Source organism: Paraburkholderia sp. BR10923, assembly GCF_040948765.1.
Lineage (GTDB): Bacteria > Pseudomonadota > Gammaproteobacteria > Burkholderiales > Burkholderiaceae > Paraburkholderia > Paraburkholderia youngii.
Window position 1 is genome coordinate 114,316 of record NZ_JBFPKO010000011.1, and the last position, 55,840, is coordinate 170,155.

General features: G+C 63.0%; 55 protein-coding genes and 6 pseudogenes (2 of these 61 running past the window's edge). 31 read left to right on the forward strand and 30 right to left on the reverse strand.

The genetic code is table 11. From position 1 onward, the window contains the following. The 5 genes and pseudogenes from dnaK to AB3X94_RS21595 form a co-directional block, all read left to right on the forward strand. Window positions 1-463: the 3' end of a molecular chaperone DnaK gene (gene dnaK, locus AB3X94_RS21575; RefSeq protein WP_368612645.1), read on the forward strand. Its footprint begins 1,478 nt before the window's first position; 463 of the gene's 1,941 nt are visible here — the last part of the coding sequence; the start codon falls outside the window, past its left edge; the stop codon is at window positions 461-463. 40 nt (window positions 464-503) lie between these two features. Next, entirely contained in the window at window positions 504-878 is a 375-nt protein-coding gene (locus tag AB3X94_RS21580) for a hypothetical protein (protein ID WP_368612646.1), read from the forward strand. A gap of 490 nt (window positions 879-1,368) precedes the next feature. Further along, window positions 1,369-3,081: a phage integrase family protein gene (locus tag AB3X94_RS21585; protein ID WP_368612647.1), complete on the forward strand. Its 1,713-nt coding sequence runs from the start codon at window positions 1,369-1,371 to the stop codon at window positions 3,079-3,081. Between the two features lie 149 nt (window positions 3,082-3,230). Further along, a complete protein-coding gene (locus AB3X94_RS21590) occupies window positions 3,231-3,509 on the forward strand; it encodes a DUF1488 family protein (protein ID WP_368612648.1) in 279 nt (92 codons plus the stop codon). Between the two features lie 304 nt (window positions 3,510-3,813). Next, window positions 3,814-3,927: pseudogene (locus AB3X94_RS21595) on the forward strand (SET domain-containing protein-lysine N-methyltransferase); the annotation flags it as partial. Between the two features lie 109 nt (window positions 3,928-4,036). On the opposite strand, the gene AB3X94_RS21600 reads toward AB3X94_RS21595, so the two are convergent. The 6 genes from AB3X94_RS21600 to phoU form a co-directional block, all read right to left on the reverse strand. Beyond that, the gene (locus AB3X94_RS21600; protein WP_176110985.1) at window positions 4,037-5,107 is read right to left on the reverse strand and encodes an ABC transporter ATP-binding protein; all 1,071 of its coding nucleotides are present in this window, start codon (window positions 5,105-5,107) and stop codon (window positions 4,037-4,039) included. Window positions 5,108-5,126: 19 nt separating this feature from the next. After that, window positions 5,127-5,918: an ABC transporter permease gene (locus AB3X94_RS21605; protein ID WP_008918591.1), complete on the reverse strand. Its 792-nt coding sequence runs from the start codon at window positions 5,916-5,918 to the stop codon at window positions 5,127-5,129. Beyond that, window positions 5,918-6,853 (reverse strand): ABC transporter permease subunit, encoded by a 936-nt coding sequence (locus tag AB3X94_RS21610; RefSeq protein WP_176110987.1) that lies wholly within the window; start codon window positions 6,851-6,853, stop codon window positions 5,918-5,920. Before AB3X94_RS21610 ends, AB3X94_RS21605 begins: the two co-directional genes overlap by 1 nt. A gap of 20 nt (window positions 6,854-6,873) precedes the next feature. After that, complete coding sequence (locus tag AB3X94_RS21615; RefSeq protein ID WP_368612649.1) at window positions 6,874-7,992, reverse strand: ABC transporter substrate-binding protein; 1,119 nt, start codon at window positions 7,990-7,992, stop codon at window positions 6,874-6,876. 471 nt (window positions 7,993-8,463) lie between these two features. Continuing rightward, on the reverse strand, window positions 8,464-8,700 hold the full coding sequence (locus AB3X94_RS21620) for a hypothetical protein (RefSeq protein ID WP_176380233.1): 237 nt from the start codon (window positions 8,698-8,700) through the stop codon (window positions 8,464-8,466). Between the two features lie 56 nt (window positions 8,701-8,756). Beyond that, complete coding sequence (gene phoU, locus AB3X94_RS21625; protein WP_176110990.1) at window positions 8,757-9,464, reverse strand: phosphate signaling complex protein PhoU; 708 nt, start codon at window positions 9,462-9,464, stop codon at window positions 8,757-8,759. Between the two features lie 65 nt (window positions 9,465-9,529). Between phoU and AB3X94_RS21630 the strand changes: the two genes are divergently transcribed. Beyond that, window positions 9,530-9,955: a hypothetical protein gene (locus AB3X94_RS21630; RefSeq protein ID WP_368612650.1), complete on the forward strand. Its 426-nt coding sequence runs from the start codon at window positions 9,530-9,532 to the stop codon at window positions 9,953-9,955. Window positions 9,956-10,084: 129 nt separating this feature from the next. Here AB3X94_RS21630 and AB3X94_RS21635 read toward each other — a convergent pair whose 3' ends face one another. The 3 genes and pseudogenes from AB3X94_RS21635 to AB3X94_RS21645 all read right to left on the reverse strand — a co-directional run. Beyond that, window positions 10,085-10,699: a SulP family inorganic anion transporter gene (locus tag AB3X94_RS21635; protein ID WP_246392241.1), complete on the reverse strand. Its 615-nt coding sequence runs from the start codon at window positions 10,697-10,699 to the stop codon at window positions 10,085-10,087. A gap of 39 nt (window positions 10,700-10,738) precedes the next feature. Continuing rightward, window positions 10,739-11,509: a ferredoxin--NADP reductase gene (locus AB3X94_RS21640; RefSeq protein WP_176110992.1), complete on the reverse strand. Its 771-nt coding sequence runs from the start codon at window positions 11,507-11,509 to the stop codon at window positions 10,739-10,741. Window positions 11,510-12,063: 554 nt separating this feature from the next. After that, window positions 12,064-12,288, reverse strand: a pseudogene (locus AB3X94_RS21645) (aminotransferase class V-fold PLP-dependent enzyme); the annotation flags it as partial. Between the two features lie 305 nt (window positions 12,289-12,593). On the opposite strand from AB3X94_RS21645, the gene AB3X94_RS21650 reads away from it, so the two are divergent. Genes AB3X94_RS21650 through AB3X94_RS21665 form a run of 4 tightly spaced genes read left to right on the forward strand, consistent with a single transcriptional unit; the run spans window position 12,594 to window position 16,437 of the window. Further along, the gene (locus tag AB3X94_RS21650) at window positions 12,594-13,439 is read left to right on the forward strand and encodes an ABC transporter permease subunit (protein WP_176110993.1); all 846 of its coding nucleotides are present in this window, start codon (window positions 12,594-12,596) and stop codon (window positions 13,437-13,439) included. Beyond that, window positions 13,429-14,172, forward strand: a complete 744-nt coding sequence (locus tag AB3X94_RS21655; RefSeq protein WP_176110994.1) for an ABC transporter ATP-binding protein — start codon at window positions 13,429-13,431, stop codon at window positions 14,170-14,172. Before AB3X94_RS21650 ends, AB3X94_RS21655 begins: the two co-directional genes overlap by 11 nt. Before the next feature lie 35 nt (window positions 14,173-14,207). Then, entirely contained in the window at window positions 14,208-15,212 is a 1,005-nt protein-coding gene (locus tag AB3X94_RS21660; protein WP_368612651.1) for an NrtA/SsuA/CpmA family ABC transporter substrate-binding protein, read from the forward strand. 10 nt (window positions 15,213-15,222) lie between these two features. Further along, window positions 15,223-16,437, forward strand: coding sequence for an acyl-CoA dehydrogenase family protein (locus tag AB3X94_RS21665; protein ID WP_368612652.1), 1,215 nt, complete (start codon window positions 15,223-15,225; stop codon window positions 16,435-16,437). 40 nt (window positions 16,438-16,477) lie between these two features. Here the strand turns inward: AB3X94_RS21665 and AB3X94_RS21670 are convergent, their stop codons facing one another. From AB3X94_RS21670 to ahpC, 11 genes and pseudogenes are all read right to left on the reverse strand, one after another. Beyond that, on the reverse strand, window positions 16,478-17,539 hold the full coding sequence (locus AB3X94_RS21670; protein WP_368612653.1) for an LLM class flavin-dependent oxidoreductase: 1,062 nt from the start codon (window positions 17,537-17,539) through the stop codon (window positions 16,478-16,480). Window positions 17,540-17,704: 165 nt separating this feature from the next. Next, window positions 17,705-19,204 carry an MFS transporter gene (locus AB3X94_RS21675; RefSeq protein WP_368612654.1) on the reverse strand — a complete coding sequence of 500 codons (1,500 nt, stop codon included), beginning with the start codon at window positions 19,202-19,204 and terminating at the stop codon, window positions 17,705-17,707. A gap of 232 nt (window positions 19,205-19,436) precedes the next feature. Then, the gene (locus AB3X94_RS21680; protein WP_176380225.1) at window positions 19,437-19,688 is read right to left on the reverse strand and encodes a hypothetical protein; all 252 of its coding nucleotides are present in this window, start codon (window positions 19,686-19,688) and stop codon (window positions 19,437-19,439) included. A gap of 295 nt (window positions 19,689-19,983) precedes the next feature. Further along, window positions 19,984-21,348, reverse strand: coding sequence for an LLM class flavin-dependent oxidoreductase (locus tag AB3X94_RS21685; protein ID WP_368612655.1), 1,365 nt, complete (start codon window positions 21,346-21,348; stop codon window positions 19,984-19,986). After that, window positions 21,348-22,595 carry an SfnB family sulfur acquisition oxidoreductase gene (locus AB3X94_RS21690; protein WP_368612656.1) on the reverse strand — a complete coding sequence of 416 codons (1,248 nt, stop codon included), beginning with the start codon at window positions 22,593-22,595 and terminating at the stop codon, window positions 21,348-21,350. The genes AB3X94_RS21685 and AB3X94_RS21690 overlap by 1 nt, the downstream gene beginning before the upstream one ends. Window positions 22,596-22,598: 3 nt before the next feature. Next, complete coding sequence (locus tag AB3X94_RS21695) at window positions 22,599-23,846, reverse strand: SfnB family sulfur acquisition oxidoreductase (RefSeq protein WP_176111002.1); 1,248 nt, start codon at window positions 23,844-23,846, stop codon at window positions 22,599-22,601. A gap of 262 nt (window positions 23,847-24,108) precedes the next feature. Next, window positions 24,109-24,312 carry a cold-shock protein gene (locus tag AB3X94_RS21700; protein ID WP_176111944.1) on the reverse strand — a complete coding sequence of 68 codons (204 nt, stop codon included), beginning with the start codon at window positions 24,310-24,312 and terminating at the stop codon, window positions 24,109-24,111. Between the two features lie 223 nt (window positions 24,313-24,535). Continuing rightward, window positions 24,536-24,919, reverse strand: coding sequence for a hypothetical protein (locus AB3X94_RS21705; RefSeq protein ID WP_368612657.1), 384 nt, complete (start codon window positions 24,917-24,919; stop codon window positions 24,536-24,538). Between the two features lie 49 nt (window positions 24,920-24,968). After that, a pseudogene (locus AB3X94_RS21710) lies at window positions 24,969-25,211 on the reverse strand (cysteine synthase A); the annotation flags it as partial. A gap of 246 nt (window positions 25,212-25,457) precedes the next feature. After that, window positions 25,458-25,799 carry a hypothetical protein gene (locus AB3X94_RS21715; RefSeq protein ID WP_368612658.1) on the reverse strand — a complete coding sequence of 114 codons (342 nt, stop codon included), beginning with the start codon at window positions 25,797-25,799 and terminating at the stop codon, window positions 25,458-25,460. 118 nt (window positions 25,800-25,917) lie between these two features. Next, complete coding sequence (ahpC, locus tag AB3X94_RS21720; RefSeq protein WP_368612711.1) at window positions 25,918-26,481, reverse strand: alkyl hydroperoxide reductase subunit C; 564 nt, start codon at window positions 26,479-26,481, stop codon at window positions 25,918-25,920. A 323-nt stretch (window positions 26,482-26,804) separates the two neighbouring features. Here ahpC and AB3X94_RS21725 point away from each other — a divergent pair, with 323 nt between their 5' ends. Genes AB3X94_RS21725 through AB3X94_RS21765 form a run of 9 tightly spaced genes read left to right on the forward strand, consistent with a single transcriptional unit; the run spans window position 26,805 to window position 37,102 of the window. Next, a complete protein-coding gene (locus AB3X94_RS21725) occupies window positions 26,805-28,373 on the forward strand; it encodes an ABC transporter substrate-binding protein (protein WP_368612659.1) in 1,569 nt (522 codons plus the stop codon). 3 nt (window positions 28,374-28,376) lie between these two features. Beyond that, window positions 28,377-29,297: an ABC transporter permease gene (locus tag AB3X94_RS21730; RefSeq protein WP_368612660.1), complete on the forward strand. Its 921-nt coding sequence runs from the start codon at window positions 28,377-28,379 to the stop codon at window positions 29,295-29,297. Then, window positions 29,294-30,157, forward strand: coding sequence for an ABC transporter permease (locus AB3X94_RS21735; protein ID WP_176111007.1), 864 nt, complete (start codon window positions 29,294-29,296; stop codon window positions 30,155-30,157). Before AB3X94_RS21730 ends, AB3X94_RS21735 begins: the two co-directional genes overlap by 4 nt. Beyond that, complete coding sequence (locus tag AB3X94_RS21740) at window positions 30,154-31,212, forward strand: ABC transporter ATP-binding protein (protein ID WP_176111008.1); 1,059 nt, start codon at window positions 30,154-30,156, stop codon at window positions 31,210-31,212. Before AB3X94_RS21735 ends, AB3X94_RS21740 begins: the two co-directional genes overlap by 4 nt. Next, complete coding sequence (locus AB3X94_RS21745) at window positions 31,209-32,210, forward strand: oligopeptide/dipeptide ABC transporter ATP-binding protein (protein ID WP_176111009.1); 1,002 nt, start codon at window positions 31,209-31,211, stop codon at window positions 32,208-32,210. Before AB3X94_RS21740 ends, AB3X94_RS21745 begins: the two co-directional genes overlap by 4 nt. 12 nt (window positions 32,211-32,222) lie before the next feature. After that, window positions 32,223-33,638 (forward strand): LLM class flavin-dependent oxidoreductase, encoded by a 1,416-nt coding sequence (locus AB3X94_RS21750; protein WP_176111010.1) that lies wholly within the window; start codon window positions 32,223-32,225, stop codon window positions 33,636-33,638. Then, entirely contained in the window at window positions 33,631-34,470 is an 840-nt protein-coding gene (locus tag AB3X94_RS21755; protein ID WP_368612661.1) for a TauD/TfdA dioxygenase family protein, read from the forward strand. Before AB3X94_RS21750 ends, AB3X94_RS21755 begins: the two co-directional genes overlap by 8 nt. Further along, window positions 34,467-35,876 carry an LLM class flavin-dependent oxidoreductase gene (locus AB3X94_RS21760; protein ID WP_368612662.1) on the forward strand — a complete coding sequence of 470 codons (1,410 nt, stop codon included), beginning with the start codon at window positions 34,467-34,469 and terminating at the stop codon, window positions 35,874-35,876. Before AB3X94_RS21755 ends, AB3X94_RS21760 begins: the two co-directional genes overlap by 4 nt. A gap of 2 nt (window positions 35,877-35,878) precedes the next feature. Next, window positions 35,879-37,102 (forward strand): acyl-CoA dehydrogenase family protein, encoded by a 1,224-nt coding sequence (locus AB3X94_RS21765; RefSeq protein WP_176111013.1) that lies wholly within the window; start codon window positions 35,879-35,881, stop codon window positions 37,100-37,102. A gap of 9 nt (window positions 37,103-37,111) precedes the next feature. Here AB3X94_RS21765 and AB3X94_RS21770 read toward each other — a convergent pair whose 3' ends face one another. The 3 genes from AB3X94_RS21770 to AB3X94_RS21780 all read right to left on the reverse strand — a co-directional run bounded on the left by AB3X94_RS21770 (window position 37,112) and on the right by AB3X94_RS21780 (window position 39,777). After that, window positions 37,112-37,378 (reverse strand): helix-turn-helix domain-containing protein, encoded by a 267-nt coding sequence (locus AB3X94_RS21770; RefSeq protein ID WP_368612663.1) that lies wholly within the window; start codon window positions 37,376-37,378, stop codon window positions 37,112-37,114. A 163-nt stretch (window positions 37,379-37,541) separates the two neighbouring features. Beyond that, window positions 37,542-38,516, reverse strand: coding sequence for a cysteine synthase A (locus AB3X94_RS21775; RefSeq protein WP_176111015.1), 975 nt, complete (start codon window positions 38,514-38,516; stop codon window positions 37,542-37,544). 142 nt (window positions 38,517-38,658) lie between these two features. Next, window positions 38,659-39,777, reverse strand: a complete 1,119-nt coding sequence (locus AB3X94_RS21780; protein ID WP_368612664.1) for an alanine--glyoxylate aminotransferase family protein — start codon at window positions 39,775-39,777, stop codon at window positions 38,659-38,661. A 393-nt stretch (window positions 39,778-40,170) separates the two neighbouring features. Between AB3X94_RS21780 and AB3X94_RS21785 the strand changes: the two genes are divergently transcribed. The 6 genes from AB3X94_RS21785 (at window position 40,171) to AB3X94_RS21810 (ending at window position 45,719) form a co-directional block, all read left to right on the forward strand. Continuing rightward, window positions 40,171-41,130: an AraC family transcriptional regulator gene (locus AB3X94_RS21785; RefSeq protein ID WP_368612665.1), complete on the forward strand. Its 960-nt coding sequence runs from the start codon at window positions 40,171-40,173 to the stop codon at window positions 41,128-41,130. A 116-nt stretch (window positions 41,131-41,246) separates the two neighbouring features. Beyond that, entirely contained in the window at window positions 41,247-41,813 is a 567-nt protein-coding gene (locus AB3X94_RS21790) for a carboxymuconolactone decarboxylase family protein (RefSeq protein WP_176111946.1), read from the forward strand. Continuing rightward, window positions 41,786-42,901: an acyl-CoA dehydrogenase family protein gene (locus AB3X94_RS21795; RefSeq protein WP_368612666.1), complete on the forward strand. Its 1,116-nt coding sequence runs from the start codon at window positions 41,786-41,788 to the stop codon at window positions 42,899-42,901. Before AB3X94_RS21790 ends, AB3X94_RS21795 begins: the two co-directional genes overlap by 28 nt. Continuing rightward, a complete protein-coding gene (locus AB3X94_RS21800) occupies window positions 42,898-43,692 on the forward strand; it encodes an ABC transporter ATP-binding protein (RefSeq protein WP_176111019.1) in 795 nt (264 codons plus the stop codon). The genes AB3X94_RS21795 and AB3X94_RS21800 overlap by 4 nt, the downstream gene beginning before the upstream one ends. Window positions 43,693-43,702: 10 nt before the next feature. Next, a complete protein-coding gene (locus AB3X94_RS21805; protein ID WP_368612667.1) occupies window positions 43,703-44,893 on the forward strand; it encodes an ABC transporter substrate-binding protein in 1,191 nt (396 codons plus the stop codon). A 148-nt stretch (window positions 44,894-45,041) separates the two neighbouring features. After that, complete coding sequence (locus tag AB3X94_RS21810; protein WP_255208838.1) at window positions 45,042-45,719, forward strand: ABC transporter permease; 678 nt, start codon at window positions 45,042-45,044, stop codon at window positions 45,717-45,719. Between the two features lie 100 nt (window positions 45,720-45,819). Here the strand turns inward: AB3X94_RS21810 and AB3X94_RS21815 are convergent. Continuing rightward, window positions 45,820-45,942: pseudogene (locus tag AB3X94_RS21815) on the reverse strand (ATP-binding cassette domain-containing protein); the annotation flags it as partial. A 274-nt stretch (window positions 45,943-46,216) separates the two neighbouring features. Here AB3X94_RS21815 and AB3X94_RS21820 point away from each other — a divergent pair. From AB3X94_RS21820 to AB3X94_RS21840, 5 genes are all read left to right on the forward strand, one after another. After that, on the forward strand, window positions 46,217-47,284 hold the full coding sequence (locus AB3X94_RS21820; RefSeq protein WP_368612712.1) for an ABC transporter substrate-binding protein: 1,068 nt from the start codon (window positions 46,217-46,219) through the stop codon (window positions 47,282-47,284). A 67-nt stretch (window positions 47,285-47,351) separates the two neighbouring features. Then, window positions 47,352-48,179 (forward strand): ABC transporter permease, encoded by an 828-nt coding sequence (locus AB3X94_RS21825; protein WP_368612713.1) that lies wholly within the window; start codon window positions 47,352-47,354, stop codon window positions 48,177-48,179. Window positions 48,180-48,202: 23 nt separating this feature from the next. Continuing rightward, window positions 48,203-49,102, forward strand: coding sequence for an ABC transporter permease (locus AB3X94_RS21830; protein ID WP_176111021.1), 900 nt, complete (start codon window positions 48,203-48,205; stop codon window positions 49,100-49,102). A 43-nt stretch (window positions 49,103-49,145) separates the two neighbouring features. Further along, a complete protein-coding gene (locus AB3X94_RS21835; protein ID WP_176111022.1) occupies window positions 49,146-49,931 on the forward strand; it encodes an ABC transporter ATP-binding protein in 786 nt (261 codons plus the stop codon). Between the two features lie 84 nt (window positions 49,932-50,015). Next, window positions 50,016-51,368 (forward strand): LLM class flavin-dependent oxidoreductase, encoded by a 1,353-nt coding sequence (locus AB3X94_RS21840; RefSeq protein ID WP_176111949.1) that lies wholly within the window; start codon window positions 50,016-50,018, stop codon window positions 51,366-51,368. A gap of 57 nt (window positions 51,369-51,425) precedes the next feature. Here AB3X94_RS21840 and AB3X94_RS21845 read toward each other — a convergent pair. Beyond that, window positions 51,426-51,560: pseudogene (locus tag AB3X94_RS21845) on the reverse strand (cytochrome c); the annotation flags it as partial. Next, window positions 51,554-51,677, reverse strand: a pseudogene (locus AB3X94_RS21850) (sulfite dehydrogenase); the annotation flags it as partial. The pseudogenes AB3X94_RS21845 and AB3X94_RS21850, both read right to left, overlap by 7 nt. Window positions 51,678-51,763: 86 nt before the next feature. On the opposite strand from AB3X94_RS21850, the gene AB3X94_RS21855 reads away from it, so the two are divergent. Then, window positions 51,764-52,360 (forward strand): nitroreductase family protein, encoded by a 597-nt coding sequence (locus tag AB3X94_RS21855; protein ID WP_176380207.1) that lies wholly within the window; start codon window positions 51,764-51,766, stop codon window positions 52,358-52,360. Window positions 52,361-52,446: 86 nt separating this feature from the next. Here AB3X94_RS21855 and AB3X94_RS21860 read toward each other — a convergent pair whose 3' ends face one another. From AB3X94_RS21860 to AB3X94_RS21875, 4 genes are all read right to left on the reverse strand, one after another. Continuing rightward, window positions 52,447-53,394 (reverse strand): TauD/TfdA dioxygenase family protein, encoded by a 948-nt coding sequence (locus AB3X94_RS21860; RefSeq protein ID WP_368612668.1) that lies wholly within the window; start codon window positions 53,392-53,394, stop codon window positions 52,447-52,449. Window positions 53,395-53,517: 123 nt separating this feature from the next. Further along, on the reverse strand, window positions 53,518-54,951 hold the full coding sequence (locus AB3X94_RS21865) for an NAD(P)-binding domain-containing protein (protein ID WP_368612669.1): 1,434 nt from the start codon (window positions 54,949-54,951) through the stop codon (window positions 53,518-53,520). Between the two features lies 1 nt (window position 54,952). Then, window positions 54,953-55,789, reverse strand: a complete 837-nt coding sequence (locus AB3X94_RS21870) for a transporter substrate-binding domain-containing protein (RefSeq protein WP_368612670.1) — start codon at window positions 55,787-55,789, stop codon at window positions 54,953-54,955. Continuing rightward, window positions 55,786-55,840, reverse strand: partial view of a rhodanese-like domain-containing protein gene (locus AB3X94_RS21875; protein ID WP_176111027.1) — the 3' end only. 1,589 nt of this gene lie beyond the right edge of the window; the window shows 55 of its 1,644 coding nt (coding positions 1,590-1,644); the start codon falls outside the window, past its right edge; the stop codon is at window positions 55,786-55,788. Before AB3X94_RS21875 ends, AB3X94_RS21870 begins: the two co-directional genes overlap by 4 nt.

A 55,840-nucleotide genomic window follows, 5' to 3' on the forward strand; every position in this document is an offset into this window, starting at 1 on the left:
GACGGGCAAGGAAAACCGGATCACCATCAAGGCCAGTTCGGGCCTGTCCGAAGGCGAAGTTGAAAAGATGGTGAGAGACGCCGAAGCGCACGCCGCGGAGGACCATCGGCTGCGTGAACTGACCGAGGCGCGCAATCAGGGCGACGCCCTGATACACCGCACGCGCAAGGCCCTCGGCGAATACCACGAGAAGCTGAGTGCGGACGAGAAGGCGAAGATTGAAGCCGCGATCAGGGAACTGGAGGCCGCGCTCAAGGGTTCCGACCGGGACGAAATCGACGTCAGGACCCGCGCACTCGCTACCGCCTCGCAGCAACTCGGAGAAAAAGTCTACGCAGACGTGCAGTCACAGGGGAGCAGTCCCGGGCCTGCGACCAGCCCGCAAGAGGCAGGCCGCCCGGGGCAAGACGTGGACGATGACGTGATCGATGCGGAGTTCAGGGAAGTGAACACCAAACGGTGACGCGCAGGTGGGCAGCACCGGACGGTAAGAGGCCTTCGCCATGAAGAGACGATTGTGTGGATTACTCGCGGTAGCGGCGATTGCCGGGTTGTGGCCAGAGACCACGATGCCAGCCAGCCCGCCGCTGCCGACGTTGCCTCTGCAGCGCGATATCTGGATCACCGGGACAATCGGACGTGGCAGCGGGACATATGCGCCGGGCGACTATACGACGATCACGCTGGATCGCCCCTCGACCTCCCCCTGCACTGACAAGGTGGTGACCGACATCCTCCTTGGCGAAGGCGGTGCGATGCCCCCCACACTCCTGCTGCCGTATCTTAACCAGCGAGTCGCCGTCAGGGGCCGCGTGATCTGTCCAGAATCCGGCATTCAGTTTGAGCCGCAGCCGGACTTCGTGTTTCCGATCTGGTGAGGCCCGTGTCCAGTCGCGTGCCACGCGCGCATCGGGCGTCGTGTGTTGCGACCATGGTGAGTTGAAGGTGCCACAGCGGCACCTGACCGTGGCATTGCTTACGCTCACGGCAACAAGACAGCGCCGCAGTGCCCTGAACTACCTGTCATTTTTCTCGGCGGCGGAAAGGCGAGCCGGTCATTCACCACTGAAAGCACTGCGGATACCGAGATAGCGATGGACTCTGCGCAGATCCTCTGCCTATGTTGGTTGGCAAATACGCCGACGGACTGGAGGTGCTTCGCTGAGGCAGCGAGCAGCTGGTTCTGCCGTCGCTGTCGTCCCTCGGAGTTCGAACGGCCCGACGGCAGTAGTACCAACTTTAGTTGAAATTTAGAACCAATTTTAGTTGTGTGAGCGGGGAAGTTTTTCTAAAAATGGTGAGCCGACCCGGCTACAAAGATAATCTTTCTTATCATAACGACCCTATTTCTACGTTAAACTTGGCGTTATGACAGTCCACCACACCTTGATGCCCGCCCCGGCCTCCGCTGACCCGTCCGGCTTCCCCGACGCCGATGAACTCGCCGTGCTGCGGGCGTGGTATGCAGGACTGCCCGTGCGCGAGGCGGTTGAGCGCTACCAGCCTGCCGCGCTGGGCGACGGCAAATCCGCGCGAGGCGTGCTCGGGCGCATCCGGCGCCGGCTGCAGGCGATCGCGCGCGCCGCGCATCGCGAAGAGCTGGCCGCCCTGTTCGATCATCCCGCGGAAGATCGCGTACGGCTCGCGAAGGCCGTCGCGCACGCCATCGAGGCGCTGCGCACCGCGCGTGCGCCCGAACCGCAGATCACCGACGACGTCGCGCAGTGGTTCGCTGCGCGGGCCGTGCGCGTACTGCACGCCCACGGCATCCGCACGCTCGCGGATCTGACCGTGCGCGTGCCGCGCCGCCGCCAGTGGTGGAAAGCGGTACCCGGCCTCGGCGCATCCAGCGCCCGCGCCATCGAGGCATTCTTCGCGGCGTGGCCTGCCCTCACCGAAAAGGCACGCGCGCTCATCAGCGCGAGCCGCCAAGGCGAACTCGTGCCGTGGGAATCGCTGCAGGTTCCGCATGAAGTCGACGGCTCACAGGGGACCTTCCGCGCGCCCAAAGCCACCTGTGCGCTCGACGCCGACAACGACTACGAAGCGGTGCAGACCTGGCTCGCGTTACACGAATCACACGCCACGCAGCGCACCTACCGCAAGGAGGCCGAGCGCCTGATCCTGTGGGCAATCGTCGAGCGCGGCCGTGCGCTGTCCTCGCTCACGACCGAAGATGCGATCGCGTACCGCGCGTTCCTGCGCCACCCGTCGCCGCGCGCCCGCTGGGTTGGCCCGGTGCGTCCACGTACGTCGCCGGACTGGCGCCCGTTCAATGGCAGCCTGTCGGCGCGCTCGGTCGCGCATGCGCTGTCGATTCTGGGCGCCCTGTTCCGCTGGCTGATCGAGCAGCGCTACGTGCTCGCCAATCCGTTTGCCGGCGTGAAGGTCCGCGAGGCCAGCGGCGCCAACGTGCTGGATACCTCGCACGCGTTCACCGAAGGCGAATGGGCGCTCGTGCGCACGATCGCCGATGGACTCGAGTGGTCATCTGGCTGGTCAGCACCCGCCGCACAACGGCTACGCTTCCTGCTCGACTTCGGTTACGCAACGGGGCTGCGGGCGAGCGAACTGGTCGGCGCCTCGCTCGGACACATTGAGACCGATGCACGAGACGACCACTGGTTGCGTGTAACGGGTAAGGGAAAGAAGCTCGCGCGCGTCGCGCTGCCGCTGCTGGCGTGGGACGCCCTCGTACGTTATCTCGCCGAACGCGAATTGCCGATCCTGCCGGTTCGCTGGCGGCCGGAAACGCCGGTCATCGGCAGCCTCGAGGCGGAGAGCGTCGCGGCGATCAGCAGCGTGCGGCTCTGGGGTGTGCTCAGGCGCTTCTTCGTGCTCGCCGCACAGGCGATTGAAGCCGATCATCCGCCGCTGGCAGAGAAGCTGCGTCGCGCAAGTCCCCACTGGATGCGCCACACCCACGCGACGCATGCGCTCGGGCGCGGTGCGGAACTGACCACCGTGCGTGACAATCTTCGGCACGCTTCCGTGTCGACGACGTCGATCTATCTGCACAGTGATGAAGTGAAGCGGGCACGACAGATCGGGGATGCTTTTGCCAGTGACAGACGCCGGTAGCCAGAACGCAACCAGCGTTGACACCACTGGCTTCCACGCAGTCCGAAGCGGCGCTCCATGACCTGCAACCCGCCAGCTTCGCGCTCACCCGGAATGCATAACCTGTGCAAAAATCATCGTGACCTGATCAGAAGCGCCCTCCACCGCCTATGGAAACTGCTGAATCCGTCGAACCTGAACCGCAGGTGCTCGCCAGTCGCCTCGGCGTGACATTTTCTCTGGTCTTCCAGAACCGCCCGGTCGAATGCATCATCACGATCACGGCGCTGGAAGCGTATTTCTGGCTGGAACCACGCGCAGGCGACGAGCGTATCCTCAAAACCTTTCGCGATGGCCACGGACGCATTCGCGCGATCGCCGAACGGAAGCTGCTTGCCCATCCCGCGGCACGACTTGAGCTGACGCCGGCAGATTTCTCGCGCCCCTGAAACACCGGTTTTCGCCTGCGGAGCATCCTTCTGCTCACATTCCAGAATCGACTCCGACTCCGACTCCGACTCCGACAGCGCGCGTGCAACTGGTCTGCAGTCAGTTGAGCGGCGGTTTCGTGGCTCGCGAGTGCAGGCACTTTAATGGAAGCGTATGGGCCAGTGCTCATCACGTGCATTCCGCCACGACGGCAACTCGGGCCGGCCGCCTTTTGTGAGCAGCTTTTGGGGCGAAGCCCGGGTGCGATGGCGAACGACGTCGACTGTTAGTTGCATATTAAAAAGGAAGCCATTGAACGGCAGCGCCATCGAGACGAGCGACCGGGTGTTCATTCACGCCCTCGCCCCTATCGCACCCGGTAACGAGTTCCTCATCGACTACGGTCTGTCAGTCGACGGTGCGGTCACCCATGAAGTGGCCTGACGATCAGGCGTTGGCACGTCGCGGAAGCCGAGCGATTCGAGGGTCTGCAACTAGTCGAACCATCGCAACCAGCAAGTCTATCCCGGCAAGCCGGCAAGGCCTATTAGTGCACGTTCTCATCCAGCACAAGCAGATTGTCGTGCGAAAAGCCAAGCGCAACTGGCTGCCCGCGCTCCGGCAGGATCCGGTTCGGATCGTTGAACACATCGAGAGTAACGATTGCGCTGCTGACCCGCGCGCGAATACGCACCACGGAACCGAGGAAGCTGATCTCTTCAACCGTCGCCGACAGCGAGTTGCGGTCGTTCGATGGCGGCTCGAGCAGAATTGCCTCGGGACGCAACGCCAGCACACGCTCCTTACCGGCATCGTCCGGTGGGAGCGGCCGCGATGTCACCAGTTCCTGACCGTCAACGGCAATGCGTCCCGTTGCAGGATCGATCACACGTCCGGCCAGAATATTGAGCGTTCCCACGAACGTCGCGACAAAGCGTGTACGCGGAAAGTTGTATATATCGAGCGGCGCCCCAACTTGCTCGACACGCCCGTCGTTCATTACGACGATGCGGTCCGACATCGACAACGCTTCTTCCTGATCGTGCGTGACGAAGATCGACGTAATGCCGAGTTCACGCTGTAGTGTCCGTATATCTTCGCGCAGCGAGACCCGAATTTTTGCGTCGAGCGCGGAAAGCGGTTCGTCGAGCAGCAGCACTTGAGGCTTACTCGCGAGCGCACGGGCCAAGGCCACACGCTGTTGCTGCCCACCGGACAATTGCCACGGATAGCGCCCGGCGAGATGCGGCAGCTTGATCAGTTCCAGCATCTCTGCAACGCGCCCGCTCACCTCTTTCTCCGAACGCTTTGCGACCTTCAACGCGAAGCCGATGTTCTGCGCCACCGTCATGTTCGGAAACAACGCGTAAGACTGGAACACCATGCCGACGGCGCGATCGCGCGTGCGCACACGCGTAACGTCACGACCATTCAGGCGGATCGCGCCTCGCGTGGGCGTTTCGAATCCGGCGATCATGCGCAGCACGGTCGTCTTACCGCAGCCCGACGGGCCGAGAAAGGTGATGAATTCGCCTTGTCCGATGTTCATGTCGAACTGATGCACCGCAACGTTTGCTCCAAACGCCTTGTGAAGATTGTCAATCTCGAGAAATGCCATGGGTCGCGGCCTCACCGGCTCAAGTTTTATGGCCGGCCAGCGCGCGCGCCGAGCCGAACACCTGGATCAATCCCATCGATGCCCACGTGACAATGAAAGCGATGATCGCCAGCGCCGAGGGCTCGTAAGCGCGGTTCGCGCCGATCAGTTGCAAATACGGTCCGAACGCCGGGCGATCCAGCAGGCTCGCGATCGTGAATTCGCCGATTACCACGGCGAACGTCAGAAACGCGCCGGACAGAATCCCCGAGCGCACGTTCGGGAAAATCACGCGGAAAAGGATCGTCGTCCAGCCAGCGCCGAGACACTCGGCGGCCTCGGTCAGCGAGCGTACATCAACGGCGCGCATCCCCGCATCGACGGCCCGGTACATAAAAGGCAGCGATAGCGTGACGTAACCGAATACGAGTAGCAGATCGGTCGCGCGTTCGTGACTGGTGAACGGCAAAATCGAACTGCTGTTGTAGATGCGCAGGTAGCCGAAGACGATCACGATGGCCGGGATCACGAGCGGCAGCAGGGTGATGAACTCCACGACCGGCCGAAGCTTCGGTAAACGCAGTTGCACCCAATACGCCGTAGGCACGACGAGCAGCACGCCGATCACGATGGTGAGCAATCCCATCAACACTGAATAGCCGAACGAAGCCTGAAAATGGGGATCTCCCAAGACAACGCGGTACGCATCGAAGCTGTACGCGTCGCGACGCATCCGCAGACTGAACTCGAAGGTCGCGGCGAGTGGAGTCAAAAAATACAGTGTGCCGATGATCACGGCGATCCAGGCGCCCGCGCGCGATTGCGATTTCATCAGCGTCCCCTTTCGGCTCGCGCGCGCAACCAGATGTAACCGCCGTTCGACAGTCCCGTGACCACGATCATGCCGAGCGCGAGGGCATAACCGAGATTCTGGTTATGCAGCACGTCGCCGCGAATCTGCGCGAACAGCAGGATCGGAACGATGTTGAGGGAACTGCCAGTCAACGCGTAAGCCGTGGCGACCGCGCCGAACGCGTTGGCGAACAGCAGCAGGGCCGCACCCAGAAAGCTCGGCCAAAGGACCGGCAACCCGACGTAGAGCCAGTATTGCGCCGCCGTGCCACCGAGGCAGTCGCACGCTTCGCGCCACTCGCGTTTCAGGCCATCGAGCGCCGGCGTGATGATGAGCACCATCAACGGAATCTGGAAGTACAGGTATGTAATGGTCAGCCCGAGGAAGCTCAGGATGCTGAACCCGGTGGAATAGAGATTGAAACCGAGATATTTCCGTGCGAGCACCGTCACGAGGCCCACGCGCCCCAAAGTACTGATGAACGCGAAGGCGAGCGGCACCCCCGCGAAGTTGGATGCGACGCCAGAAAAGGTCATGAGCGTCGGCCGGATCCACGCGGGCAACCGACCGTGCACCGCGGCCCACGCGAGCAGCGCGCCGAAGATGGCCCCGCCGGACGCGGATGCGACGCTCACCTTCACGCTGATCCAGTAGGCATCGAGTACAGCCGGTTGAAACAGCTCGCGAAGATTCGCAAGTGTGAAGTTCCCCTGCGCATCCTGAAACGCGCCGATCATCAGAAAAGAGGTGGGCAATAAAAGAAATAGCAGCGCGAACGCGAAAAACGGCACGACGCCCGCATAGGTCAGCCAACTTGCACCGCTGCTGCCGCGCACGGGACCGGATTTCGGCGCGGGCCCGGCGGGCGTCAGCAAGTCCGGGGCCGAAGCGCCTGGCTGCGGAGATGCGCTCATCCCGGCGGTCTCGCGCGTGCCTACTTCACGTTCGCGCCAACAACCTGATCCCAGCCTTTGGTCACGATGTCCTTCGTGGCGTTCTGCTGATCGAGCGTCGGAAAGACCGCGCTGCTGTAGGCCGATGCAGGCGGCAGCTTCGCGAGCAGCGCCGGCGGCACTTTCTTCTGCGCGACGAGTTCGTTGTAGCGCATCGGATGACAATAACCCGCAAGCCAACCGAGCTGCCCTTCGTCAGAGTAGAGGAATTCCATCCACAGCTTCGCGGCATTCGGATGAGGAGCATAGGCACTGATCGCCTGCACATAGACGCCCGCCACCACCCCTGTCTTCGGCACAATGACTTGTACCTTCGGATTGCCTTTGAGCGTGTCCCGATCGGCAAGCGCGTTGTAATCCCAACGCACGATGATCGGCGTCGTGCCCTGCGCCAGTGACGCGGCCTTGCCGATCACGGGCACGAAGTTGCCGCTCTTGTTCAGATCGGCGAAGAACTTGAGGCCCGCTTGGTCAGCCTTCGTTGCATCGCCTTTGCCTTGCGAAAGGCCCGCGGCATAAACGGCCTGAATGGCCTGATTCGCCGAGCGCGGGTCACCGGCGAGCGAGACCGCATTGCGGTAGTCCGATTTGAGCAGATCGCCCCAATCGGCCGGCGCCTTGTCGATCATGTCCGCGTTGACTTCGAACGCAAGCACGCCGTAGTAGTCGCCGTACCAGTAACCTTCCGCATCCTTGGAAGCTGCGGGGATCGAGTCCCACGTCGATACCTTGTAAGGCTGCAACAGGCCTTCTTTTTTCGCAGACGGTCCGAACGACAGGCCGACATCGATCACGTCGGGCGATTGCGGTCCCTTGTTGCCTTTGTTCGCCTTGATCGCTTCGATCTCGTCCCCCGAGCCTGCATCAGGGTTCAGTTCGTTGACGTGGATGCCGTACTTCTTCTGGAATGCGGCGATCAGCGAGCCGTACCCGCACCAGTCATGCGGCAGGGCGATCGTGGTCAACTGCCCTTCCTGTTTGGCGGCGGCCACGAGCGCGTCCGGTGGCGCCGCCGATGCAGGGTTAATGCCCCCCGCAGCGAGTCCAGCCGTTGCTGAGATCGAAAGGACACGGCCCGCCCAGATACGCTTCATCGTCATCGCTGTTTCCGAAAGGAAGGTAGTGCGTTGAGGGGATCCGCCGATTGCTGAAGCAGGCTAGATTTAAATCCAGAAATTTGCAAGCTGCCAAAAAAGTGCAACTTCACGTTTTGGCGGATCTAAGCCGCGTACCGTCGCGCCGACGAAACCCTGATTGCCTGATCCCACAATCGAGCATTTCATCTGTGGCAGAAAGACCGTCAAGCGTGTCTATGCGCACCATCGTCACGAGCTCGGTCGATGTCGCGCTCCGATTGCGCAGCGCATCAGAAACGCCTGAGAGCGCGCGGGCCATGCTCGGGCGGCCGCCACCACCGGCCCGATAACCGTGCTGGACATCGGTAGTTCTAGTTGACGCCAGACAGACGTCGGTTGATCCTACGCCGAATCTATGCACAAGCTGGCGTGATCAGCGGTACTCAGGGCATCGCGCGATGCAGTTCTCCCGATACGAGTCCTCGGGATTGACCGCTATACGGTCTGCACTGCCGCGTCGCCCACGAGGGTCTGGTCGCGCCGCATAGCTGACAACGACGCAGAATCGCGCAGTGAGTTGGTTGCTTCGTGACTGAACAGAAGATTGACGATTTCGCGTGTCGGCACGCTGGTCATGAGCGTGGACATTTTTCCGGGGCGAAAGCAGCGGCACCGCAAGATTTCATTGCTCGGTTCCGGCCGGGTATCTTCAGGCAAGATCAGAAAAAACACGTGGTGTCGTTTGTTCAGGCCGCCGAACTGGAACAGGTACCACTGTCGGGCGCTTCTCAATCATCCAGGGCCTCGCGCTCAAGTCGGTCGCGCGAAATGTGACGGACATCCTTGCCCTTGACAACATAGATGACAAGTTCTGCCAGATTCTTTGCGTGGTCACCGATCCGTTCGATAGCCGACGCAATGGACACGTAGTCGAGCGCGGAAGAGATCATGCGGGGATTCTCCGCCATGAATGTTGGCAGCTTGCGCACGAATGCGCGGTACTGCTCATCGATCGCCTCATCCTCACTCATAATCCGGGCTGCCTCAACCGTATCGAGCCGCGCGAATGCAGCAAGCGCGTTGTGGAAGATCGTTCCCGCCATCTGACCGGATGACCGGATTTCCGCGATATTCATGCTCCTGCCCGCAGCGTCATTCGCGATTTTGCGCGTCCGCTTTGCGATCTTGCGCGCTTCGTCCCCTGCGCGCTCGAGATTGCTGATCCCCTTTGAGAAGGCCAACAGTCGACGCAGATCGGACGCGATGGGCTGGCGCCGCGCAATGATGTTGCTGCAGTCGGCATCGATCTCGACTTCCATCGCATTGAGTCGATGCTCCGCATCAACCACCTTCTCGACCAGACCCATGTCGAAGCGGCTGAGCGCCTCCATCGCATCGGCCAGTTGGGACTCAACCAGTCCACCCATTTCGAAAAATCTCGACGACAGGTGCTCCAGGTCAGCATCGAACTGCCTGGAAATGTGCTTGTCTGACATAGAAAACTCCCTCTTTCCAGAATGACGATAAACTGTTTGTACGGTTTGTCAAACCTGAAAAAACCATGAAGCCAAAGGCTACCAGGAACAGAAGCGGCAAGCGGGCGCATGTATCCCCGGACGACGGTGCCAACGAAGCGGTGGCCGGCGGGAAGTCAGTCCAGACTGTGCAAGACCGACGTGTTGCGGACAAGCCACAGTCCCGGAAGGCGATGTCTGTTGAAGCGCCTTCTGCGCGCGCTGTCCGGCACCGCAGGGAGCATGTCAACCAGGAAAAAGTCGTGCGCGACACCTTCACGATGCCCAGGAGGGACTACGAACAGCTCGCGGTACTCAAGCAGCGGTGCCTCGATGCTGGCCTGGACGTGAAGAAGAGCGAACTCGTCCGTGCAGGGCTGCTTCTGCTGGCATCTGAGCCAACGAAACGTCTTCTTGCGGCCGTCAAGGCGGTCGAACCGGTCAAGACCGGTCGGCCGCCGAAATCGAAGTGAGCCGCGCTCGCGGCCAAACAGGAGACGCCCCTATGCTGGCTCTCCTGTGTGCGCCTGCCTGCGAAGGAATCGAACCGGTAACTGTCAGGTCTTGACCAGTCAAATCAGTGCCGGTCATGGCAAAACAGATCATCGACGAGCTTGCACGCGGCGTTGTATCCGCCCATGAGCGCGTCGGCCTCTGTTGCGAAGGGACGGCCGCGCGCTTCGCCAAAGCGCAACGGTGAAAACACGTCGCGTGTGATGAGCAACGGACTTCGCGATTGAGAGAGCCTCCATCAAACCGAGAGACGCAATCGCAACCGCGCTCGACGATAGCTGGCCGATCCAGTTCCAGTGAATTTCCGGAATATGCGGCGACGGCAGCCCCGACTTCAATGTGCCGATGACGGCCACCGCGGTATGCCCGCCTTGCTCCAACCTCGTCCAGCCGAGCGCGTACGCAGCCCCCGAAACGATTATCGGCACCACGAACATATCGATTTGCGGCAACCGGTAACGCCGCACCGCGCGACGCAGCAGCAACGCCAGCACGACCGAAGCGACACTGACGGCGGCGGCTTTCAGATTGATGGGGTCGCCTGTCAGCGTCAGCCAGAGCCTATACAGCACATGCCGGTGGCCTGAACCCTTCTCGCGTACGCCCAACGCATTGCCAATCTGCCCGATCGCCAGCAGCACCGCCGCGCCCGCCATGAAACCGAGGATGACCGACTCGACCCCGCCCTGCTGACGGCAATTCAAGCAATATGAATGCAATGGACGACCCGACGAGCCAGGTGCCTAGTCCACGAACGCACGTTCGATGACATAGTGTCCCGGCGCATTGCTCTTGCCCTCCACGAGCCCCGCCCGTTTCAGCAATTCGGTCGTATCGGCAAGCATGGCCGTGCTGCCACACAGCATCACCCGGTCGCTTTTAGGCGAAAACGGCGCGACATCCAGGTCGGAAAACAGCTTGCCCGACGCAATCAGGTCGGTGATGCGCCCTTCGTTCTCGAACTCTTCGCGCGTCAGCGTGGGATAGTAGACGAGCTTTTCCTTGATCACGTCGCCGAGGTACTCATGGCCCGGCAGATCGTGTTTGATGTAATCCATATAGGCCAGTTCGCCTTTCAGGCGACAGGTGTGCGTAAGAATCACTCGCTCGAAACGGTCGTAGATGGCCGGATCGCGGATGATCGACATGAACGGCGCGAGACCCGTGCCTGTCGAGAGCATCCAGAGAGTTTTGCCGGGCAGCAGGTTATCCGCGACCAACGTTCCCGTGGGCTTCTTGCCAATCAGGACGCTGTCACCGACGTTCAGATGCTGCAGACGGGACGTGAGCGGACCATGCTGCACCTTGATGCTGAAGAACTCGAGATGCTCCTCGTAGTTCGGGCTCACGATGCTGTAGGCGCGCGCGAGCGGCTTGCCATCGACTTCGAGGCCGACCATCGTGAATTCGCCGTTATTGAAACGCAGACCCGGATCGCGTGAGCACGTAAAGCTGAACAGGGTGTCGGTCCAGTGATGAACCGACTGGACCGTTGCGATGTCGTACTTGCTCATAGTTTGTTAGCCTCGGTATCTCGTCGTCCTTACCAGCCTCGCCCACAATAGCGAAGCCAGAGGAAGGATGCATTATGCAATGCGCGGCTCGCGACGACAGTCCGTGTTGCCGAATGACCGGAACGAAACCGGCCCCTTCACTCAGTTCGCCTTATTTCGCTCGCGCGCCCGGGAATTTGTCGATATACGGCGCGAGCGCTGAACGAAGCGAACCGTCATGCTTGCCGGACAACTCTCTTTCCAGGCACGCAAGAGCAAGCGCGACGATCAGGACGGCGACAAGGGTTCGGCGGCGCGCTCGCACGGCGTCGCCGCCTGGCACGCTCCAGACGCTGCCGGCATCCCTTTCACGTCTGACAGGCCAAGGCATTTTCAGCGCTCCTCGTTCCGTTCGATGTCAGGCTAGGTGTCGTGACCCAGCCCGCCGACTTGCCGACTCTTCTCCCGCGCATGCAGGAGTCTTCAGGCACATAGCCGATGGCTTCATCGCATTGTCATTCGCCCGCCTGGCGCGATGGAACGAATTTGTTCTGATATCCAAAGGAGCGCCGGTGACTGCGCGCCTCTTCGTAGGCATCGGTCGCCCGGCTCGCCAACGTATGCGCGGCCCGGTGGATATTGGGATTCTCGTACGCGTAGAAGCAGGTCAGCCGGTCGGTCACCGCCTGCGGCTTGTGTGTGGTCGCGGCATTGTCGAACCAGATCGGCTGCCTGCCGTTGACCCGCTCGTGCAGGATCGGGAAATCGCGCCGCACGGCGTTCACGTCGAAGCGCGGATGGACGGGCGGCGCGAGCGGCGTCGCACCGTACTGCGCGCCCGATGGAGTGCGCCGCGACCTCACGGGCGCCACATGTCGGCAACTTCGAGCAATGCGCCGGAGCTGGAAAGTAAAGAATAAAAAACTGTTTGTCATCGCACTGGCAGTCGGCCTCTAATTGCAAGCTCGACCTACGAGAGCTATCCCCTTTTTTCAGTAAATGTTCCTTATACGAATCGCAACGCGAAATGAAATCGCCGTCAAGTGGGTTGCCCCGTACTGGCTCCAGTCTGGAGCAATCTTTTTGAATGTTTATGTGGAACAAAATGGCTGACATTACTGATTCTCGCAACAGCCATGTCACTTCGACCCGGTTGTCCGCGGCCGTCTCGAAAGGCACGCTCTACAAGTGGATTTCGTGGATCGTTCCAGCACTGGTGCTGGTGCTCTGGCAAGTTGCGGCGCTCATTGGACTCATCTCGCCTCAGGTTCTTCCAGCCCCGAGCAGCGTCGCGGCAACCGCATTCGATCTGGCCCGCGACGGCGATCTCTTCGTTCACCTCGGTGTTTCGCTGTTGCGTGCCGCGACAGGCTTCGCAATCGGCGGAACGATCGGACTTGCGCTGGGTATTCTGGTCGGCTTTTCACCGCTCGCGCTGGCACTGCTCGATCGTTCAATCCAGATGGTGCGCGCGATTCCATTTCTCGCGATGCTGCCGCTCGTCATCGTCTGGTTCGGTGTCGGCGAGGTGGCGAAAATCTTCCTGGTCGCGCTCGCGGTGCTGTTCCCAATCTATATCAACACCATGCTTGGCATTCGCCAGATCGACCCGAAACTGATGGAGCTCGCGAAGGTCATCGGGCTGGATCGAGTCGCGATTGTGCGACGGATCATTCTGCCTGGCGCGATGCCATCGATCCTGACTGGCGTGCGTTATGCGCTGGCTCATGCGTGGCTCGCGCTCGTCATTGCCGAAACGTTGGCGACGACGAAGGGCATCGGCTTCCTGGCCATGGATGCGCGCGAATTCCTGCAAACCAACGTCATCGTATTGACCATGATCATCTACGCGATCATCGGCGTCGCGGCAGACGCGTCAGTGCGGCTGCTTGAAACGCGCTTCCTCTCATGGCACGCGAATTACGCCAAAAGGAGCCTACATGTCCGTTGATTTCGCGTTGTCCCGCGAGACAGATATCGCGACGCTCACCGCTGAGCGAGTGAACCCGTCGTCTCTCGCAGTATCGGTGCGCGGTCTGCGGCGCCACTATGGCAGCCGGGTCGTGATAGACGCTCTGGATCTCGAGATCCGCGCAGGTGAATTCGTCGCGCTGCTCGGCGAAAGCGGATGTGGAAAGACCACCCTGCTGCGTGCGCTGGCCGGGCTCGATCGGCCCGACGCCGGCCAGATCAGCGCGCCCGAACGCCCTTCCGTCGTTTTTCAGGAGCACAGGCTACTGCCGTGGGCGACGCTGTGGGAGAACGTCGCGCTCGGTCATGAAACGTTGGTCGGTCGTGCCGGGGCGGCGCGTGCGTTAGCCGAAGTCGGGCTTGCCGGTCGGGAAGACGACTGGCCGCGCAACCTGTCCGGGGGACAGGCGCAACGCGTGGCGTTGGCGCGCGGCCTCGTTCGCGATCCTGCATTGCTGCTGCTCGATGAACCGTTTGCGGCGCTCGACGCGCTCACGCGGATCAAGATGCACGGACTCGTCAAGGAACTGGTCGCACGTCATCAGCCCGGCATTCTGCTCGTGACGCATGACGTCGATGAGGCGCTCGCGCTCGCCGACCGGATTCTGGTGATGCGCTCAGGGCGCATCGCTGTTTCCTTCCAACCCAAAAACCATACGCCGCAAGCACTGCGGTCGATCCTGCTCGAAGAGCTCGGCGTTCAGTCTCACTGAACGCTTTTCCGCATGACCTTAAGGACCTGACAAGAATGAACGAGTCTTCGCTGAACCGCCGCCAACTCTTGCGCGCGGCGGGCAGCCTGCTGGCCGGTGCCGCCGTCGGTAGTCTGCTTCCCGCTCGCGCCGCCGAGCCGCGCAAGCTGACACGCAACACCGATACGGTTCGTATCGGCTGGGGATACGGCAGCCTGCCGGACATTGCCAGACAGCGCGGCGTGTTTGCGAAGACCCTCGCTGCAAAGGGCATCAAGGTGGAATGGGTCGGACCGTTCCCGAATCATGCTCCGTCGATCCAGGCAGTCGTCGGTGGCAGCGCGGATTTCGGCTTCTGGGGATCGACGACGCCCGCGCTCGCCGCGATGCTGGCCGGTTCCCCGCTCGTATTCAACGCTTTCGACATCTATTCGCCGCGCTCGACGGCGATCATCGTGAAGAAATCGAGCGGTATCAATTCGGTGGCCGATCTCGCGGGCCGCAAGGTCGCGATCAACCGGTCGGGGTTGGGTGAGTTCCTGCTGATCGCAGCGCTCGAAAAGCATCATGTCGAGCGCAGCAAGGTCGAGTTCGTCTACCTGAATCCGCCCGATGCCGCACCGGCATTTGCGCAAGGCGTGGTCGACGCCTGGTCGATGTGGTCCCCTGGCGTGGACATCGCACGCTACACCAACGATGCCAGGGACATTTTCAACGAAGGACGCGACCTCGATTTCCTGATCGATTACAGTTCCCTCGTGACGCGCCGGAAATTTACCGAAGAGAATTCGGAGCTGATTCGCGCGGTCATCGATGCGTACTACGTCGAAGGTGCGTGGCAGTCGGCGCATCCCGGCGAATCCGAACAGCTCGTGCAGCAGGAAGCCAGATATCCGGATCAGGTGCGTGACTATCTGACGAGCCTCAAACGCGTCAACCAGTTCCACGAACCCGACGACACTGCGTTCATCGCGCAGTTCCAACGCGCCGCCGATTGGCTCGCGGAGCGCAAGATCATCAATTCGCGAATCAAGGTCGCGGATTACAGCGTCAAGGTTTAACGAGAGCCCAATGGGAATTCCACTAGTCTCACCCTTGTCCGCAAAACTTGGCTTTGCCGGGATCATCGCGAATATCGCATCGACCTCGGCAGAGCGGGAACGCAATCATCATCGGCCGCACGAGGAAGTCGCGATACTCAAGAATCTCGGCTTCGGCGCGCTGCGCCTGCCGGCCGATGCGGGTGGGCGTGGACTCTCGCTGAGCGAGCTTTTCGTCGTGGCTCGCGACGTCTCGGCGGCGGATTCGAACATCGCTCACGCTTTTCGCAATCATCTTTGGCAGGTCGAGGCTGCGCTCAGACGACGGGATCACCCGTTCCATGCGCACGCTCTCGATCTGACGAGGGACAAGAAAACCATCGGCCTCGGTTTCACCGAACGCGACGCCATCGCGGCTGGCGCGCGCCCGAGCCGGGTGCTGAGCCGGCTAGAGTGGGACGAAGCGCGGCTCGCCTATATCGGCTCAGGCGAGAAGGTCTACGCAACCGGCAACCTTTATAACGACGCATTCGTTGGCGTTGCGGTGGAAAGCCGCGAGGGCAGGACCGTTCAATACGTGCTCGACCGGGAGCAAGGCGTCAGCACCGATGACGACTGGCAAGGATTCGGTCAGCGCCTGACGGCTTCAGGCACGGCAAAGTTTCACGCGGTGACGGTGCCCGCAGCTCATGTCTACCCGACAGATCCGCCACGAACCGACGAAGCAGCGCCTTGGGGATACACGTTTCATCAGGTCTATCTGACCAACTGCATCGCAGGCATCGTGAGGCGTATTGCGTTGGACGCCGTCGACGTCTTGCGCTCACGCGGGCGTAACTTCTATCACGGCGATGCTGCGCATCCTGCCGGCGAACCTGTGCTGCAAACGCTGCTTGGTCGAATTCGCGCCTACGCAGCCAGCGTCGAGGCAACGGCCGACCGCGCTGTGGCAGCGTTGCAGCTTGCGTGGGATGACTATGGAACGGCCAACGAATATGAAACCACACTGGCCGCGACGCTCTCCGCAGCCGAAGCCAAAGTCGTGATCGACGACCTCGCGCCGCAGATCGCCAGTTGGCTGATCGACCTTGGGTCGGGCTCGGTCGTGTCTCGAGTGGGCGCGCTGGACCGGCATTGGCGCAACATCAAGGTGATTGCTTCGCACAATCCGCGCTTGTACAAGGAACGGCTGCTCGGGCAGAACCTGCTGACCGGACAGCTTCCACCCACCGGCGCGTACTTCTGATCGCGAACGCGCGTGACGCGCGATTCGTGACCAGAATCGCTCAATCCGCAAGGAGCCGGCGAACGCGCGGCACGACCTCTTCAGCAAAGCCGCGCATATCGGCTTCGAACGGCTGGAACTGCAGCATGAAGAGTTCGATGCCCGCCCGGTGGAAGGCGGCGATGCGCTGCGCCACGGTGTCGTAGTCGCCGACGAGCGCCGCTGCCGTGCCGCCATTCGATCCCACGCGCGGCGATTGCGCCAAAGTCTGATGCATCACCGCTTTCGGATCGGTATTGGCCTTCTGGCGCTCGCGCAGGGGCTTGTCAAGCTCGGCCAACGCGAACAGATGCGCGAGATGAGCCTCTGCCTGCGCCCGCGTTTCGCGCGCGATCACAAACGCCGACAAACCGAAACGCAACGCGTGCAGCCCGGCAGGACGCGCGCGAGCGGAGACGTCGGCGATGAGTCGCGCAACGTCGTCGTGCGGCTGACCATTGATGAACCATACGTCGCCGTGTGCCGCCACCAGTTCGCGCGCCGGCTCCGATTCGCCGCCGACATAGATGCGCGGACGCGCACGAAACGGATCGGCGGGATGCAATTGATATCCGTCGATGCGGAAGTTGTCGCCGTGATGATTCACGACTTCGCCTCTCAGCAGTGCGGCAACGACTTCGATCCATTCGCGGCCGTACGCATAGCGCTCGTCGTGTTCAGGAAATCCAATGCCGGCTCGTTCGAGCTCTGGACGATTCCACGCGTTCACCAGGTTGATCGCAAAGCGCCCTTTGCTGATGTGCTCGATCTGCTGAGCCATCTTCGCAAGCACGACGGGGTGATAGAGATAAGGCTTGATCGCAGTGATGATCTCAATGCGCGACGTGAGTGCCGCCAATGCCGCCGATGCGGTCCATGCCTCGAGTTGATCGAGCGAAGGGTCATGCGGATTGATCGTGTGCTGGGCGACGAGCACCGAGTCGAATCCGAGACGCTCGGCCTCGATGACGAGGGCCCTGTTGCGGGCCCACGAGGCGTCGTAGGGTTCCGCTGGATCCTGCAATGCGGCACGGCTGCCGTGCACGAGAGCCCAGACGCCGAAGCGGGGAAGTTTGGCTGACATCGTTTTGATAGGCGGTAAACCGCAGACAGAAAACGTCCATGCTAACCTTGCCCGCGCCAGCCGCTTTCCAATTTCTATCGATAAAGAACTCGCGAAAAGGCATTAAGGCTCGCGCAGCGCATGCGCACGGCCACTCGACGGCACCTGCGCCAACGCACCCTGGCTTCAGAGCGCCGGCGAGCGAGGCACCGCCGGTTGCAGACCCTGATAGTCTTCGGCGTCGATGTCGTAACCTGAAGGCTCCCACCGGATCGCGAGCAGCACCAACAGCGAAGTCAGTGGCGCAACCGCGATCACCCAGAATACCTTCGTGCCGAGCGCGGCGGCCAGCACGGGAAACAGAAACAGCGAAATGGTGGACGCCGTGCGCACCAGCGTCTGATTGAAGCCGACGCCGATCCCGCGCAGCGAAGTCGGATAGCTGAGCGACGCATAGGTCATCGAATGCGAACCGGGGCCGAAGCCCTGCCCGAACAGATAGCCCCCCAGCAGCAGGATCGCCACGACCACCAACGCGCCGCCGCTGGGTCGCCCGATTAGCGCGAGTCCGATCAGCGAGGCGAATTGCAGCGAATGCCCGAGCACAGTCAGCTTCCACGCGCCGACCGTTGGCGCGGCGCGCATACCGATCAACCCGCCGACGAACGCGAACAGCAGGTTCAGCGAGAGCGACGCGATGATTGTCGTGAGGGGACCTTGCGCGAAGAAGCTCGTGATGATCACGGGCAGACCAAAAACGATCGCGTTATAGCCAAACGACGACGCACTGCCGATCACGGCGGCAAGTATCGTGCGCCTGCGGTAAGTGGCATTGAACAGCACGCCGTAGTTTCGCCAGGATGCGGAGCGCGGTCGCGCAACAGACTTACCCGTATGTTCGACGACGGCATCAATCCCGTAAGAGCGCTTCAGGATACGCGCCGCGCCTTCGAGGTCGCCGTGATTCGCCGCCCAGATTGGCGATTCGCTGATGTAACGGCTGCGCACCAGAATGATGGCGATGGCGGGCACTGCGCCGAATGCGAGTGTGAGGCGCCACAGCCAGCCGAAGTGTTCCTGCGGCAGCATTGCGTAAAGGCCGAGAATCAGCAGATAGCAGGTGCTGGTCGCCGCGTACCACGCGGGGCACCAGGCGGCCACGCTCGCGGCCTTGTTGCCGCGCCCCGCCACTCGCGAAAACTCCGCGAGAAACGCCATCGCGACGGGCAGATCGAGCCCGACGCCGAAGCCCATCAGAAAGCGCGCGCCGCCGAGCACCCACGCGTTGGGGGCGAGACCAGCGGCAATTGCCGCGACCACAAAGAACAGCATGTCGGCCATGAACACGCGATAGCGCCCGATGCGGTCAGTCAGATAGCCGCCGAACAGTGCACCGAGGATCGCGCCGAACGTGATCGCCGACGATACGAATCCCACTTGCACCGGCGCCAGCGCGAACTGCTTCGCGATGTCCTTGATGCCATAGGCAAGCGAGGTCAGATCGTAGGCGTCGAGAAAGACGCCGCCGAGCGCGATCGCGATCACGATGCGTGCATTGCTGCCCTTGGCAGCACCCGCGTTGACGATGCGCGCGACATCCTGCGGCGAACGGATCACAGCGGGACGGGAAATCTCCGGCTGCGCGGACGCGTCAAGCGGAGTGGATGGAATAGCGACGGTAGACATGATGGCTGTTCAACACGTGTCAAAAGTTCCTGCATGCTAGCGACGCGCCTGTCGTTTTCCAAACGACGATTGAATATATGCAAAGCGCGGGATCGAACGATGCCCGTGTGGCAATCCGCGACGCGGCGCCTTCGTCCGTTCCGTGCTTTCGATATGCGCAATCGATGGTGGATTTGCACCTGCGTCGATTTCGCGTGGTCGACGACGTCGATACAGCGTTGCCTGAAAGGCACTACGCGGCCGTCATTGCCTCGGGGAGTCGGATGATCTCGCAAGGCGGCTTCGGCAACGGCTGATGGTCGGCGAATGCGGTCCCGCATCGCACTGCAAAAGCGAGCGCCGACTGCCCATTCGCGAAGTGTCCGAGCTCACCGAGCGTGGTCGCTTCGCCGTCCTCTTCCAGAATCGATACGCGAGCCACGAACAGACTTCCGCTTCTCACGACCGACGGCTGGACGGCTATCCCGTGGTGGTAAAACAGCATGTCACCTCCTGTGTTACGGAAACTCACGCAGGCGTGCCCGCTTTTCCGAGCACGCCGAGCCACGACTAGCCAACAACGTCGTGCGAAGCATCGGGTTTCGGCGGATGAAACCCGTACTCGTGGTCAATCTCCCCGGTCATACTGCGTCGTTGGAGTGCAGACTCATTATTGGCAGGATGGCCGCGTTCGCGCCAATATCGATTCACGATTTGGATTTCGCGTGCGCTTCGATATGTCAGTCAATGAACGGACGTCAGGCACAACGTTGAGCGCGATGGCAACGCTGCGTCTGGATTTATTGTCCACCAAATTTCCGAAAGCTCGAGGCCGTGTGCCGTTCGGGCAATTGATCGTCATGGCCAAACAACTTTCGTCGTAGCGTTCCATCGGCATAAGCGGTCTTGTACAGACCTCGATTCTGAAGCTCGGGCACGACATGATCGATGAAGTCCTCGTAACTCTCCGGTACAACCGTGCGGCTCAGATTGAAGCCGTCAATACCGGTTTCTTCGACCCAGCCCTGCAGTTCATTCGCGACCTGCGCAGCGCTGCCCACGATGGCCGGATACCGCCCCCCCAGTTCGAACATCTCGAGCAGCTTACGGCGCGTCCAGCCGTGCTGCTTCGCCGTGCGCGTGGCGGACTCGATTGCATTGGTGGGCGCATAGTCGACAGGCGCGTCGAGATCGTATTGGGCGTAGTCGATGCCCGTACTGGCGGCAAAATGTGCAAGCCCTGCTTCGCGGTTCGCATAACGCAAATAGTCCGCGTATTTCTCGCGTGCTTCGCGCTCGGTTGCGCCCGTTACGACAGCTGCGCCAGCAAAGACCTTGACGTCGTCGGGGCGTCGTCCCGCTTCCACGAGTTGCTCGCGCAGCGTCCTGACGGTTTCGCGTGCAACGGCCCGATTCGGCGGTGAGATGAATACGCATTCCGCGTGGCGGGCGGCGAAACGCTGGCCGCGTCCTGAACTACCGGCCTGGAAAAGAACCGGAGTGCGTTGCGGCGACGGCTCCGCGAGGTGATAACCGTCAACGCTGTAATAGCGCCCGGCATGTCGAACCTTGTGAACCTTCGCGGGATCGGCGTACACCCGCCCGGACTTGTTGCGCAGCACTGCGCCGGCTTCCCAGCTTCCTTCCCAGAGCTTGTACAACACGTCGAGATATTCGTCCGCGCGATCGTAACGCTCGTCGTGCCGCAACTGCCTTTCGAGTCCCATCGCCCGCGCCGCGCTGTCGAGATAGCCGGTCACGATATTCCAGCCGATTCTTCCTTGCGTCAGATGATCGAGCGTCGAGAAACGTCGCGCCAGCAGATACGGCTGCTCGTAAGTCAGGTTGACCGTTACGCCGAAGCCGAGATGCTCGGTGACGGCGGCCATCGCCGAAATGACAAGCGTGGGATCGTTGACGGGAAGCTGTATGGACTCGCGCAGCGTCACGTCGACGTTGTGTTGATAGACGTCGTAGACGCCCACGATGTCGGCCAGAAAAAGTCCGTCGAACAGTCCGCGCTCGAGCGTGCGCGCGAGGTCGGTCCAGTATGGAAGCGTTCGATACTCGAGAGAGCGGTCGCGCGGATGGGTCCACAATCCATGGTTGATATGGCCCACGCAATTCATGTTGAACGCGTTGAGCAGGATCTGCTTTTTTGCCATCACAAGGCTCCGTGCCTCGGCGGCAGTTTGTCGTTGAGATAGAAATTGCCGACGGCGTGATATTTCCATCGCACGGGATCATGCAGCGTGTGCGTGCGCGCATTGCGCCAGAACCGGTCGAGGCCGAGATCGTCGAGCGTCGCGGCGGTGCCGGCGAGTTCGAAAAGGCGCGAGCCCGCGTCCAGCGAGACCGTCGTGGTGAGTGCGCGCGCTTCGGCCACGGCGACCGATGCCTGCGCGACCGAACGCTCGGTGGGCTCGGCCTGGGCCGCATCGACGAAGCGCCCGGCCCGGCGCACCAGCGCTTCCGCCGCGCTCAACCGAACGGCGAGATCACCGAATTGGGTGATGGTCAGCGGATCCTGCGACGCGTGTTCCACCTTCGCGTCGATCCACGGCCGCGAACGCTCCCGTACGAACTGCAAGGCCGCCTGAAGTGCCCCGCGCGCCTGCCCCAGATCAATCGCTGCATGGATGATCTGCGCGAACGGCCCGATTGTAGTGGGGCGTTCGAACGATGCCTGAAACGGCACGATCCACTCCGGCTCGACGCGCACCTGACTGAATTGCACCGAACCACTACCCGTGACGCGTTGCCCGAACCCGTCCCAGTCATCGATCACTTCGACGCCTGGCGCGTTGCGCGGCACGAACACCAGATACGTGACATCACGTCCCTCTTCTTCGCCAATCACTAGCGTCGGAATCCAGTGCGCGAATAGCGCGCCTGTGCAATAGAACTTGCGGCCATCGATTTGCCAGCCGGTCGCGCTACGCGTGAGCCGCGTGCGGCGCTTGAAGTCTTTATGCCCGATCTCCGCGAGCGCGTTGCCGAATCGGTCTCCCGCCAGTACGCGTTCGTAGAAAAAGCGCTGCTGGTCCGGTCTCCCGCCGACACGCAGCACTTCGAGTGCATAGAAATGATTTTGCGGAATCTGGCCCAATGAGCCATCGGCCGCGGCAATGATCGCCGTCACTTCCGCGAGCGTCCTGCTGCCGACGCCTGCGCCGCCATATTGCCGTGGCACGGTGATACCCCACAGACCGCTTGCCACGAACGCGTCGAGCTCGGCCCACGGCAGCCGGCGCTCGCGATCACGCGCCGCCGCTTCGGCTGCGAAGACTTCGGCAAGGCGTTGAGCGGCTTGCAAAGCCTGTGCGTCATCCGCTATCCGTTCGGGCCTTACGCGCGTCGAGTCTCCCAGTACGGGGCGATCGAGCGTGCCATCATCAATTTCTGTTGCCATCTTTCAGTTCCACGAATGCCGCGCAGGCAGCACATGATTCAGGAGGTAGTTGCCAACCAGGTGCAGCTTCCAGCGCACGGGATCATGCAGCGTATGGGTACGCGCATTGCGCCAGTGGCGGTCGAGGTTGTGCGCCGCACGCGTCGATGCGGACCCGGCCAGTTCGAAAAGCTTCTCGCTCGCTTCGAGCGCGATGCGCGTGGTGAGCACCTTCGCGTGAGCCACGGCGACAGACGCACGAGCGCTTGCCTCGGCGTCGACTGGCTGCGCGGCGATGACATCGAGCGTGCGGCCTGCCTCCAGAAGCACCTCGCGTGCGGCATGAAGTTCGATTTGCAAACGCCCGACGTCGGCGATGATGTAAGGATCGTCGACGGCGCGCTCGAGCCCTGAATCGATCCACGGCCGCGCGCGTGCTCGCACGAAATCGATTGCATCGGCCACTGCCGCCTCGGCGATTCCCTGGTCGATTGCTGCCTGGATCAGTTGCGAAGTCGGCCCGAACAGCCCCGGACGGTCGCCCAGTTGCCAGATGGGCAACACGTCCTCAGGGTCGACTAAGACCTGATCGAAAATCACGGTTCCGCTCGCGGTCGTGCGTTGCCCAAACGAATTCCAGTCGTCGATGACACTCAGGCCAACGGCATCGCGCGGCACCCATACCTGTACGGCTCTTCCCTCATCGTCGATCGCGCGCGCCGGCACGCGGTGCGCGAACAGCGCGCCCGTGGAGTAGAAGCGTGTGCCGTCGAGCCGCAGGCCGTCCTGCGTCGCGCGCAAGCGCGTCGTGCCTTGCACGATAGTCGCGCTCGATGCGGAGCGGCGCTCAGGGCCCGCATTGCCGAGCCGCAGGCCAGCCAGCACTTCGCCGTAGAAACGCGCCTTCTGAGCCGGCGTGCCGATCTCGCGCAGTACGCCCAGCACGCCAAAATGATTCTGCGGAATCTGACCCAATGCGGGATCGGCTGCGCAAAGAATCACGAACACTTCTGCAAGCGTCGCGAACGAAAGGTCGGCGCCGCCGTATTCGGCCGGCACGGTGATCGCACCAAGTCCACTTTCGGACCAGCGGTCGAGTTCTGCCCACGGCAGGATGCGCTGGCGGTCGCGCTCCGCAGCGACCGCTGCGAAGTCTGCCGCGAGGGTGCGCGCGGCTTCGAGAGCTTCGGTATCTCCCGCGATACGCTTGACGCGCACCGGATCGGGACGGCGCGGCAACTGAGCCGCGGAATTGGATTCGGATGTAGACATGTTGGCTCGAACACAAAAGTGAGGCTCGTCTGCCTGCGACGCTGCTTCGCAAACGAAGGAGCGAACGTCACGCTCTGGCACGGAGCAGACCAATCACGTAATGGATCAGTACCCGCTCGCCACGCCTACTATCGAATCCGGAATTGCATATGACGATCCGCGATCGCGGTGAGGCTTCACACGGACATGAGGTTCACGACCCAATGACTTGCGGCCGCCAAAGAGGCTTGGGCTTTGATGGCGCCCGATCCCGGGCCGCAGCCTACTGCGGCCTGATCTCGGCCGCCTGCCTGCCTTTGGGTCCCTGCTTGACTTCGAAACTCACCTTCTGATCTTTCTGGAGCGACTTGAAACCCGCCGTTTGTACCTCGGAAAAGTGCGCGAACAAATCTTCACTGCCGTCATCCGGCTTGATGAAGCCATAACCCTTTGCATCGTTGAACCACTTTACGGTGCCAGTTGCCATGAAGATTCCCAGCGGGTCTATGGGCTGGACCGCGGCGTAGGCGTTTCGCGCGCGATGCGCTCCGTTGCTGCCGGGTCCAGCTTGCATCACGTCGCTTGATCGCCGTGACGCATGTCGAACCATACGTCATCCGTGAAGTGCGTTGAACCAACAAATTCTTCGATGGTTAGCAGAGCACGCGTGCTGGCCGGATCGGCCGCGCGTCTGGCCACTCTTGACAGGCTCAGCGCGTGGGTCGGGCTGCGGATTCGGCGGCTTGGAGAAGTTCTTCGCCAAATTCGATCACGTAGGCTTGCGGAGATCTGAGTTCACCGGCTGCACGAATACGTTCGTAGATGAGCAATGCACCGACCAGCTTCGAATTGCATCGTGATCTGAAATCTGCCTGGGCGGCGAGCGTCAGTCCTTCGTATATGGCGAGCACGTCCTGCTGGAAAAGAAGCCGGATAGCGGGTGTATCGGGCCCGCGTGGGTTATTGACCATTAGCCCGGTGAGCGTCCCTTCGCGCGATTCATGTTCGACGATGTGAACGTCCCGATCGAATCGTCCCGCGAGGAAGTGGGCGACCTGCTCCAGAGATTGTCTTTCTATTGCATATGTCGCCATTGCCCTCTCCTGCGAAAGTATGCTGGTTACGAACCGATTCCCTGGGCGCGAAAAGGACCTCATACAGAACGGTGCCCAGATATCGCTCGCCTGAGTCGGGCAGAATGACGACAAGCGTCTTTCCTGCGTTTTCCGGGCGCTTTGCGAGCCGCACGGCCACGGCGACGGCCGCGCCCAATGAAATTCCTGAAAGTATGCCCTCTTCTCGGGCAAGACGTTGTGCGTACAGGATCGACTCTTCATCGGTGACCTGTTCGATGACATCGACGAGCGAGAGATCCAGAACATCGGGTGGGTTCGATGATTTACTTGCCGGGACCGGGCAGACCGCGTGATTTCGCATCCCAGATCATCGCGGCGCCGATGCGGCACTTGACGGAATAGGCTGCCGGCAAAAACACGAACAAACCAAAAAAATGGCCTGGACGATCGGGCCCAGGCCATAAAAAGCTCGCGATTCGCGGGAACGAGCTAGACGTGAAAGCCAAGTGGTTAAATCGGCCTGTAAAAGATATCGGACGCTTGCCTTTACGCGACCTCAGCGGCGCACGAGCATCGCAAGCGAACGATGCGCGTCGAGTTCGCGGTCGTAGCCCATCAGCACGCCATCTATCCGGCGCGTCAAAGACGGAGTGGCTACCGTCGTCACCTCGCAGAGTGCCGTCGACCTGGGCAACGGGGCAGCGCCGGCCAGACAGTAGCCCACATCTCGCCGCGCGTTGGTGCAGGCGCGCACCTTACCCTCGTCAACCAGCGTAGCGAGCGCGGCTTCCACGGCCTTCTCCGATTCACCGAACAGCCGTGCGAAGGTGGCAGCGGTGTAGACGCGGTTATAGCGCATTTTCAGCAGCAGACTTTCGATCAACGGATCCTTGCTCATAGGGTCGCCATGACGGTTTGGAAATCAACGACGCGGTTGAGACTTCCGCGTTCAGCGCGGTTTGCGACGAGACTGATTCGACGGGTGGCTCTCCTTGCCTGTCAACCCAGATCGGCAGTCAGATCTTGCCCACCAGATCAAGCGACGGCGTCAGCGTTTCGGCGCCGGGCGTCCATTTGGCCGGGCAGACTTCGCCTGGATGCGACGCGACATATTGCGCGGCCTGCACCTTGCGCAACAGTTCCTTGGCGTCCCGGCCAATACCGTTGTCGTGCACTTCGTAGAGTTTGATCTGACCTTCGGGGTTGATCACAAACGTGCCGCGCAAGGCAAGCCCCTCCTCCTCGATCAGCACGTCGAAGTTGCGGGCGAGCGTCGCCGTCGGATCGCCAACCAGAGGGTATTGCACCTTGCTGATCGTATCCGACGTATCGTGCCAGGCCTTATGCGTGAAATGCGTGTCCGTCGACACGCCGTAAATTTCGACGCCAAGCTTCTGGAACTCGGCATAGTGATCAGCGAGGTCGCCCAGCTCAGTTGGGCACACGAACGTGAAATCAGCGGGATAGAAGACCACGACGGACCATTTCCCCTTGAAATTTTCTTCGCTGACGGACACGAATTCACCGCGGTGGTACGCGGTCGACTCGAACGGCTTAACCTGGGTATTGATGAGAGACATAACTTTCCTTGAACGTTTGAGAACCAACTGAAGATGTCGTTGAACGTTATCTGGCTTGCCGAGACAAGAGAAATAATCATTTTGCAAAAGCAAATGCCGATCTGTTCGTCGTTGGATGAACCAGGCTGGGTTCCATGAGCCGTCTCCACCCTCACAAACAATCCGCATGACGTTCACTGAAAAACACCTGAAGCGCGCATTGATATCGATATCTCATTTTCGTCGTTGCCGAATCGGTGTCAGACACGCGATCATCGACCGTTCGCAATCGAGTGCCTGTCACTGCGTCAACGCTATCTCTGCACTATCGTCACCGTCCAATCATGCATAAGATTTCGACCTTCTTTCGCGGACTCGCACTGGCGGCCGCCCTCTGCTGCGCGGTTGTCGCGCCGTCCCACGCAACGGGCGCCGCACCGGCAGTCGATCGCGATACGGTCGTGATCGGTGTTGAAAAGGAGTTCTACAACCTCGACGGACTCGTAGCCGTGAGCGGCGATTCGCTGCGCTACGGATGGCAGATTTACGACACGCTCTACGGTTTCGATATCAAAGGCAATCTCGTCCCGCGTCTTGCGACGAGCCTGGCAGTCTCTAGCGACGCTCGCGTCTTCACGTACAAACTCCGTCCCAACGTCAAATTTCACAATGGCGCGACCCTCACGTCGCGCGACGTGAAGGCGTCGCTCGATCACATCCTCGACCCACGCAGCAAGAGCACGCGCCGCCCGTTCTTCGCGCCGGTGGTCGAATCGGTGGAAACGCCTGACCCGCTCACTATCGTATTCAAGTTGAAGGCTCCGGACGGCGCGTTCGCCAACAAGGTCGCTGGCTATCTGTATATCGTGCCGGCCGATTACCTCGCGAGCTTGCCGAATCCGGATGCATTCGCACAAAAGCCTATCTCACTCGGCCCATACAAGTTCAAGTCGCTGTCTCCGGGCGGCAATGAACTCGTGCTGGAACGCTTCGACGACTACTGGGGTGAAAAGCCGCGCGTGAAAACGCTCGTCTTCCGCGCAATCACCGACCCTTCGAGCCGTGTCAACGCGGTGCTGCGCGGCGAGGTGGATCTTTCGGTCGCGCTCCCCTTCTCCGACTACGCGCGCCTCAAGAAAGAAAGCGGACTCGACGTGATCCAGAGCCGTGTGGCCTCGCCGATCTATGTCCGCGTCTACACCAATCAAAAGGATTCGCCGCTCGCCAACGTGAAGGTCCGCCAGGCGCTTAGCTATGCGCTGGACACGAACGCCATCATCAAAAGCGTGCTTTACGGCGTGGGCGAGCCACTCGGCACGATGATTTCGAACTACTATCCCTATGGCGCGGATCATTCGATCAAGCCTTATCCGTATGATCCGGCCAAAGCGCGCGCGCTCCTCGCCGAGGCCGGTTATCCGAAGGGCTTCGAAACTACGCTCAACATCCAGGGGGACATGCCGCAAGGCGTGGCCGAGGCAATCGCAGCCTACTGGGGGCAGGTTGGCGTGAAGGTCAAGCTCGATCGCCTGACCTACGCAACGTTCCAGCGCCTGAACAACACGCACGCTTCGGGGCCGCTTGCGCTTAGCCAGTTCACCAATGCGCTCTACGACCCCGTCCATCCGGTCGCCGGTGCGTTCGCGTCAAACGGCAGCTGGTCGGACTATTCGAATCCCAAAGTAGACGCGTTGCTCGTCGACGTCTCGAAGGTCAGCGAGCCGACCCAACGCGGAGAGGTATTTGAGAAAATTGGGCGCGAACTGCACGACGACGCGGCGGCCATCTTCATTTCCGAGTTCACTTACGTCTACGCGAAGAAAAAGACGCTTGAGTGGCTGCCGCAGCAAGGCGGCGGTTTCCTGAATTTCCGCACGATCGCGTGGGCGCCCCACACGGTGGCCGGGAACTGACCCATGCTCGCCTATGTTCTGCGCCGCCTCGGCTCCGCGCTCGCAACCGTGTGGCTGATGTCTGTCGTGATCTTCGTGCTCGTGCGGATGGTGGGTGATCCCGCCTATCTGCTGATGCCGCCCGAAGCCACCGAGGCGGACCGCGAGCTCTTTCGCCAGCAGCTTGGTCTCGCCGATCCGCTCCCCGTGCAATACGCTCGCTTTCTGGCTGGCATTGTGCGCGGTGACATGGGCAATTCGTTTCACTTCGGCGTACCGGCGCTCAGTATGGCGCTCGGTCGCCTTGGCGCGAGCCTCGAGCTCGTCGGCATCTCGCTCGCGCTGGCGCTCTTCGTGGGGCTCGCGTTCGGCATCGGCGCGGCTGTCGCACGGGGCTCGTGGGTGGATCGATTCGCGACGCTATTCGCCGTGCTCGGCCAGGCCGGTCCGCCGTTCTTCGTCGCGCTGCTGCTGATCCGGCTCTTTTCCGTGCAGTTGGGCTGGCTGCCCACGGGCGGCCACGGCAGCTGGAAACAGCTCGTGCTGCCTGTCGTCTCGCTCGCGTGGTATTCGGCTGCCGGCATCGCGCGCCTCACGCGGGCCAACATGTTGAGCGTGCTCGAGTCGGACTTCATTCGCATGGCCCGGATCAAAGGGTTGCCCGAGCACGTAGTGATCGGTACGCACGCACTGAGAAATGCCGGGTTGCCGATCGTCGCGTACACCGCATCGCAGTTCGGCGTCTTGATCGGCGGTGCCGTATCGATCGAAACGGTGTTCTCGTGGCCCGGCTTCGGCAGTCTCATGGTGGAAGCCATCAGCACGCTCGATTTCACGGTCGTGCAGGCCGCGGTGGTCGTTTCAGTGCTGCTGTTCGCCCTCATCCATCTCTTCGTCGATGTGCTGTGTGCGCTCGTCGATCCACGCATCCGACATCAGGCATGAGTGCGCGACTCCTCTTTGCCGGTATACGCGGAGAACTCGGCCGCGACCTATGGCGGCAGCGCGGCGTCCTCGCCTACGCGGCGGTCTTCGTGTTGCTTGTGGGTGCATCGGCGCTGGCGCCGTGGCTCACGCGCATCGATCCGAACGCGATCGACCTGTCCGCTACTTTCCAGGCGCCCAGCGCCGCGCACTGGTTCGGCACCGACCAGATGGGCCGGGACGTCTTCGTGCGCACGCTCTACGGCGGGCGCCTTTCGCTTCTCATCGCGTTTTGCGCCGTGCTGCTCGCGGGCTTCGCGGGTGCGCTGGCCGGGCTGCTGTCGGCGTACATTGGCGGACGTTTCGACACCGTGCTGATGCGCCTCGTCGACGCGCAGTACGCGTTGCCACCCGTTTTCCTCGCCATGCTGATCGTCGGCATATGCGGGCCGAACGTGGTGAACATCATCATCGTCGTGACGCTCGCGAACTGGGGGCGCTTCGCGCGCATCATTCGCGCCGAGGCTCTCAGCCTGCGCGAGCGCGATTTCGTGCTGCTCGCGAGGCTCGCCGGCGCCTCGCCGCTCTATGTGGCGCTGCGCCACCTGCTGCCCAACGTGCGCAACACGTTCGTGGTGCTGCTCACGCTCGACATCGGTCTCGTGATCTTCATGGAGGCGGCGTTGAGCTTCGTGGGCCTTGGCGTGCAGCCGCCCGACCCGTCATGGGGCGGCATGCTCGCCGAAGGCCGCAATTACCTCGATACCGCCTGGTGGCTGACCGCGCTGCCAGGGCTCGCGCTCATCGCCACCGTGCTGTGTAGCAACCGGATCGGCGATGCGTTGCAGCGCGGCGAGCGTAGCCAAGGGGGCTGGAAATGAACGGCAGGACCGAGGCGGCGCCGGTGCTCGCGGTTGAAGGCCTGATCGCGCAAACCGATTCGCCGCAAGCGCCGGTGCGGCTCGTCGACGGTGTGAGCTTTTCCGTGCGCGCGGGCCGCACGCTGGCCTTGGTCGGCGAATCCGGCTCCGGGAAAAGCGTGACCTGTCTGTCGGTGCTGGGCCTGCCGCCCGCCGGCGTGCGCGTGGCGGGTGGACGCATCCTGCTGCGCGGCAGCGACCTTCGGGACAAAACGCCTGCCGAGCTTCAGGCGCTGCGCGGCCGCGAGATCGGCATGATCCTTCAGGACCCGATGAGCTCGCTCAATCCACTCCTGACGATAGGTCGGCAGCTCACCGAGATGTTCCGCTACCGCGCGAACGTCAAAAGCCATGCCGAATGCGAGGCGCGCGCGGTCGATCTGCTCCGCCGCGTGCGCATTCCGGCGCCGGGGAGCCGCTTGAGGAGCTATCCGCACCAGTTCAGCGGCGGCATGCGCCAGCGCGTGGCCATCGCCATGAATCTCGCGTGCAACCCCGGCCTGCTGATCGCCGACGAACCGACCACGGCTCTCGACATCACCGTGCGGCTCCAGGTCCTCGACCTGCTGCGCGAACTGCAGGCCGAGCGCGGCACCGCGATCGTGCTTGTCACGCACGACCTGCATCTCGTGCGCCGCTATTGCGACGACGTAGCCGTCATGTACGCCGGACGCATTGTCGAGCAGGGACCGGTCGAGGCGGTCTTCGCGCAGCCGCGCCATCCTTATACGATCGGGCTGCTCGGCGCCGTGCCGCGACTGAGGCAGCCGCAGCGGCGGCTCACTGTCATTCCGGGTCAGCCGCCGTTGCCGGGCAGCATCGCACAAGGATGCCTCTTCGCACCGCGCTGCCCGCGAGCCGACGCTGATTGCACGGCGCACTATCCCGCAACGGTCGAGACGCTACCGGGACGCGGCGTGGCCTGCTGGCATCCCGAGCCTGCATTTGCGTCGGCCGCGGCGTCGAACGCGGCTTCGATCCCTCTCGAACAGTTCCCTCTCGCTACAGCATCATGAATACACAGGCATCGCCCGTGGCGGCCATCGAGGTGACCGGGCTCGGACGCGCATTCGCCGTTCGAAGCGGTCTGCTCTCACGCACGAGAGACTTGCAGGCCGTCGTGGACGTCTCTTTCGTACTGCCCAAGGGCGGCACATTCGGGCTAGTCGGCGAGTCCGGTTCCGGCAAGTCGACGCTCGCGAAAATCGTTCTCGGCGCCGAGACCGCGAGCTGCGGCGAAGTCCGCGTCGGCGAAAGGATGTTCGGCAAGGGTGCAAGCGCCGAAGATCTGCGCTGGCGGCAACGTTCGGTGCAGGCCGTACTCCAGGACCCGTCGGCATCGCTCGATCCGCAGATGACGGTCGCGGATATCGTACTCGAACCGTTGCGTATCCAGCGCAGTGGTTTCGCGCGCGCCGCGCTCGAAGGCCGCCTCGACACACTGCTCGCCCAGGCGGGTCTGCCTGCCGGGTTCAAGCACCGACGGCCCGCCGAACTGAGCGGCGGGCAGCGCCAGCGCGTCGCCATCGCGCGCGCGCTCGCTCCCGAGCCGGAGATTCTGGTGCTGGACGAGCCGGTCTCGGCGCTTGACGTTTCGATCCAGGCGCAGGTGCTCAACCTGCTGAAAGATCTGCAGGAGACGCTGGGCCTCAGCTTTTTGCTGATCTCGCACGATCTCGCCGTCGTCGCGTACATGAGCAGCCACATCGGCGTGCTCTACCTCGGGCGTCTCATGGAGCAAGGCACGCGTGATGACATCGTCGAGCGCGCGGCGCATCCGTACACGCACGCGCTGATCGCTGCCTCCGAACCGGACGCGCTGCACGTTCAGGCCGTCGGCGGCGACATGCCTTCGCCACTCTCGCCGCCGTCCGGCTGCGTTTTTCACACGCGCTGCCCGGTTGCGCGCGAAGTGTGCCGCGTGCAGGCGCCGCCTGTGCATCAACTCTCCGCGACGCATCGCGTGACCTGCCACTTCCCGGTTGCGTCGCACCTTCCCATCCTTCCGGCCTAGAGGACGCTTCGCATGAAGGAAATCCGCATCAACGCGTTTCTGGCTTTCGCGCCGACGCACCTCTCGCCCGGTCTGTGGGCGCACCCGCGCGACCGTTCGCTCGACTACAACAGCTTGTCGGTCTGGACCGATCTTGCACGCACCGCCGAGCGCGGCGGCTACGACGCGCTCTTCTTCGCCGACGGCATCAGCCAGTACGACGTCTATGGCGGCTCCAACGCGACCGGCGTGCGGCTCGGCCTGCAGTTTCCTCGCCTCGATCCGCTGCTGCTGATTTCGGCAATGGCGATGGTGACCGAGCATCTGGGCTTCGCGGTCACGAGCAGCGTGAGCTATGAGGCGCCGTTCCTGTTCGCGCGTCGCATGTCGACGCTCGATCATCTAACGCGCGGACGCATTGGCTGGAATATCGTCACGAGCTTCGGCAAGAGCGGCTCGCGCGCGGTCGGCCAGCAAGGCGCGCGACCGCATGACGAGCGCTATGACCTCGCTGACGAGTACATGGAACTCGTCTATCGCCTGTGGGAAGAAAGCTGGGAGCATGGCGCGGCGCTGCGCCAGCGCGAGACTGTGACGTTCGCGGATCCGCAACGCGTGCATGAGATCCGCCACGAAGGCCGTTACTTCTCAATGCAGGGCACGCATTACGCCGAGCCCTCGCCGCAGCGCACCCCGCTGCTCTACCAGGCGGGCACGTCGAATCGCGGCAAGGACTTCGCGGCTCGCCATGCCGAATGCGTGTTTCTCTCCTCGCCCACCGCGCATGTGGTCGCGCGCGACGTCGCCGATGTGCGCCAGCGCACCGCCGCGCTCGGACGCGATCCCGCCTCGGTCCTGTTCTTCTCGCTCGCCACGGTTATCGTCGCGCCGACCTCCGCGCAGGCCCATGCCAAGTGGGACGACATCCAGCGTCATGTGAGTCTGGAAGGCGCGCTTGCGCTGTTCTCACGCTGGAGCGGCATCGATCTTTCGAAATACAGCCCGGACGATCCACTGCGTTACGTCAAGAGCGAAGGCATGCAGTCGGCCATCGAGGCTTTCACGGTGGCCGATCCGGAGCGCGTCTGGACCATTCGCGAGTTGGCGATCTTCAACGCGATTGGCGGCAAGGGGCCCGTGTTCATCGGCTCGCCGGCAGAGGTGGCAGACGCGCTCGAAAACTGGAAAGCGCAAACGGGCGTGGACGGCTTCAATCTGAGCCATGCGTTGCTGCCCGGCACGCATGAGGATTTCGTCGATCTCGTGGTGCCGGAACTGCGCCGGCGTGGCGTCTATAAGGAGGCGTACCGGCCCGGCACCCTGCGCGAAAAACTTTACGGCGACGGCGCCGCGCTCATCGCGCCTCCGCATCCCGCAGCGCTTCATCGCGCAGCCCATTCGCGCGACGCCCAGGCGGGCCCGCAAATCGAGACCGCACCCCATGTCTGAAACCGACCAACCGTCCATCGCCGTGCAGCCGCTCACGCGCCATATCGGTGCGCTGATCGACGGCATCGACCTGACCCGTCCGCTTGGCGCGACGCAAGTGGCCGAACTGCGCCGGGCGCTGCTTGCCCACCAGGTCATCTTTTTTCGCAATCAGCCGATCAGTCTCGATCAGCATCTCGCGCTCGGCCGCCATTTCGGATCCCTGCACGTGCATCCGAACAGTCCCGGCCCCGAGGGCTATCCGGAGATTCTCCAGATTCACGCGGACGAGAATACGCGCCCCATAGCTGGCGACCGCTGGCATTCGGACGTGTCGTGCGATGTGGAACCGCCCATGGGCAGCATCCTCCATCTGCACACGCTTCCGTCACACGGGGGCGACACGCTCTTTTCGAGCGCCTATGCGGTGTACGAATCGCTCTCGCCGGGATTTCGGCGCTATCTGGAAGGGCTGAGCGCCACGCACGACGGCGAGCCGACCTACCGGCAGCGCAACCGTCTGCGCGGCATCGACGATACCGGCCGGCGCTTCCCGAAAGCTTCGCATCCGGTCGTGCGCACGCATCCCGAGACCGGCCGCAAAGGGGTCTTCGTCAACGCGAACTTCACGACGCATATCGACAACGTGCCGGCCGCCGAAAGCGAAGGCATCCTGCGCCTGCTCTTCGAGCGCTTCGCCGCGCCCGAATATCAGGTGCGCTGGCGCTGGGAACCGCATTCGATCGCCTTCTGGGACAACCGCGCGTGCCAGCATCTGGCCGTGTGGGACTACTACCCCGAGGTGCGCTCCGGATACCGCGTGACGATCAGCGGAGACAAGCCCTACCTATGAGTTGCGCAGACCATCACCACAAGAAGCAAATACGCATCAACGCGTTCGCGCTGCACAGCCCCGTGCATCATTCGCCGGGCATGTGGCGGCATCCGCGCGACCGCTCACTGCACTACAACACACTCGACTACTGGGTCGACCTCGCGAAGACACTGGAACGCGGCCTCGTCGATTCGCTTTTCATGGCCGACAGCATCGGCGTGAACGACGTATATGGCGGCAGCGTCGACACCGCTCTGCGGCACGGCGCGCAGGTGCCCAAGCAGGATCCGGTCATGTCGCTTTCGGCGATGGCTTACGTCACGCGCGATCTCGGTCTGTGCGTCACCAGCAACGCCAATCACGAGCCGCCTTATGTTTTCGCGCGACGCATGTCGACGCTCGATCATCTGACGCGCGGACGGATCGGCTGGAACATCGTCACCGGTTTCGCGCAAAGCAGCGTGAAGGTGCTCGGCAAGAACGGGATCGCCTCGCGCGACGAACGCTACGACATCGCCGACGAATACATGGACGTCGTCTACAAGCTCTGGGAAAGTAGCTGGGAAGATGACGCGCCGGTGCGCGACACGGCCACAGGCGTTTTTGTCGATCCGTCCAAGGTGCATCGCGTCGATCATGAGGGCCGCTATTTCAAGGTTCACGGCATCCATATGACCGAGCCTTCGCCACAGCGAACACCGGTGCTGTTCCAGGCGGGGTCGTCGGCGCGCGGTCAGCGCTTTGCCGGGCGGCACGCCGAGGGCATTTATCTCAGCGGGCCAAGCAAGAAAGTACTGACACCCGTCGTAAGCGCCACGCGCGCCGAGGCCGTGAAGGCAGGACGCGCGGCACACGACCTCAGGTTCTACACGATGGCGACCATCATCACGGGCCGTACCTCGCGCGAGGCACGCGACAAGTACGAGGACTACCGTCGCTTCGTGACACCCGAAGCAGCGCTCGCGATGTTTTCGGGATGGACCGGCATCGACTTCTCGAGCTGGGACCCGGACGAGCCGATCCGCTACATGCAGCTCGATGCGGGCACGTCCTCGGCGCTCGAGGGTTTCACGCGCCTCGATCCGGAGCGCGTCTGGACCGTGCGCGAGCTTGCGTTGCACAACGCGATCGGCGGGCGCGGGCCTGTCTTCATCGGCGCACCTGGCGAAGTGGCCGATGCGCTCGAAGAATGGGTGGACGAAACCGGCATCGACGGCTTCAACCTGAGCTATACCGTCACGCCCGAGGCGTACGAAGATTTCGCAGATCTCATCGTACCCGAGCTGCAGGAGCGCGGACGCTACAAGACGCGCTACGAGCCCGGCACGCTGCGCGAAAAGCTCGGCGGCGACAGCAGCCGGCTCAACGACCGACACCCAGGCGCCGCCTTCCGCCGTGCGCCGTACTCCCTTCAGGAACGCTGACCATGAGTAGCACCACCCTGCACGCATCTGCCTCCACCAGCCGTCTGCGCGACGCACTCGCTGCGCTACCCGCGCTGGCCGAGGAAATCGGCGTCGACGCGGCTCAACGCGAAGTCCGCCGTGAGCTCCCGTTCGCGGCCTTCGATGCATTCCGTCGCTCCGGCCTCGGTTCCCTGCGCATTCCCGCGGAGCGCGGCGGGCTCGGCGGCTCGCTCGAAGACGCAATCCACGTGGTCACGACACTGGCCGCCGCAGAATCGAACGTCGCGCATGCGCTGCGCGTGCATTTCGACGTGGTCGAGTCGATGCGGCTCGCACCGCACACGCCGTTCCACGACCGCCAGATCCGCCGGATCGTCGAAGGTGCGCTGTATGGTGGCGCGTCGGGCGAACAGGGCACCGCGCGCGCGGGCCAGATCGAGACCGTCCTGCGCCGCAAGGGCGATCACTTCCGCGTGTCGGGCAAAAAGTACTACACGACCGGCACTGCCTACGCCGACTTCGTACGGACCAATCTGGTGGACGAGCGCGGCAACGGCGTCACCGCGATCATCCCGGTGCGCTCCGAGGGATTGGCCGTGCTCGACGACTGGGACGGCATGGGTCAGCGCATGACGGCGAGCGGCAGCGTGGTGTTCGAAGACGTGCGGGTCGAGCCCGCCGAAGTCGTCGAGAAGGGCTATCCGTCGCTGATCGGCCGGCATGGCGGCGCTTATCGTCAGCTGCATCTCGTGGCGGTGGCGGCGGGGATCGTCCGCAATATTGTCGCCGATGCCCGTGCATACGTGACGGCGCATGGTCGCCCGGTCTTGCACACGACTGCGCCCAGTGCTCGCGAGGACGTATTCATCCAGCAGGTGGTGGGCGAACTTTCCGCACTGAGCCACAGCATCGACGCGCTCGTTCGCGACAACGCGCGCACGCTCGGGCGGTCATCCGATGCGATCCTGCACGCCGATCCGGCTGCGGACGAACTCGTTCTGGAAAGCGCGCTCGCAACCGCGCGTACCCAGATCGTGGTCGGGCGACTCGCACTCCAGGCGGGAGAGCGACTCTTCGATGCAGGCGGCGCTTCGGCCACCTCGCGGAAATACAATTTCGACCGGCACTGGCGCAATCTGCGCACGATCTTCAGCCACAATCCGCTCAGCCACAAGGCGAAGGTGATTGGCGACTATGTGCTGAACGGCGTCAAAACGCACCTTGTCGAAGGACGGACGTTCTAGCGAAGCGTCTCAGTTGGGCAGCGCGGATTCGCCGGGCGGAGCCAGCGGTTTTTGTAACCTCGCATCCTGCTGCGCGAGCAGTTCCGCCGCCGTCAAGCCAAACGCACGCGCCAGCCTGTCTATCGTATCAAGCGATGCGACAACGGTGCCCCGTTCGACTTCGCTGACGTATGAGCGACTCAACCCCGCCAATTCTGCGAGCTGCTCCTGGGACCATGCACGCGCCGCGCGCAGATCCCGCACTGCGAGGCCAAACTCTTTTACAAGGGTCCTCACGGCGAAACCCTTGTCGTACTGACCGCCTCGGCCGATTTCACCCCGGAGCCGTTCACGCTATAGAAGAAATTCTGCAATGTTTAGTAGGACATGGAATTCGCGATGGGAAAGACCACGCGAATAACCCGACAGCGATTGCGCCGAAAATTCGACAACCGCCGGGTTAGGCCGCAACCAGCCCCCGTTCCTTGAGCCACTCGGGATTGAAAAGACGGGCACGGTAAAGCTCACCGCGGTCGCACAGCAGTGTGACGATCGTATGGCCCGGGCCCATTTCGCGGGCAAGCATGACGGCGGCCGCCACGTTGATACCCGTCGAGCCGCCCACGTAGAGGCCTTCTTCCCGCAGCAACCGGTAGACCATCGTGACGCAGGACTGGTCATCGATCCGGCAGGCGTCGTCGATCGGCGTGCCCTCGAGATTTGCAGTGACGCGGCTGGAGCCGATTCCCTCGGTAATCGAACTGCCTTCCACCTGGATTTCGCCCGTCTTCACGAAGCTGTACAAGCCGCTGCCGTGCGGGTCCGCCAGAACGATCCGCACGGCAGGGTTCTTTTCCTTGAGGAAGCGTGCCACTCCGGCGAGCGTACCGCCCGTGCCTGTGGCACAGACGAACGCATCGACCGTGCCGGCGGTATCCCGCCATACTTCAGGCCCCGTCGTCTCGTAGTGCGCCTTGCGGTTGGCGAGGTTATCGAACTGATTCGCCCAGATCGCGCCGTCGAGTTCTTCAGCGAGCCTCCCGGCGATCTTCTGGTAATTGTTCGGATCTTTGTACGGGGCAGCCGGCACCGCGCGAACCTCGGCGCCCAGCACGCGCAAGAGCTCCATTTTCGCGGGTGACTGCGTGTCCGGAATGACGATCACGCAGCGATAGCCGCGCGCCGCGCAGATATGGGCAAGGCCGATGCCGGTATTGCCAGCCGTGCCCTCGACAACGGTGCCTCCTGGCCCGAGTTCGCCCCGCTGCTCGGCGTCCTCGATGATGGAGAGCGCCGCGCGGTCCTTGACCGAACCGCCGGGATTCATGAACTCCGCCTTGCCGAGAATCTCGCAGCCGGTCTCCTCGCTGAGCCGCGCGAGCCTGATGAGCGGCGTGCCACCGACGCACCCGACAAAACCGTTACAGACGCGCATGGCTTCCCTCCCAACTCCGCACCTGATAACACACCCCTACCACACAGGAAGGATAGACGATGACCCCATGCCCTTCCCAGGGCGTTTCGTTTCGTTCCGCGTGCGCGCCGCCCGCAGTCTTGACAGTTTCACAGATCTTCGGTCAACCACGCTCAATCGGCGCCGGCTCATACGCATGCGCAACCGCTCGCAGGGCAGCGTCAAGATCCACGGCGAAACGCAATTGATCGAGCGCCCGCCCAAACGCCACGACGTTCGAGCGGACCGAATCCGCGTTCGCGTTCAGACCGGTGTGATTGAGACGCACGATGTGCCCAGCGACGTCGCCGACCCCGGGCGCGAGTTCTCCACCGTAACGCAAAGCTTGTGCGATCAGTTCCTGACCGTCGACGCCACGCGGCACCGGGGCCGACGTGACAAGCGCTGAAGCGGCGTCGTCGCGCGCGATCCACGGCGATACGCCGAGCGCCCGCAGCGCCGACCGAGTCGCGCGCGAGGCCTGCTGATGACGTTCGATCACGCGCTCAATGCCCTCGGCTTCGATACGGTCGAGCGCCGCTTCCAGGGCCCAGAATTCCAGCGCCGACGGTGTCCCCGGCAACCCGGGCCGTCCACGGTCCAGCCAATCTCGTTTGAGCGCCGCCAAGGATAGACTCGAAGGCGCAAAGTCGGGCGTCTTTGCGATGTGGTCCAGGGCGCGTTGACCGAGTACGACAGCCGACACACCGGCTGGACCTGCTAGCGCCTTTTGCGGGCCGATTACCGCGATATCGATTCCGAGTCCATCCACGTCGATGACATGCCCACCGATTGACGCGACGGCATCGACGGCGAAAAGAGCATGACGCGATTTGGCGAGCGCAGCCAATTGCGCGAGCGGATTCAATGCGCCGCTGGACGACTCCGCGTGAACAGCCGCTACGATATCGACATGCTCCAGCGTCTCAAGGCAGTTCGCGACGGCGGATGACTCGACGGGTTGTCCCATTGTCGCCGCCACATCGTGAACGATCGCCCCGCCCCGCCGTAACCAGCCGCCAAACCATCTGCCGTAGGGACTCGTCACGACATTGACGGCTACGATCCCCTGCCTCGCGATACTTGCGGCAACGGCTTCGAGCGCGAGCACCGCCTCGGCCTGAACGAACAGGACGTCGGCAGACGTCTTCAGCAAGCGTTTGATGCGCTCGGCCAGCAGCGCATAGCCATGATCCGGATAACGAGGCACATCTACGAGCCAATACCGATCGAATGTTTGCATTGCTTGAATTCCGCGCTAAAAGGATGGCTTCTCTTATCGGTTCCCAGCGCCCGTCAAGATCACCCATCTCCGACAGGTGGAGAGGAACAGTCTACGTATATCGGGTTGCCAGTGACGCTCCAGTTACGATCGCTTTGGGACAATTTCAGTTAGTTTCCAGCCATACAGGCGAAGTCTGCACAAAGTCAAATCGTGTACATCTCCATCGTGGATCTGATCCATCACGGTCTCCCAGCACGTGACCCAATAACCACGGCTCGGCGCACACTCCGGAAGTGCTCGCATGCGACCCCGGCGGCAGCACGGGAATATGCTTTCAACGAATTGTTCTTTTGAGCGGCGTGGTGCATGCCCTTAGCATGCTTAGGTCGAACTTACCATCATGGCATCGGAATGTCCGCGCAAACAGACAAGGTCGTTCACTGGCTGCTATCGAGCCTGGAACCTAGAAGCGAACTCTTTCATGTCGGGCAGTATTGTGGCGACTGGCAAGCGTCGACCGCCGGTCGTGCGAAGGCCAGCTTTCATATCGTCCTGCACGGTTCGATGTGGCTTCACTTCGCTGATGGTCGCGAGAGCATTCCGGTATCCGAAGGTGAAGCGGTCTTTCTGCTGCGCGATGTACCGCACTGGCTCTCGCCCGACCCGATCAATCCGAAGGTCGGGACCGTCGCAGGCGATCAGCCGATCGAGCGCCGCGGGACAATGCAGCCGCTCGACGAGTCAATAAGCGGTAGCGTCGGGCTGGCCTGCGGCTTCGTCGAATTCCAGTCAGTAGTCTCGCGCGCCATAGTCTCGCTTTTCCCGGAAATTCTGATCGTGCAGCACGGCGACGACGCCTATCGGGGTATCCACGGCCTGTTCGATCTCATTCGCGCCGAAGGTCAGCGCGGCATCGACGAGCCCTCGCCGCTGATCGACCGGCTCGTCGAACTGCTGCTGTTCTACGCGGTGCGGGACGCCGCGCATCACGACACCGTCACTAGTGGACTCGCGGCCCTCATGCAGCGGACAGGCTTCAGCACGCTCGTTGCCACGATTATCGAATCTCCCGGCGACGCCTGGACGACAGACTCAATGGCTGCGTTCGCCAATATGTCGCGCACGGCCTTCTACAAGCACTTTAGCGAAGCGTCGGGGCATCCGCCGATGCAGTTCGTCACTCTGATTCGCATGCGTCTCGCGGCAGATCTGTTGCAGCAGGGCTTGCCGATCTCGCGCGCCGGCGAAATGGTCGGCTACCAGTCCGAATCAGCGTTTGCCCACGCCTTCAAACGCACGATGGGCACGCAGCCCGGCGCATGGCGTCGGCAGCGCGACGGCTTGTCGCAGTCGGTCGCTCGCCTGCACTAGCGGAACTCGAACGCCCCGTTTCTCGGGACAAACGCACAGGAATCGCGAACGCTCGCGCATTGTCCGTGACCGGGGCAGCCTCGACAATGATCTCACTGCTTCTCCTGGAGAAACCTGTGAGCCGTCTTCCCCTGCAAACCGTTGAAAGTGCCCCCGGTGCAAGTCAGCCATTCCTCGAAAAGTCGCTGCGCGCGAATGGCTTCCTGCCAAACCTGGTTCGCTCGCTCGCGAATGCGCCGGTCGCCCTCGAAACCTATCTGACCGTCTCCGAAATCAACAGCCGTTCGGGTCTAACATTCGCCGAACGCGAAGCAGTCCAGATCACCGCAGCCGCCATTCATGGTTGCAGCTTCTGCGTGGCCGGGCACACCGCCGCGGCGCTGAAAAAAGCCAACGTCGATCGTGCCGACGTCGACGCGCTGCGCGACGGCAAGCCGATCACGGATGCACGGCTGGCCGCCGTGGCCGGTTTAACGCGCGCAGTGATCGCCACGCGCGGTGCAGTTGCTGATGACGCGCTTTCAGCATTCCTCGCAGCCGGCTTCACCGAAGCGAATGCCCTTGAGGTCGTGCTCGGAGTAAGTCTCGCGACGCTGTGCAATTTCGCGAACAATCTTGCACGCAATGAACTCAACCCCGAACTGGCGGCTTACAGATGGGAACCTCAGACACAGGCCGCTTAATAGCGCCAGCCCTCGACGCATCGCTCGTCGACTGGCTCGACTCGCATGCCACGCGACTCGACACGGGCACTGACCTGAACGCTGATGTCGTGCCGCGCCTCGCGTCCGCCGGGCTGTTCCGGATCGGCGTGCCGGCTACGCTCGGTGGTTCGGGTGGAACGACGATGGACGCCATCGCAAGCATCGCCGCAGTGGCAGAGCACTCGTTGACCGCTGCGTTCGTTTTCTGGGGGCAGCGGAGTTTCATCGAGTATCTGCTGCAAAGCCCCAATGCCGACCTGCGCAGGCGTTTGTTGTCGCCGCTGCTCGACGGCACGCTTGCAGGTGCGAGCGGCCTGTCGAACGCGATGAAGTACCTGTCCGGGATTGAATCGCTTCAGATCGAAGCGGCGCAGGACACCCATACCGCCAGGAACTGGCGGCTAACGGGCAAGATGGCCTGGGTGACAAACCTGCGGGCCGAGCAGTTCGTCGTGGCCGCAGCCGTGTCGTATCGCGATGGTCGCCCTTCCGCGATTTTCGCCATCCCGAACGACGCGCCCGGCTTCACGCGCAGCGCGGATCTCGACCTGATTGCGCTGCGTGGCAGCAACACGGCCGCATTGCTCCTCGAGAATGTGCCGAGCAGTGCCGACTGGCTGATCCACCCGGACGCACAGGAATTCCTGCCAGCGGTTCGTGCCGCATTCCTTGGATTGCAGTGCGGTCTCTCGATCGGACTCGCGCGGCGCTCGCTTGCCGAGGCGCGGCGCGCGGCGGAAACGACACGCAGCATTCTCGGACCAGAGGTGCAAGCGTGCGTAGAGGGGCTGACAACCGCATGTAGCCTTCTCTCGTCTGGCATCGCTGATGGAAGTCTTCGGGCGCGACCGAACCGGCTGTTCGAGCTGCGCATCGAGATTGCCGCGTTGGTGGCAAACGCGGTGAACCTCGAACTGGAGGCGAGCGGCGGGCGCGGATATTTGCGCGATGCCGGACTCGGCTTTGATCGCCGGTGGCGCGAAGCGGCGTTTATTCCGATCGTCACGCCGAGCGTAGTCCAGTTGAAGGCTCAGCTTGCCAGGCAGGCACGGAGTATCGCAGCGTGACGCGCCCGACGCTTCACGCGCAGGCGCTAACGCTCGGCTATGGCCAGCCGGGTCGGACGGAGGTGCTGGCCGGCGTTTCGCTCTCTATCGAGACGGGGGAAGTGGTCGCGCTTCTCGGGCCGAGCGGCTCAGGCAAGTCGACGCTGTTAAGGGCGCTCGCAGGCCTCGTGCGCCCATCGTCGGGCTCGGTGTCGGTCGAGGGCGCGTTGCTCAATGGCCCGCATCCCAAGGTCGCGCTCGCGTTTCAGGACCCCTGTCTGCTGCCGTGGCTTTCGGCCGGGAAGAATGTCGGTTTCGGGCTCACGTTCGCGCACCAGGATCGCCTGACGCGACTCGAACGCGCGGAGCGCGTCCGCTCCGCGCTGCACGCGGTCGGCCTGGAATACGCCGCGGCGCTCCGACCGTCGCAACTCTCCGGTGGCATGGCGCAGCGCGTCGCACTCGCGCGTGCGCTTGCGCGTCAGCCTCGCGTCCTGCTGCTCGACGAGCCCTTCTCCGCGCTCGATGAGGTGACGCGTGCGGCGATGCAACAGTTGCTGGTGCGGCTCGTCTCGACGCTCCGATGCGCGACCGCGCTTGTGACCCACGATATCGACGAGGCGCTGCTCGTGGCCGATCGCATTCTGCTGCTCGGATCGCACGGCCGCTTTGTCGGTACATGGCACGTCAATGTCCCGCATCCGCGCGACGAATTTGTCGGTGAACTCGGCGCGATGCGCATCGACATCCTGAGATCTCTGCGCGCCGACATGATGCGCCCCCGCGCATCCAACAGCTATCCCCTGACCTGACTGCCGACCCATGTGCCAAATACCCATGTCCCGCCGCGAATGGCTGAAGCTTGCGGCGCTATTCACCGCCACGGGCGCAGCGCCCCTGCTCCCCAGTCTGAGCGCGCGAGCCGCGACGGAGCCTGACGCGCCCGTTCGCATCGGCTATCTGCCGATCACCGATGCTGCGCCACTGCTGGTCGCGCACAATAACGGTTACTTCGAGTCCGAGGGACTTGCGGTCGAGCAGCCGAAGCTCTTGCGCAGTTGGGCGCAACTGGTCGAGGCATTCCTCTCCGGCCAGGTCAACGTCGTGCATCTGCTCGCACCGATGACCGTATGGGCGCGATACGGCAGCCGTGCGCCGGCGAAGGTCGTCGCGTGGAACCATGTCAACGGTTCGGGGTTGACGGTCGCGCCCGAGGTCAATTCGCTGCACGATCTCGGTGGCAAGACCGTTGCGATCCCCTTCTGGTACTCCATTCACAACGTCGTGCTGCAGGACATGCTGCGTCAGCAGGGTCTCACGCCGGTTCTCAAGCGCAGCGGCGCGCCCGCTGCGAACGAGGTCAATCTCGTGGTCATGGCGCCGTCCGACATGCCGCCCGCGCTCGCGTCGCGTCAGCTCGCCGGATACGTCGTCGCCGAGCCGTTCAACGCGACGGCGGAACTGCTGAAAATTGGCAAGATACTTCGCTTCACGGGCGATGTCTGGAAGAACCACGCGTGCTGCGTCGTGTTCATGCATGAAGCCGACCTGACGCAACGCCCCGGCTGGTCGCAGAAGGTCGTCAACGCGATCGTGAAGGCGCAATTGTGGGCACGCACTCGTCCGCAGGAAACCGCGCAATTGCTCTCGAAGGACGGTACGCACCGTTACACGCCGCATACGCTTGCGGCACTGGACCGCGTGTTGGTCCCGTCGACGACGCTCGATGACACCTATCGGGCAAGTGGCGCAATCCGCCATGTCGACTGGCATGAGAAACGGATCGACTTCCAGCCGTATCCGTTTCCAAGCTACACCGAGGCGCTCGTTCGTCGCCTGAAGAACACGGTCGTCGACGGTGACAGCAGGTTCCTTTCGTCGCTCGACCCCACGTTCGCGGCGAACGATCTTGTCGACGACCGGTTCGTGCGCAGAAGCATCGAGCTGGCCGGTGGCCTCTCCGCATTCGGGCTCCAGGATGCATTCAACCGCGAGGAGACCATCATTGTCTGACGCGATTTCCGGCATCGATCGCAGCGCCCCCGCACGCGGAACGGCACCCAGGCGCGACACGGGTCGCGCCGTGACTTCTCGCGCAGTCTGGCTCGGTGCCGCAGGCCTCGCCGCGACGCTCGTCATCTGGTGGGTCGCGACTCACGCGATGACCGGGCCCGGCTCGCTTGGCCGACAGTTTGCGCCGGATAGCGCGTTTGCGAGCCTGCCGTCGCTGTTCTCGGAGGACCACCTGGCCGAGCACGCGCTCGTCAGTCTGCGGCGCGTCGGCACTGGACTCGGGCTGGCCCTGTTGGTAGGAGTCCCGCTCGGGATTCTGATCGGCCGCGTGCAATCGCTCGAGCATACGCTGTCGCCGACTTTCCAGTTTTTGCGCATGGTGTCGCCGCTGTCATGGATGCCGCTCGCGGTGATGTCATTCGGTATCGGAGACCGCGCAATCTATTTCCTGCTGGGTTTCGCCGCCTTGTGGCCGGTTCTGATGAGCACGGCCGCTGGCGTCGCGCAGATCGACCGGCGGTGGCTGCGGCTCGGCGAAAGTCTGGCCGCGACGCGCAGCGAACTGCTGCTGCACATCATCCTGCCCGCGATCGCCGGTCCACTTCTCAATGGCATCCGGCTCGCGATTGGCATTCTATGGATCGTACTCGTGCCGGCCGAGATGCTTGGCGTCAGCGCCGGACTCGGCTACCTGATCCTCGATACGCGGGACCGGCTCGCCTATTCCGAGCTAACCGCGGTCATTCTCGTGATCGGTGCGCTCGGCTTCGCGCTCGACGGCATCGCCCGGCTTCTGGCGCGAGCACTGCTCAGATCAGATCGGTAGCGTTTCCGCATTCGCGTGCAGTCCTGCGCCAAGTGCAATCTATGGATATATCAAATACTTCTATGGCCCCCCGTTTTTCGGGCCGTATCTGAACATCGGCCTCGGGCGACGGCGCCAGCGCCCAGGCAATCGCCACGCGCTGCTGCTGTCCGCCCGACAGCGTGGCGGGCCACGCATCGGCCTTGTGTGCGATGCCAACTTTCGTCAGCAGCGCGCTGGCCCGAGTTTCAGCCACTTGATCAGCACTCCGGCACGCAAGCCGAAACAACATCCGCCCCAGCGATCATCCTCGCTATGGAACGTCCTCAAGCCGCTCTGCGACACGCATCCGTCCGGTCCAGCGCCACCTCGTGGAAACAGAAAAGCACGGCCGCGCATATCCATAGCTGCAATGCTTCCTTGTTCTTAGGAGATGCGTCGACAAGAATTAGCACTCCACGACCACGCCGCGCTGCGCATCGTCCCGATCCATGGCTAATCGAATCCCACGAAACTTTCTGCGTACGCTCTCCCTGGTGAAATCCGCATTGCTCGCCGCCGCACTGGCATTCACGGTGTCCCAGGCGCACGCAGACAAACCTGCAGTGATCCGCATCGGCGTCGCGCAGCAGGGCGCAGGCGACCCACCGACCTTCGGCGGCTCGCCCGCCGCCACCGTGCAGCAGCTTCAACTGCTCGAAAAAGAATTCGCCGCCGACGGCATGAAGGTCGAATGGCTGTTCTTCAAGGGCGCGGGCCCCGCGGTCAACGAAGCGATCGCCGACAAGTCGCTCGACTTCGCGTTTCAGGGCGATCTGCCGTCCGTGCTCGGCCGCGCGAACGGATTAAAGACGCGCATCCTGCTCGAATCGGGTGTGCGTGTCGGCGTGAAGTTCGCCGTGCCGCCCGACTCGCCCGTGCAGAACATCAAGGATCTGAAGGGTCGCCGTGTGTCGATTTTTCGCGGCACCAACTTGCAGCTCGTCGCCGACAACGTGCTCGCCGCCAACCAGCTCGACGAGCGCGATCTGCGCGTGATCAATCTGGATTCGGCCAGCTCGCTCGCGGCGCTGTCGTCCAAAGGTATCGACGCGTCGGTCAACGACTATCACGTCTACAAGCTGCGCGACCAGGGTCTCGCGAAGATCGTCTACGAATCGCAGACGGCCGGTCCGCAGTTCACGCGGCAATCGCACCTGCTCGTGCTCGATGATTTCGACCGCGCGCATCCCGACATCGTGCAACGCGTCGTCAACGTGTTCGTCAAAGGCGCGCAATGGTCGTCCGATGAAGCGAACCGCGACGCGCTGTTCAAGCTCTGGGCGAAGAGCGGCGTCAGCTACGCCTCGTGGCAGGCCGAGTTCGCGAACCAGCCACTGAAGTCGCGCAACTCGCCGCTCATCGATCCGTTCATCGTCGCACGCTACAAGGCCGTGGCCGGCGATGCGCTGAAGCTCAAGCTGATCCGCCAGCCCGTCGACGTCGACGGCTGGTTCGAGCCGCGCTATCTCGACAACGCGTTGCACAGCCAGTCGCTCGACCACTACTGGACGCGCTACGACGCGCAAGGCAACCCCCTCGGCTGACCGGAGATCGACGATGAGCAAGGTGCTTGGCGAATGGTCCCCGGCCGCGGCGCACGCACCGGCGCGCATGGCGAATGAAGCGAAGGCGAAGGCGAAGGCGACGCCGAAGGCCAATCTTCAGCGGCGTGCGCGGGCCTTCGGTTGGCATCTCGCGCCTTGGCTGCTGCCCGCCGCGCTGTTCGCGCTGTGGAGCCTCGGTTGCGAACGTGGGTGGATCGCGCCGCAAATCCTGCCGCCGCCGCAGATGGTGTTCGACACGCTGTGCGACCTCGCGCGCAGCGGCGACCTTGCGCACCATACGTTCGTGAGCCTGCAGCGCGTGCTGCTGGGTTTCGGCGCAGGCACGCTGGCTGGTTTCGTCATCGGCGCGGCGCTCGGTCTATCGCGGACCATTGAATCGTATGTTTTGCCGGGCTTCAATGCGCTCGTGCAGATTCCCGTGCTCGGCTGGCTGCCGTTCCTGCTGCTGCTCGTCGGTGTCGGCGAGCCGCTCAAGTACATTCTGATCGCGCATGCGTCGCTCGTGCCCGTCACGCTGAGCACGATGCAGGGCTTTCGCCAGACGCCCGCCGCACTCGACGAAGTCGCGCGCGTGTTCGGCTATGGCCGCTGGCAGCGCATCGCCTACGTGGTGCTACCCGCCGCCGTGCCGACGCTCGCCACCGGCGTGCGGCTCGCCTTCACGAAAGCGTGGCTCGCGCTGGTCGTCGTCGAACTGGTGGCGTCCTCGGAAGGGCTCGGCTATCTGATCGTCAATGGGCGCCAGCTCTTTCAACTCGACCTGGTCATGGCGTCCGTCGTGATCGTCGGCGCGATCGGCTTTGCGATCAACCGTCTGCTCGATGCGTTCGAAGCACGGCTGCGGCGCGGCCAACCTTCGGCGTTTCGCGAGTAGGCGCTTCGTTTCGGGACTCTGTCATGTCACTCACTGCTGCTTCCGAGGCGCTGCGCCGCTTCTTCGAGCCACGGCGAAGCGCTCCGCCGCCATGCAGTTGCGAAGCCCCTGCCCGGCCGACTCGCGTGGCAGCGCTCAGGAGCCGTCTGAGCGCCTTCAACTGGCGCGGGCTCGTCCTGCCGCTCGCAGTGTTCGCGCTGTGGTGGCTCGCCTCGGCGTTGCACCTCGTCAAGAGCGGCCTGCTGGTGAGCCCCGCCGAGGTCGCGCATACCTCGTGGCAGCAGATCGAGAGCGGCGCGTTGCTGCGCGCGCTGTCGGCTTCTTTGGCGCGCGAGGCTAGCGGCTTCGTGATCGGCACCGCAGGCGGCCTCGTGCTCGGTTCGGCGCTCGGGCTCTCGCGCGTCGCAGCGCGACTGATCGGACCGACGTTCGATACGTTCAAGCAGATCTCGCTGTTCGCGTGGATCCCATTGATCTCCGTCTGGTTCGGCCTCGGCGACATGGCGAAAGTCGTGTTCCTGTCGCTCGCGGCGCTGCTGCCCGTCGCGGCCCATACCTGTGACGGCATACACGCGGTGCCGCGTCGCTATGTCGAGGTTGCGCGCGCGTTGCGCTACTCGCGCATCCAGCTGATCCTCTACGTGATCCTGCCCGCCGCGTTGCCGACGATTTTCACCGGTCTCTATCTGGGGCTCATCTATTCGTGGCTCGCGACTCTCGGCGCCGAATATCTGCTCGTCGCGGGCAGCGGCATCGGCAATACGCTGATCGACGGCAGCGAGCAGTTCAGGATGGATCTCGTGCTGTTCGGCGTCGGCGTCGTCGGACTGACGGGCTGGGCGCTCAATGCGCTCGCCCGCGGCCTCGAGCGGCGCGTGATGGCGCGCCGCAGCGGTGCGCCGAGGGAACGCGCGGTCGCTTGAGGCGGCTCATCAGTCAAGCGGCTCATTAACAGGAAGCGAACTCATGACCACCACGGTTTCCGAAGGCATCCGCATTCGCAGTGTCAGCAAACGTTATGCGCGCCAACGCGATGCGGACGACGACCTGCTGGTGCTCGACGATATCTCACTCGACATCGCGGCCGGCGAATTCATCAGCGTGCTCGGCGCCAGCGGCTGCGGCAAGTCCACCCTGCTACGGCTCGTCGCCGGACTCGACGCCGACTATCGCGGCGAGATCAGCGTCGACGGCGAGCGCGTGCGTGATACGTCGCTCGAACGTGGCATCGTGTTTCAGGATCACCGGCTGTTTCCGTGGCTCACGGCATCGCAGAACATTCTCGCCGCACTGCGCAACGCGCCGCTGTCGCCGCAGCACAAGCGCGACGCGGTGGCCGAGCACGTCGCGCTCGTCGGCCTCCAAGGCTTCGAGAACGCGTATCCGCATGAGCTCTCGGGCGGCATGGCGCAGCGCGTGGCGATCGCGCGCGGACTCGTGAATCGCCCGCGCGTGCTATTGCTCGACGAACCGTTCGGCGCGCTCGACGCCCTCACGCGCGCGCGTCTCCAAAACGAGCTGCAACGGATCTGGGAAAGCGAACGCATCACGATGATACTCGTCACGCACGACGTCGACGAAGCGATCCATCTCGGCGATCGCGTAGTGACGATGGCGCCGCGCCCTGGCCGCATCAAGCGCGTTACGCATGTCGGCGTGCCGCGGCCGCGCGATCGCAGTGACCCGCGTTTCGTGCAATTGCGCGAGCAGATCCTCGCGGATTTCTCCGAACGCACCGAAAACGCCGGCTGACGTCCGCACCGATCGAGACCATCTTTCCTCGAAGTCCATCACAAGGAGCGAGCAGTGAGCGCAGCATCACATCACAAACGACAGATGAGCCTCGGTGCCTTCCTGATGGAGACGGGCCATCACATCGCCGCGTGGCGTCATCCCGACACGCATGCGGCGGGTGGCCTCGACTTCGCGCACTACGCGCAGCTCGCACGCATTGCCGAGCGGGCGAAGTTCGACGCCATCTTTTTCGCGGACAGCGTCAGCGTGAGAGACACACATCTGCCGTCGCTTTCTCGCACCGCCCGCGCCGATCACTTCGAGCCGCTGACGCTGCTGTCCGCGCTGTCGGTCGTGACGGATCGCATCGGGCTGATCGCGACCGTGTCGACGAGCTTCAACGAGCCCTACAACGTCGCGCGCAAATTTGCGTCGCTCGATCATCTGAGCGGCGGCCGTTCCGGATGGAACCTCGTCACGTCGAGCACGGAAACAGAAGCGCACAACTTCAGCCGCGACAAACACCTCGATCACGCAGTGCGCTACGAGCGCGCGAAGGAGTTCTACGACGTGGTCGCGGGCCTATGGGACAGCTGGGAAGACGATGCGTTCGTGCGCGACAAGGCGAGCGGCATCTATTTCGATGCCGACAAGCTGCACGTGCTCGGCCATCGCGGCAAGCACTTCAGTGTGCGCGGACCGTTGAACGTCGCGCGTTCTCCGCAGGGCTGGCCGGTCGTCGTGCAGGCGGGCGCATCGGAAGCCGGGCGCGAGCTGGCCGCGCAAACGGCCGAGGTGATCTTCGTCGCGCATCAGACGCTCGACGAAGCGCAGCAGTTCTATCGCGACGTCAAAGGACGGCTCGCGCGCTACGGACGCTCGCCCCAGCACCTGAAGATCATGCCGGGCATCTTCCCGGTGATCGGCAAGACGCAGCAGGAAGCGCGCGACAAGTTCGACTCGTTGCAGGAGCTGATCGATCCGGTGGTCGGCCTCGCGTTGCTGTCGAACATGTCGGGTGGCATCGATCTGTCGCAGTATCCGGTCGACGGACCGGTGCCGGAGCTTCCCGAAACCAATGGCGGCAAGAGCCGGCAACGGCTGCTGCTCGACCTCGCGCGACGCGACAACCTGACGATCCGCGATCTGTATCTGCGTATCGCGGGTGCGCGCGGACATCAGCAGGTGATCGGCACGCCGCAAAGCATCGCCGACCAGTTGCAGCAATGGTTCGAAGAGGAAGGCGCGGACGGCTTCAACATCATGTCGCCGTGGCTGCCGGGCGGGCTCAGCGAATTCGTCGATACCGTCGTGCCCGAATTGCAGCGACGCGGACTTTTTCGCACCGAGTACACGGGCCGCACGCTGCGCGAGCATCTGGGGCTGTCGCGTCCAGTCAACCGCTACACACGGAAAGCGCCGGCGCACGGCGAACTCGCGGCGGCCGCTTCTTGAAGTGGACAGGGAACGCCACCGGCGCTCGGCACAATCAGCGCGCCGGCCAAACGCCTGTCACAGTCTGCCCGGCCGTGGGTCCGGCACGAAGCCATCGCGCTTGGGCATGTTGATGGCGGCCAGCGACCGGGCGTCGAGGCGCGCATCGTCCGGCACGATGCCGTTGCGATTCAAGATCCACGCGCTGAGCGCGCGGCACGGCGAATCACATTCGCTTCATGCGCCGACGGCAGTCCGTACGGGTGTTCGAGAATCGGCGCGCCGGGTGTTTTGGGTCCACGGATCGACGCTCAGCGGCTTTAGCAGGATTTGCGTTTGCTGCGACTTAAGGTTCTCACTCTGGCGCGCCTACCCCGAAAAGCGACGCGCACCGTTTTCTTTTCAATGGCATAGACATGACCACATCGAACTCCCGTACCGCCGACCATCCGATCGACAGGCAATTTCTCGAGCGCTGGTCGCCGCGCGCGTTCACCCAGGACACGATTGCCGAATCGACGTTGCTGACTTTTCTCGAAGCGGCGCGCTGGGCGCCCTCGTCGTATAACTCGCAGCCGTGGCGCTTCGTCTATGCGCGTCGCGACACGGAGCACTGGGCGCGTTTTCTGGGCTTCCTGAACGAGTTCAACCGCAGCTGGGCACAGCATGCGGCCGCGATCCTGATCGTACTGTCGAAGCGCACGTTCACGCCACCGGGTGCGGCGACGGAAGTGCCGCTCGCGTCGCATTCGTTCGATACAGGCGCCGCGTGGGGCTATTTCGCCCTGCAGGCAAGCCTGTCGGGGTGGAAAGCGCATGGCCTTGCCGGCATCGAACGGGAGCATATCCGCGCGGAACTCGCGATCCCCGAGGACTATGCGATCGAAGCGGCGGTCGCTATCGGTCGTGCCGGCGACAAAGCTTCGTTGCCCGAGGCCCTGCAAAAGCGCGAGACGCCGAGTCCGCGCAATCCGCTGCCGACGTTCGTCGCGGAAGGCCGTTTCGCGCTCTGAGTGCTACGTTGTCGGGCCGCGTAGCCATCATCGGACCGCGCGGCCCGCGGCCAATCGAACCGGTCCGCCCAACGGGCGGTCTTCGTTCAATTCAGCGCAATGGCGGCGGCCGCTCCCACCGGCGAACCTTCGAGCGACACCGACGGCCGCCCGTCCGGTCCGACCGGCACATCGCCGACCAGCGTCGTGCGATACAACTGGCGATCGAAGTCGAGATCGAAGATATCGGTCGGCGCGAGATGCGCGGTCGTGCGGTTGTCCCAGAACGCCACGCTGCCCGCTTCCCATCTGAAGCGCACCGTGAATTCCGGTCGCGTCACGTGTTCCCACAGCAGTTCGAGCAGTGCCTGGCTTTCGCGCGGCGTGACGCCGGCAATCTGCTTCAGAAACCCGGGGCTCACGTAGAGCGCGCGCTCGCTGGTCTCCGGATGCACGCGCACGAGCGGATGCTCGCTGACGAGCGCATGCTGTTCGACCGCCGACGCAAACGCTTCGGTGCCTTTCGCTCCATGCGGCGGCGCGAAGCGATGCACGCCGCGCAGACCGTCGACGAAGTTGCGCAACGGCTCGGACAGCTTTTCATAGGCGATGACGAGGTTGGTCCATTGCGTGTCGCCGCCGTAGGGCGGAATCGTGACGCCACGCAGAATCGACGCGAATGGCGGATTGACGGCCGCCGTCACGTCGGTGTGCCAGCCGGTCCACGGCCGCAACAACGGCTGACCTTCGAAGCGCGTCGCCTTGCGGAACTTTGCAATCGAGTAGATCTGTGGGTAACCTTCGACGTGGCCGAACACAGGATGCCCGACCGTCAGTTCGCCGAATTGCGCGGAGAAGGCGACATGCTGCTCGTGGCTTAGAAACTGCTCGCGAAAGAACACGACGCGCCATTTCAGCAACGCGGCGCGGATCGCGTGTATCTGCTTCTGATCGAGGGGTCGGGTCAGATCGACTCCGCTGATTTCCGCGCCGATATGAGCGGACAGTGGGCTGATCTGGAGTTCGGCTTGTTCGGTGATGGGGGCTGCACTCATCATTGCTCTCCTAGGTTGCGGCCTGTGCCGCGACGTGAGTCGGGGGCTCATCGGCGAAGCGGTGGCGAACAATGCGCGCAAATGCGTCATTCGTCCACCCTTCCCTGGCCGTTCATCATGGCTTCAGGCGCTCGATGTCTCCCGGCGCCAGATGCTCGCCGCATACACGGACTCATCGAATTCGGCGGGCACGTCCGCAGAGAGCCGCCGCTGGTGCGAATCGATATCGGCGAGAAACAGATCGCGGCTGATCCTTCGCACTACCGCGGGGATATCGCGCTTCATGCTCGGCACGTCGCCGACGGGCACGCCCGCGCTGACGAATCCGGCCGGATTGTAGACGTGGATGTCCTTCAGAAAGGGCGCCTGTCCCGCTACTTTCTGCTGGTATTCGAGTGCCTCGCCGAGATACGGATGTGCGCCGAGTTCGTCATCTGCATCGCCTTGCGGCGGTGTGAACCGGTCGCGCCACAACAGGATTTGCGAGGCAAAGCCGGCGAGCTCGGGACGCGCGGCCGGATCGATGAAATAGCCGGTTCCCGCAATCGCGAAATCGAAACGAAGCGATTCGCCCGCTGCGACGGCCTCGATCTGCCCTGCGGTTTCACGCGCGGATTCCCATTGCGTGCCCAGATGCAGATGAAAATTATCGAAACGCGTCACGCGTTCGATCGAATCCGGCGGCGCCGTCGAGCCAGAGCGCTTGAAGCGCAACGCCTGCGCCCAACGTAGCGGGTCGGGCAGATCGAAGTAGTTGTCGTACGCACCGGGATAGGCGCGCGCGCGTGACACAGGCGTGGCCGCGAGCGACGCGCGACGCGCGAACAGATGGACCTCGGCCGCCCCCGCTTCGAGCGCGGTCGCGGCGGCATCGAACGCGGACGCGGCGCCGCCTACTACCGCGACCGACTTGCCGCGCAGCGCAACGAAGTCGATAGGATCGGATGTATGCGCGACGAACCGCGCCGGCAGTTGCGCGAGCACAGGCGGCACGAATGCGCCGCCATTACCCGCGACGCCGTTGCACAACAGTAGCTTGCGAGCCGTTTCCACATGGGTGCTTCCGTTCACGTCCAGATGCAGACGGAAATGCGCATCCTGCGGCTCGATGCGCACGAGCCGCGTGCAGTAGCGAACAGGAATCTGCAGAAACTCGCGATACCACGCGAGATACTCCGCCCATCGTTCACGCGGAATCCGGTCGATCTCCTGATAGGACGCCTCGCCGAAGCGCGCTTCGTACCATGCGCGAAAGCCCAGCCCCGGCAAACCGCCCTCCGGTCCGACGAGAATCTTCGGTGTGCGCAGCTTGTTCATGCGCGCGCGGTTCAGCCACACGCCAGCCTTCGCCGCATTCGCCGCCGCGTCGATCACGCTGACGCGGCCAATGCCCGCGCGCCGCAGCGCAAATGCGAACGCGCACCCCGTCTGCCCGCCGCCCACGATAAAGACGTCGTGATCGATGCCGGGCCGCTCGGGCACCCAGTTATCGGGCGCAGGTCCGAGCAGTTCGAGCGTTCGGCGTGCGTCGCGGTCCACATCGGCAATCTGTGTCATATCATTTTTCCTTGTTGGCGGCGTATTGCTGATGCCAATCGAGCAACTGTTTTGAAGGCGGCATGTGCCATTTGTTGCCTTCATCGATCAGGAAGCCGGTGTTGTGCCAGTCCTTGACGATCTTGTCGAAGGCGGCAATGGTGTCCGTCTGCCCTTTGCGAACCCAGATCACCGAAGGCGATGGAATCAGTTGTGTCGGCATCGGCGACTCATAGTGCTTCCACTCGCCCGTGGTACTCGCAATGCGCGCCTGAATACCCGGCGTCACATGAACCGATGCGACACAGGTCCCGCCTCGAAGCGCGAGCAGAGCTTCGGGCATGCCCTTGAAGGCTTTGACCTGCGCACCGAATTGTTCTATCAGCGGCTTCGTGTAGTTGCTGCCTTGCGAAACGCACACCGGCCTGTCGCGCAGATCTTTCCAATCGTGGATGCCCGACCCTTTGTGCACCATCGCGCTGCCGCCAATCTCTTCGAAGGGCGTCGGCACATAGCCGAGGATTTCGTCGCGCTCTTTCGTGTACTGCATGCTGGCGATCAACGCGTCGACCTTGCCCTGCTGCAGGAACTGCACGCGGTTGGGCGGCGTCACTTCGACCGCCTCGAACTTCACGCCGAGATGATTCGCGAGGCTCTCGGCCAGTTCGACGTTGTAGCCGACGGGTTTGCGTGTCGCCGGATCGAGCGTGCCATAGGTGCCGTCGAGCACAACGCCTACGACCAGCGTGCCGCGCGCCTTGATATGGTCGAGCGTTGCGTCGGCGCGGGCGACCCCGCTCACAGCGGCAGCCGAAAACACCGCGGCCAGCAGCGCGCGTTTCGATCTCCCGGCGATCATGAATGAACCGCCTCGGCAAGCGTGCCCGCATCGGACGCTTGCGGGTCGAAG

Coding starts and splice junctions, on each gene's coding strand:
- AB3X94_RS21580 (WP_368612646.1), top strand. CDS start 504: ATGAAGAGACGATTGTGTGGATTACTCGCGGTAGCGGCGATTGCCGGG.
- AB3X94_RS21585 (WP_368612647.1), top strand. CDS start 1,369: ATGACAGTCCACCACACCTTGATGCCCGCCCCGGCCTCCGCTGACCCG.
- AB3X94_RS21590 (WP_368612648.1), top strand. CDS start 3,231: ATGGAAACTGCTGAATCCGTCGAACCTGAACCGCAGGTGCTCGCCAGT.
- AB3X94_RS21600 (WP_176110985.1), bottom strand. CDS start 5,107: ATGGCATTTCTCGAGATTGACAATCTTCACAAGGCGTTTGGAGCAAAC.
- AB3X94_RS21605 (WP_008918591.1), bottom strand. CDS start 5,918: ATGAAATCGCAATCGCGCGCGGGCGCCTGGATCGCCGTGATCATCGGC.
- AB3X94_RS21610 (WP_176110987.1), bottom strand. CDS start 6,853: ATGAGCGCATCTCCGCAGCCAGGCGCTTCGGCCCCGGACTTGCTGACG.
- AB3X94_RS21615 (WP_368612649.1), bottom strand. CDS start 7,992: ATGACGATGAAGCGTATCTGGGCGGGCCGTGTCCTTTCGATCTCAGCA.
- phoU (WP_176110990.1), bottom strand. CDS start 9,464: ATGTCAGACAAGCACATTTCCAGGCAGTTCGATGCTGACCTGGAGCAC.
- AB3X94_RS21630 (WP_368612650.1), top strand. CDS start 9,530: ATGAAGCCAAAGGCTACCAGGAACAGAAGCGGCAAGCGGGCGCATGTA.
- AB3X94_RS21640 (WP_176110992.1), bottom strand. CDS start 11,509: ATGAGCAAGTACGACATCGCAACGGTCCAGTCGGTTCATCACTGGACC.
- AB3X94_RS21650 (WP_176110993.1), top strand. CDS start 12,594: ATGGCTGACATTACTGATTCTCGCAACAGCCATGTCACTTCGACCCGG.
- AB3X94_RS21655 (WP_176110994.1), top strand. CDS start 13,429: ATGTCCGTTGATTTCGCGTTGTCCCGCGAGACAGATATCGCGACGCTC.
- AB3X94_RS21660 (WP_368612651.1), top strand. CDS start 14,208: ATGAACGAGTCTTCGCTGAACCGCCGCCAACTCTTGCGCGCGGCGGGC.
- AB3X94_RS21665 (WP_368612652.1), top strand. CDS start 15,223: ATGGGAATTCCACTAGTCTCACCCTTGTCCGCAAAACTTGGCTTTGCC.
- AB3X94_RS21670 (WP_368612653.1), bottom strand. CDS start 17,539: ATGTCAGCCAAACTTCCCCGCTTCGGCGTCTGGGCTCTCGTGCACGGC.
- AB3X94_RS21675 (WP_368612654.1), bottom strand. CDS start 19,204: ATGTCTACCGTCGCTATTCCATCCACTCCGCTTGACGCGTCCGCGCAG.
- AB3X94_RS21680 (WP_176380225.1), bottom strand. CDS start 19,688: ATGCTGTTTTACCACCACGGGATAGCCGTCCAGCCGTCGGTCGTGAGA.
- AB3X94_RS21685 (WP_368612655.1), bottom strand. CDS start 21,348: ATGGCAAAAAAGCAGATCCTGCTCAACGCGTTCAACATGAATTGCGTG.
- AB3X94_RS21690 (WP_368612656.1), bottom strand. CDS start 22,595: ATGGCAACAGAAATTGATGATGGCACGCTCGATCGCCCCGTACTGGGA.
- AB3X94_RS21695 (WP_176111002.1), bottom strand. CDS start 23,846: ATGTCTACATCCGAATCCAATTCCGCGGCTCAGTTGCCGCGCCGTCCC.
- AB3X94_RS21700 (WP_176111944.1), bottom strand. CDS start 24,312: ATGGCAACTGGCACCGTAAAGTGGTTCAACGATGCAAAGGGTTATGGC.
- AB3X94_RS21705 (WP_368612657.1), bottom strand. CDS start 24,919: ATGGCGACATATGCAATAGAAAGACAATCTCTGGAGCAGGTCGCCCAC.
- AB3X94_RS21715 (WP_368612658.1), bottom strand. CDS start 25,799: ATGAGCAAGGATCCGTTGATCGAAAGTCTGCTGCTGAAAATGCGCTAT.
- ahpC (WP_368612711.1), bottom strand. CDS start 26,481: ATGTCTCTCATCAATACCCAGGTTAAGCCGTTCGAGTCGACCGCGTAC.
- AB3X94_RS21725 (WP_368612659.1), top strand. CDS start 26,805: ATGCATAAGATTTCGACCTTCTTTCGCGGACTCGCACTGGCGGCCGCC.
- AB3X94_RS21730 (WP_368612660.1), top strand. CDS start 28,377: ATGCTCGCCTATGTTCTGCGCCGCCTCGGCTCCGCGCTCGCAACCGTG.
- AB3X94_RS21735 (WP_176111007.1), top strand. CDS start 29,294: ATGAGTGCGCGACTCCTCTTTGCCGGTATACGCGGAGAACTCGGCCGC.
- AB3X94_RS21740 (WP_176111008.1), top strand. CDS start 30,154: ATGAACGGCAGGACCGAGGCGGCGCCGGTGCTCGCGGTTGAAGGCCTG.
- AB3X94_RS21745 (WP_176111009.1), top strand. CDS start 31,209: ATGAATACACAGGCATCGCCCGTGGCGGCCATCGAGGTGACCGGGCTC.
- AB3X94_RS21750 (WP_176111010.1), top strand. CDS start 32,223: ATGAAGGAAATCCGCATCAACGCGTTTCTGGCTTTCGCGCCGACGCAC.
- AB3X94_RS21755 (WP_368612661.1), top strand. CDS start 33,631: ATGTCTGAAACCGACCAACCGTCCATCGCCGTGCAGCCGCTCACGCGC.
- AB3X94_RS21760 (WP_368612662.1), top strand. CDS start 34,467: ATGAGTTGCGCAGACCATCACCACAAGAAGCAAATACGCATCAACGCG.
- AB3X94_RS21765 (WP_176111013.1), top strand. CDS start 35,879: ATGAGTAGCACCACCCTGCACGCATCTGCCTCCACCAGCCGTCTGCGC.
- AB3X94_RS21775 (WP_176111015.1), bottom strand. CDS start 38,516: ATGCGCGTCTGTAACGGTTTTGTCGGGTGCGTCGGTGGCACGCCGCTC.
- AB3X94_RS21780 (WP_368612664.1), bottom strand. CDS start 39,777: ATGCAAACATTCGATCGGTATTGGCTCGTAGATGTGCCTCGTTATCCG.
- AB3X94_RS21785 (WP_368612665.1), top strand. CDS start 40,171: ATGTCCGCGCAAACAGACAAGGTCGTTCACTGGCTGCTATCGAGCCTG.
- AB3X94_RS21795 (WP_368612666.1), top strand. CDS start 41,786: ATGGGAACCTCAGACACAGGCCGCTTAATAGCGCCAGCCCTCGACGCA.
- AB3X94_RS21805 (WP_368612667.1), top strand. CDS start 43,703: ATGTGCCAAATACCCATGTCCCGCCGCGAATGGCTGAAGCTTGCGGCG.
- AB3X94_RS21810 (WP_255208838.1), top strand. CDS start 45,042: ATGACCGGGCCCGGCTCGCTTGGCCGACAGTTTGCGCCGGATAGCGCG.
- AB3X94_RS21825 (WP_368612713.1), top strand. CDS start 47,352: ATGGCGAATGAAGCGAAGGCGAAGGCGAAGGCGACGCCGAAGGCCAAT.
- AB3X94_RS21830 (WP_176111021.1), top strand. CDS start 48,203: ATGTCACTCACTGCTGCTTCCGAGGCGCTGCGCCGCTTCTTCGAGCCA.
- AB3X94_RS21835 (WP_176111022.1), top strand. CDS start 49,146: ATGACCACCACGGTTTCCGAAGGCATCCGCATTCGCAGTGTCAGCAAA.
- AB3X94_RS21840 (WP_176111949.1), top strand. CDS start 50,016: ATGAGCCTCGGTGCCTTCCTGATGGAGACGGGCCATCACATCGCCGCG.
- AB3X94_RS21855 (WP_176380207.1), top strand. CDS start 51,764: ATGACCACATCGAACTCCCGTACCGCCGACCATCCGATCGACAGGCAA.
- AB3X94_RS21860 (WP_368612668.1), bottom strand. CDS start 53,394: ATGAGTGCAGCCCCCATCACCGAACAAGCCGAACTCCAGATCAGCCCA.
- AB3X94_RS21865 (WP_368612669.1), bottom strand. CDS start 54,951: ATGACACAGATTGCCGATGTGGACCGCGACGCACGCCGAACGCTCGAA.
- AB3X94_RS21870 (WP_368612670.1), bottom strand. CDS start 55,789: ATGATCGCCGGGAGATCGAAACGCGCGCTGCTGGCCGCGGTGTTTTCG.